50 protein-coding genes (1 of these 50 running past the window's edge) are annotated in these 57,346 nt (G+C 64.3%); 27 read left to right on the top strand and 23 right to left on the bottom strand.

Going from position 1 to position 57,346, the window contains the following annotated elements:
- The 5 genes from cyoB to U5A57_RS13290 form a co-directional block, all read left to right on the top strand.
- Positions 1-525, top strand: partial view of a cytochrome o ubiquinol oxidase subunit I gene (gene cyoB, locus U5A57_RS13315; protein WP_321911503.1) — the end only. It extends 1,485 nt beyond the left edge of the window; 525 of the gene's 2,010 nt are visible here — the last part of the coding sequence; the start codon falls outside the window, past its left edge; it ends in the stop codon at positions 523-525.
- Complete coding sequence (gene cyoC / locus U5A57_RS13310) at positions 525-1,136, top strand: cytochrome o ubiquinol oxidase subunit III (protein WP_321911501.1); 612 nt, start codon at positions 525-527, stop codon at positions 1,134-1,136. The genes cyoB and cyoC overlap by 1 nt, the downstream gene beginning before the upstream one ends.
- Positions 1,137-1,463, top strand: coding sequence for a cytochrome o ubiquinol oxidase subunit IV (gene cyoD / locus U5A57_RS13305; RefSeq protein WP_321911499.1), 327 nt, complete (start codon positions 1,137-1,139; stop codon positions 1,461-1,463).
- A 296-nt stretch (positions 1,464-1,759) separates the two neighbouring features.
- Positions 1,760-2,962: a 3-oxoadipyl-CoA thiolase gene (gene pcaF, locus U5A57_RS13300; protein ID WP_321911496.1), complete on the top strand. Its 1,203-nt coding sequence runs from the start codon at positions 1,760-1,762 to the stop codon at positions 2,960-2,962.
- 1,291 nt (positions 2,963-4,253) lie between these two features.
- Complete coding sequence (locus U5A57_RS13290) at positions 4,254-4,871, top strand: hypothetical protein (RefSeq protein ID WP_321911494.1); 618 nt, start codon at positions 4,254-4,256, stop codon at positions 4,869-4,871.
- Between the two features lie 82 nt (positions 4,872-4,953).
- Here the strand turns inward: U5A57_RS13290 and gabD are convergent, their stop codons facing one another.
- The gene (gene gabD, locus U5A57_RS13285) at positions 4,954-6,405 is read right to left on the bottom strand and encodes an NADP-dependent succinate-semialdehyde dehydrogenase (RefSeq protein ID WP_321911492.1); all 1,452 of its coding nucleotides are present in this window, start codon (positions 6,403-6,405) and stop codon (positions 4,954-4,956) included.
- 132 nt (positions 6,406-6,537) lie between these two features.
- Complete coding sequence (gene gabT, locus U5A57_RS13280; RefSeq protein ID WP_321911491.1) at positions 6,538-7,830, bottom strand: 4-aminobutyrate--2-oxoglutarate transaminase; 1,293 nt, start codon at positions 7,828-7,830, stop codon at positions 6,538-6,540.
- 127 nt (positions 7,831-7,957) lie between these two features.
- On the opposite strand from gabT, the gene U5A57_RS13275 reads away from it, so the two are divergent.
- Positions 7,958-9,601: a PLP-dependent aminotransferase family protein gene (locus tag U5A57_RS13275; protein WP_321911489.1), complete on the top strand. Its 1,644-nt coding sequence runs from the start codon at positions 7,958-7,960 to the stop codon at positions 9,599-9,601.
- A 15-nt stretch (positions 9,602-9,616) separates the two neighbouring features.
- Here the strand turns inward: U5A57_RS13275 and U5A57_RS13270 are convergent, their stop codons facing one another.
- From U5A57_RS13270 to phnC, 4 genes are all read right to left on the bottom strand, one after another.
- A complete protein-coding gene (locus U5A57_RS13270) occupies positions 9,617-10,453 on the bottom strand; it encodes an EamA family transporter (RefSeq protein ID WP_321911487.1) in 837 nt (278 codons plus the stop codon).
- Positions 10,454-10,646: 193 nt separating this feature from the next.
- Positions 10,647-11,537, bottom strand: a complete 891-nt coding sequence (gene phnE / locus U5A57_RS13265) for a phosphonate ABC transporter, permease protein PhnE (RefSeq protein ID WP_321911485.1) — start codon at positions 11,535-11,537, stop codon at positions 10,647-10,649.
- A gap of 8 nt (positions 11,538-11,545) precedes the next feature.
- The gene (gene phnD / locus U5A57_RS13260) at positions 11,546-12,523 is read right to left on the bottom strand and encodes a phosphonate ABC transporter substrate-binding protein (RefSeq protein ID WP_321911483.1); all 978 of its coding nucleotides are present in this window, start codon (positions 12,521-12,523) and stop codon (positions 11,546-11,548) included.
- A 53-nt stretch (positions 12,524-12,576) separates the two neighbouring features.
- Complete coding sequence (gene phnC / locus U5A57_RS13255; RefSeq protein WP_321911482.1) at positions 12,577-13,404, bottom strand: phosphonate ABC transporter ATP-binding protein; 828 nt, start codon at positions 13,402-13,404, stop codon at positions 12,577-12,579.
- A gap of 347 nt (positions 13,405-13,751) precedes the next feature.
- On the opposite strand from phnC, the gene U5A57_RS13250 reads away from it, so the two are divergent.
- From U5A57_RS13250 to U5A57_RS13235, 4 genes are all read left to right on the top strand, one after another.
- On the top strand, positions 13,752-14,786 hold the full coding sequence (locus tag U5A57_RS13250; RefSeq protein ID WP_321911481.1) for a M14 family zinc carboxypeptidase: 1,035 nt from the start codon (positions 13,752-13,754) through the stop codon (positions 14,784-14,786).
- Entirely contained in the window at positions 14,783-15,565 is a 783-nt protein-coding gene (locus U5A57_RS13245; RefSeq protein WP_321911480.1) for an alpha/beta hydrolase, read from the top strand. Before U5A57_RS13250 ends, U5A57_RS13245 begins: the two co-directional genes overlap by 4 nt.
- 99 nt (positions 15,566-15,664) lie before the next feature.
- Positions 15,665-16,732: a selenide, water dikinase SelD gene (selD, locus tag U5A57_RS13240; protein WP_321911479.1), complete on the top strand. Its 1,068-nt coding sequence runs from the start codon at positions 15,665-15,667 to the stop codon at positions 16,730-16,732.
- 7 nt (positions 16,733-16,739) lie between these two features.
- The gene (locus tag U5A57_RS13235; protein WP_321911477.1) at positions 16,740-17,645 is read left to right on the top strand and encodes a cation diffusion facilitator family transporter; all 906 of its coding nucleotides are present in this window, start codon (positions 16,740-16,742) and stop codon (positions 17,643-17,645) included.
- A 191-nt stretch (positions 17,646-17,836) separates the two neighbouring features.
- Here the strand turns inward: U5A57_RS13235 and U5A57_RS13230 are convergent, their stop codons facing one another.
- A complete protein-coding gene (locus U5A57_RS13230) occupies positions 17,837-18,109 on the bottom strand; it encodes a DUF4148 domain-containing protein (RefSeq protein WP_321911476.1) in 273 nt (90 codons plus the stop codon).
- 184 nt (positions 18,110-18,293) lie between these two features.
- A complete protein-coding gene (locus tag U5A57_RS13225; protein WP_321911475.1) occupies positions 18,294-19,298 on the bottom strand; it encodes a LysR family transcriptional regulator in 1,005 nt (334 codons plus the stop codon).
- A gap of 188 nt (positions 19,299-19,486) precedes the next feature.
- Between U5A57_RS13225 and U5A57_RS13220 the strand changes: the two genes are divergently transcribed.
- From U5A57_RS13220 to U5A57_RS13180, 9 genes are all read left to right on the top strand, one after another.
- Positions 19,487-20,380 (top strand): alpha/beta hydrolase, encoded by an 894-nt coding sequence (locus tag U5A57_RS13220; protein WP_321911473.1) that lies wholly within the window; start codon positions 19,487-19,489, stop codon positions 20,378-20,380.
- Between the two features lie 68 nt (positions 20,381-20,448).
- Entirely contained in the window at positions 20,449-21,666 is a 1,218-nt protein-coding gene (locus U5A57_RS13215) for an efflux RND transporter periplasmic adaptor subunit (protein ID WP_321911471.1), read from the top strand.
- Between the two features lie 105 nt (positions 21,667-21,771).
- Positions 21,772-24,957: an efflux RND transporter permease subunit gene (locus tag U5A57_RS13210; RefSeq protein ID WP_321911469.1), complete on the top strand. Its 3,186-nt coding sequence runs from the start codon at positions 21,772-21,774 to the stop codon at positions 24,955-24,957.
- A gap of 23 nt (positions 24,958-24,980) precedes the next feature.
- On the top strand, positions 24,981-26,540 hold the full coding sequence (locus U5A57_RS13205; RefSeq protein ID WP_321911467.1) for an efflux transporter outer membrane subunit: 1,560 nt from the start codon (positions 24,981-24,983) through the stop codon (positions 26,538-26,540).
- A 203-nt stretch (positions 26,541-26,743) separates the two neighbouring features.
- Positions 26,744-27,592, top strand: coding sequence for a MetQ/NlpA family ABC transporter substrate-binding protein (locus U5A57_RS13200; RefSeq protein ID WP_415774616.1), 849 nt, complete (start codon positions 26,744-26,746; stop codon positions 27,590-27,592).
- A 31-nt stretch (positions 27,593-27,623) separates the two neighbouring features.
- Positions 27,624-28,739, top strand: a complete 1,116-nt coding sequence (locus U5A57_RS13195; protein ID WP_321911465.1) for a methionine ABC transporter ATP-binding protein — start codon at positions 27,624-27,626, stop codon at positions 28,737-28,739.
- Positions 28,732-29,388 (top strand): methionine ABC transporter permease, encoded by a 657-nt coding sequence (locus tag U5A57_RS13190; protein ID WP_321911463.1) that lies wholly within the window; start codon positions 28,732-28,734, stop codon positions 29,386-29,388. Before U5A57_RS13195 ends, U5A57_RS13190 begins: the two co-directional genes overlap by 8 nt.
- A gap of 79 nt (positions 29,389-29,467) precedes the next feature.
- Positions 29,468-30,664, top strand: a complete 1,197-nt coding sequence (locus U5A57_RS13185; protein ID WP_415774615.1) for an acyl-CoA dehydrogenase family protein — start codon at positions 29,468-29,470, stop codon at positions 30,662-30,664.
- Positions 30,665-30,716: 52 nt separating this feature from the next.
- Complete coding sequence (locus U5A57_RS13180; RefSeq protein ID WP_321911461.1) at positions 30,717-32,042, top strand: Nramp family divalent metal transporter; 1,326 nt, start codon at positions 30,717-30,719, stop codon at positions 32,040-32,042.
- A gap of 193 nt (positions 32,043-32,235) precedes the next feature.
- Here U5A57_RS13180 and flhC read toward each other — a convergent pair whose 3' ends face one another.
- The gene (gene flhC, locus U5A57_RS13175) at positions 32,236-32,838 is read right to left on the bottom strand and encodes a flagellar transcriptional regulator FlhC (RefSeq protein WP_158759205.1); all 603 of its coding nucleotides are present in this window, start codon (positions 32,836-32,838) and stop codon (positions 32,236-32,238) included.
- 10 nt (positions 32,839-32,848) lie between these two features.
- Positions 32,849-33,169: a flagellar transcriptional regulator FlhD gene (flhD, locus tag U5A57_RS13170; RefSeq protein ID WP_042266670.1), complete on the bottom strand. Its 321-nt coding sequence runs from the start codon at positions 33,167-33,169 to the stop codon at positions 32,849-32,851.
- A gap of 734 nt (positions 33,170-33,903) precedes the next feature.
- Between flhD and U5A57_RS13165 the strand changes: the two genes are divergently transcribed.
- On the top strand, positions 33,904-34,365 hold the full coding sequence (locus tag U5A57_RS13165; RefSeq protein WP_321911460.1) for a universal stress protein: 462 nt from the start codon (positions 33,904-33,906) through the stop codon (positions 34,363-34,365).
- Between the two features lie 33 nt (positions 34,366-34,398).
- Here U5A57_RS13165 and U5A57_RS13160 read toward each other — a convergent pair whose 3' ends face one another.
- The 7 genes from U5A57_RS13160 to U5A57_RS13130 form a co-directional block, all read right to left on the bottom strand.
- Positions 34,399-35,685, bottom strand: a complete 1,287-nt coding sequence (locus U5A57_RS13160; protein WP_321911458.1) for a nitrate/nitrite transporter — start codon at positions 35,683-35,685, stop codon at positions 34,399-34,401.
- 33 nt (positions 35,686-35,718) lie between these two features.
- Positions 35,719-36,507, bottom strand: a complete 789-nt coding sequence (locus U5A57_RS13155; protein WP_321911772.1) for a peptidylprolyl isomerase — start codon at positions 36,505-36,507, stop codon at positions 35,719-35,721.
- Between the two features lie 31 nt (positions 36,508-36,538).
- Entirely contained in the window at positions 36,539-37,222 is a 684-nt protein-coding gene (gene narI / locus U5A57_RS13150; RefSeq protein ID WP_321911457.1) for a respiratory nitrate reductase subunit gamma, read from the bottom strand.
- 57 nt (positions 37,223-37,279) lie between these two features.
- A complete protein-coding gene (gene narJ / locus U5A57_RS13145) occupies positions 37,280-37,975 on the bottom strand; it encodes a nitrate reductase molybdenum cofactor assembly chaperone (protein ID WP_321911456.1) in 696 nt (231 codons plus the stop codon).
- A gap of 2 nt (positions 37,976-37,977) precedes the next feature.
- Complete coding sequence (gene narH / locus U5A57_RS13140; RefSeq protein ID WP_321911455.1) at positions 37,978-39,501, bottom strand: nitrate reductase subunit beta; 1,524 nt, start codon at positions 39,499-39,501, stop codon at positions 37,978-37,980.
- Positions 39,498-43,289, bottom strand: coding sequence for a nitrate reductase subunit alpha (locus U5A57_RS13135; RefSeq protein WP_321911453.1), 3,792 nt, complete (start codon positions 43,287-43,289; stop codon positions 39,498-39,500). Before U5A57_RS13135 ends, narH begins: the two co-directional genes overlap by 4 nt.
- Before the next feature lie 447 nt (positions 43,290-43,736).
- A complete protein-coding gene (locus tag U5A57_RS13130; protein WP_321911451.1) occupies positions 43,737-44,567 on the bottom strand; it encodes a helix-turn-helix transcriptional regulator in 831 nt (276 codons plus the stop codon).
- 198 nt (positions 44,568-44,765) lie between these two features.
- Between U5A57_RS13130 and U5A57_RS13125 the strand changes: the two genes are divergently transcribed.
- The 3 genes from U5A57_RS13125 to U5A57_RS13115 all read left to right on the top strand — a co-directional run bounded on the left by U5A57_RS13125 (position 44,766) and on the right by U5A57_RS13115 (position 45,955).
- Complete coding sequence (locus U5A57_RS13125; protein WP_321911449.1) at positions 44,766-44,927, top strand: hypothetical protein; 162 nt, start codon at positions 44,766-44,768, stop codon at positions 44,925-44,927.
- A 256-nt stretch (positions 44,928-45,183) separates the two neighbouring features.
- Positions 45,184-45,615: a DoxX family protein gene (locus U5A57_RS13120; RefSeq protein WP_321911447.1), complete on the top strand. Its 432-nt coding sequence runs from the start codon at positions 45,184-45,186 to the stop codon at positions 45,613-45,615.
- 70 nt (positions 45,616-45,685) lie between these two features.
- Positions 45,686-45,955 (top strand): hypothetical protein, encoded by a 270-nt coding sequence (locus U5A57_RS13115; RefSeq protein WP_321911446.1) that lies wholly within the window; start codon positions 45,686-45,688, stop codon positions 45,953-45,955.
- Positions 45,956-46,006: 51 nt separating this feature from the next.
- Here U5A57_RS13115 and U5A57_RS13110 read toward each other — a convergent pair whose 3' ends face one another.
- Both U5A57_RS13110 and U5A57_RS13105 read right to left on the bottom strand, forming a co-directional pair.
- Positions 46,007-47,482, bottom strand: a complete 1,476-nt coding sequence (locus U5A57_RS13110; RefSeq protein WP_321911444.1) for an MFS transporter — start codon at positions 47,480-47,482, stop codon at positions 46,007-46,009.
- 136 nt (positions 47,483-47,618) lie between these two features.
- Positions 47,619-48,920, bottom strand: a complete 1,302-nt coding sequence (locus U5A57_RS13105) for an MFS transporter (RefSeq protein WP_321911442.1) — start codon at positions 48,918-48,920, stop codon at positions 47,619-47,621.
- Positions 48,921-49,305: 385 nt separating this feature from the next.
- Between U5A57_RS13105 and U5A57_RS13100 the strand changes: the two genes are divergently transcribed.
- Positions 49,306-50,040 (top strand): response regulator transcription factor, encoded by a 735-nt coding sequence (locus U5A57_RS13100; protein ID WP_321911440.1) that lies wholly within the window; start codon positions 49,306-49,308, stop codon positions 50,038-50,040.
- A gap of 103 nt (positions 50,041-50,143) precedes the next feature.
- On the opposite strand, the gene U5A57_RS13095 is transcribed toward U5A57_RS13100, so the two are convergent.
- Together U5A57_RS13095 and U5A57_RS13090 are read right to left on the bottom strand one after the other, a co-directional pair.
- On the bottom strand, positions 50,144-50,413 hold the full coding sequence (locus tag U5A57_RS13095) for a hypothetical protein (protein ID WP_321911770.1): 270 nt from the start codon (positions 50,411-50,413) through the stop codon (positions 50,144-50,146).
- Positions 50,414-50,652: 239 nt separating this feature from the next.
- Complete coding sequence (locus U5A57_RS13090) at positions 50,653-50,985, bottom strand: hypothetical protein (protein ID WP_201697413.1); 333 nt, start codon at positions 50,983-50,985, stop codon at positions 50,653-50,655.
- A gap of 229 nt (positions 50,986-51,214) precedes the next feature.
- Between U5A57_RS13090 and U5A57_RS13085 the strand changes: the two genes are divergently transcribed.
- Positions 51,215-54,385, top strand: coding sequence for a transglycosylase domain-containing protein (locus U5A57_RS13085; protein ID WP_321911434.1), 3,171 nt, complete (start codon positions 51,215-51,217; stop codon positions 54,383-54,385).
- A gap of 85 nt (positions 54,386-54,470) precedes the next feature.
- Here U5A57_RS13085 and U5A57_RS13080 read toward each other — a convergent pair whose 3' ends face one another.
- Both U5A57_RS13080 and U5A57_RS13075 read right to left on the bottom strand, forming a co-directional pair.
- Positions 54,471-55,013 (bottom strand): glycine zipper family protein, encoded by a 543-nt coding sequence (locus U5A57_RS13080; RefSeq protein ID WP_321911432.1) that lies wholly within the window; start codon positions 55,011-55,013, stop codon positions 54,471-54,473.
- A 25-nt stretch (positions 55,014-55,038) separates the two neighbouring features.
- Positions 55,039-55,410, bottom strand: coding sequence for a hypothetical protein (locus tag U5A57_RS13075; RefSeq protein ID WP_321911431.1), 372 nt, complete (start codon positions 55,408-55,410; stop codon positions 55,039-55,041).
- A gap of 419 nt (positions 55,411-55,829) precedes the next feature.
- Here U5A57_RS13075 and U5A57_RS13070 point away from each other — a divergent pair, with 419 nt between their 5' ends.
- Together U5A57_RS13070 and U5A57_RS13065 are read left to right on the top strand one after the other, a co-directional pair.
- Positions 55,830-56,294 (top strand): DUF2844 domain-containing protein, encoded by a 465-nt coding sequence (locus tag U5A57_RS13070; protein WP_321911430.1) that lies wholly within the window; start codon positions 55,830-55,832, stop codon positions 56,292-56,294.
- Between the two features lie 41 nt (positions 56,295-56,335).
- The gene (locus U5A57_RS13065) at positions 56,336-56,944 is read left to right on the top strand and encodes a DUF3443 family protein (RefSeq protein WP_321911429.1); all 609 of its coding nucleotides are present in this window, start codon (positions 56,336-56,338) and stop codon (positions 56,942-56,944) included.
- Positions 56,945-57,346 lie beyond the last annotated feature (402 nt).

Below are 57,346 nucleotides of genomic sequence, written 5' to 3'. Positions count from 1 at the left end.
GTTGCCGCCATTGGTGCAGCGATCATCGGGCTCGGTATCGTGTTGCAGGTCCTGCTGTGGGTGATGGCTTTCGTGAACCGCAACAAGGCTGAGTGCCAGGACGTGAATGGCGATCCGTGGGACGGCCGCACGCTCGAATGGGCAACGTCCTCGCCGCCGGCGGTCTACAACTTCGCGGTCATTCCGCAGGTTGAAGAGATCGACGCCTTCGCGCATATGAAGGAAACGGGCCGCGGGTACGGGCTCGCCGCGAAATACACGGACATCCATATGCCGTCCAACACGGCGGCGGGCCTCATCATCGGCATTCTTAGCCTCGTGCTGGGCTTTGCCGCCGTGTGGCACATCACGTGGCTTGCGGTGCTCGCCTTCGTCGGCATTGTGCTGACGATCATCATCAAGAGCTTTGGCAAGAACGACGGTTACTACATTCCGGCCGCGAAGGTCCGCGAGATCGAGGAACGGCGCTTCGGCACCGGCGTCGCCGTGGCCAAGCGTGATCTGGTCGCCGAGGAGGCAATCTGATGTTGCAGAAAACCAATGCGGCAACCCTTGCCGAACTCGATCACCACGATCATCCTGAGTCGCACTCGGTATTCGGCTTCTGGGTCTACCTGATGACCGACTGCGTGCTGTTCGCGGCGCTGTTCGCCACGTTCGGCGTGCTGGGTCACCAGTTCGCGGGCGGCCCGACGGGCAAGGACCTGTTCGATATTCCGGGTGTTGCGCTCGAAACGGCCGTGCTGCTGCTTTCGAGCATCACATACGGCTTTGCGATGCTCGGCGCGCAGCAGCGCAAGAACGGCATGGTACTCGGCTGGCTCGCTGTCACCTTCGTGCTGGGTGCGTCGTTCCTCGTGCTCGAACTGCGCGAGTTCTCGCACCTGATCGCAGAAGGCGCCGGCCCGCAGCGCAGCGCGTTCCTTTCGTCGTTCTTCACGCTTGTCGCCACGCACGGCCTGCACGTGTTCTTTGGCCTCGTGTGGATGCTCGTGATGATGATCCAGGTGGTTCGCGCGCGGCAGCTTGGCGAGCAGGAAATCCGCCGCCTCACGTGCCTGAGCCTCTTCTGGCACTTTCTCGACGTGGTGTGGATCTGCGTGTTTTCTTTTGTCTATCTGGGGAGCGTGCTCTAAATGGCTCAATCTCATGCTCATGCAGAGTCGCACGGCAGCCTCGGCAGCTATGTGGCGGGCTTTCTTCTTTCGGTGCTGCTGACTGCCGGTGCATTCGGCGTTGTCCTGCACGGCTCGCTCGACGCCACCACGGCCATGATCGCGATCGCCGTGCTCGCCTTTGTGCAGGTGGTCGTACACCTCGTGTTCTTCCTGCATCTGAACACGTCGCCGGGGCAGGGCTGGAACGTGCTGTCGCTCGCGTACACGGTGCTGGCCGCCGCGTTCCTGATCTTCGGCACGATCTGGGTCATGCACAACGTCGGCATGCACATGATGTCGCGTTAAGCCTTTGTCCCACTGGCCGGCGCTTCGCGCCCGCCTGAACTCGCGAAGCCGCACGGGCACCCTCCCTGTGCGGCTTTTTCGCTTTTGGCGCCACTTGTCCGCGTGCTTGACACCCGTCCCGGGACGCGCCTATTATGGCCGTCAAATTGTTCGATTAACGATCATTGGTTCGACAGTCGAACAAATCGCACGAGGACGTGCGCGTTCGATCTCCCATTTTCGCCCGCGCAGTCCGTCAATCTCAATCATCTTGGCATGGGATCGCATCAAGAGCTTGCGATCGAAAGGAGACTCACATGACGGAAGCATTCATCTGCGACGCGATTCGCACGCCTATTGGCCGCTACGCGGGCGCGCTTGCCCAGGTTCGCGCCGACGACCTCGGCGCCGTGCCGCTCAAGGCGCTCATGGAGCGCAACAAGGACGTGGACTGGACGGCGGTCGACGACGTCATCTACGGTTGTGCGAACCAGGCGGGCGAAGACAACCGTAACGTCGCGCGCATGTCGTCGCTGCTGGCTGGCTTGCCGCAAGCCGTGCCGGGCTCGACGGTGAACCGCCTGTGCGGTTCCGGCATGGACGCTGTGGGCATCGCCGCGCGTGCGCTCAAGTCCGGCGAAACGGGGCTGATGATTGCGGGCGGCGTGGAAAGCATGAGCCGCGCGCCGTTCGTCATGGGCAAGGCGGCGAGCGCCTTCGCTCGCGACGCCGCGATCTACGATACGACGATTGGCTGGCGCTTCGTCAATCCGCTGATGAAGCAGCAATACGGCGTGGACTCGATGCCGGAAACGGGCGAGAACGTCGCGGTCGACTACAACGTGAGCCGTGCCGATCAAGACGCGTTTGCGGTTCGCAGCCAGCAAAAGGCGGCGCGCGCGCAGGCCGACGGCACGCTGGCGCAGGAGATCGTCGCGGTGACGATTGCGCAGAAGAAGGGCGATCCGATTGTTTTCTCGCGTGACGAGCATCCGCGTGAGACGAGCCTCGAAGCGCTGGCCAAGCTCAAGGGCGTCGTGCGCCCGGACGGTTCGGTCACGGCTGGCAATGCTTCGGGTGTGAACGACGGCGCTTGTGCGCTGCTGCTCGCCAATGAGCAAAACGCCAAGCGCTTCGGGCTCGTGCCGCGTGCGCGCGTGCTGGGCATCGCAACGGCCGGCGTCGCGCCGCGTGTGATGGGCATCGGCCCCGCGCCCGCTACGCAGAAGCTCCTCGCACGTCTGAACATGACCATCGATCAGTTCGATGTCATCGAGTTGAATGAAGCTTTTGCTTCGCAAGGGCTCGCTGTGCTGCGCATGCTCGGCGTTGCCGATGACGATCCTCGTGTCAATCCTAATGGCGGCGCGATTGCGCTTGGGCATCCGCTTGGGATGAGCGGCGCACGGCTCGTGACGACCGCCACGTATCAGCTCCATCGCACGCAAGGGCGCTTCGCGCTTTGCACGATGTGTATCGGCGTGGGACAGGGGATTGCGATTGCTATCGAGCGTGTCTGATTTTCGGTCGCTCTGAAACGCGAAAGCCGCGGATCGATTGGATCCGCGGCTTTTTTGTTGTGCTGTGCGCCCTGGTTTTTCCTTGGGGCGGTGTTGCTCAGGTTGGGTCGGCCAGGTGCGGCAGCGACGGCAACGCCGAACGGTCTGCCGCTCTGGCGACGCCCTTGTCACGGTCCGCCGAGATGTGGCTGTTGGTTTCGCTCAAGCCCCGCTCGCTCATATGGCTTGCCGATCTTCCGTCCGCATGGAGACTGTGGCCGCGCGCGTGATGTCCCGCCCGGTCGCCCGCTCGCGCGAGTCCCTTGTCACGGTCCGCCGAAACGTGGCTGTTCGTGTTGCTGAACCCCGTGTGGCTCATATGGCCAAATGACATCCCATCCGCATGGCCAACACCCGCGCCCAACGCGGCGCCATGGCCGTTTCCACCACCGTTCCCGCCACCGCTGCCACCGCCGTTCCCGCCTCCGTGCGCATAAGCCGTAGCCGAAGCGCAAGCCAGCAAGCAGGCCACCGTTGCAATGATCGTTCGTGCTTTTCTCACGTTTGTCTCCCTAACGCTTTCGACGCGTCGATTGTATGAGCAGCACCGGTCGCAAGGTGTGCCCCATGTGTAATCGTCTGTAAGTGCTGTATCGAGTCTGTTGGTGTTGTCTCTCGTTGCGGTTGCACGACAGTGCTGGACGTTTGGTATGCCAACTTACAAAAGCCCGCGACATGGCTCTCCTGCATCCTGGCTGGGCAATCTCGTGTGCGGCGTAAGGGATTCCACTCATATCGGTCCGCCATCCGCTGGTGCACTGCGTCGATGCGCATCTCTTTTCGTGAAGATAGTCGTGCAATCAATCAAAATTATCTCGGTCAGCGGCAAGTATTCTGACTAAATGACAGAAATAGTGCTGAAAAACAGGTGTAAAAAATATGGATACCTAAATAATGGAGAGATTTCGGGATCGCTATGAAAACGCTTCCGTCTAGTGTGGAAACGTTTCCGGCTGCTTCCCGCATTGCTATACGTTAAGCACATGTCAATGCACACTGCAAAGCCGTGCGAAAAAAGTATTTCGCGCTACGCAATAAATACGCGCTTCGTTTCAACGCGCAATCTCGGAGGAATTTGAGTACCCGCAAACCCTTGGGAAATCATCCGTATTCATTGCCGATCGCTTGATCCGCTTCCGGCCACGTAGCGTCCCCGTTTTAGGCGCCGCGCGTAGAATCGGTCGCACTTCGGCGCCACACGCCGATGCAAATATGGCAGTCAATTCAAACCGGTTTGATGAGGAGAATGCGAATGACGAAGGCAGCGATTCTGGCGGCGGCATGGGTAGTGGGCGTAGGCATTTCGCAGGCGGCGTTCGCGCAAAACGACGCGCCCGCGTCGGCGCCGCAAGGGCAAAGTGCGCTTGCCAGCGCAGCGCAGGAAGTGATCGCCAACGCAGAGCCGGTGCATATTCACGCGAAGATCGTCGGCATCGATCGCGCTGCGCGCGTCGTCAAGCTGCGCGGCCCGCAAGGCAATGAAGTCGATATCGCACTCAGTCAGCAGGTGAGCAACTTCGATCAACTGAACGTGGGCGACACGGTCGACGTGCTCTACAAGAACGCACTGCTCGTGACCGCCGAAAAGGTCACGGGCAAGGACAAGGGCATTCGCAAGCGCGTGGATACCAATGTCTATTTGCCCGCGTCGTCGGGTTACGACGCCGCGCGTCAGGTCGAAGTTCAGGCCACGGTACAGCATATCAACGCGAAGAAACGTGAAGTGACGCTGCGCGGCGCGTATCAGACCGTCACGCTCCAGGCCACGCCCGATATCGACCTCAAGACCTTGAAGGTCGGCGACACGATCCACGCCGTGTTCGTTTCCGCTTACGCGACGCAGGTGACGCCGGCCGGCGCCGCGCAGTAAGCATAAAAAAGCCGGCGCATAGTGGCGCCGGCTTGTGCGATCCGAACGGGCGCCTGCGAAGGCGCCCGTTTTTTTCGTGGGCTTACATGCCCGCCATGCACATGTACTTGATGACCACGTAGTCATCCACGCCGTAGTGCGAGCCTTCGCGGCCCAGGCCCGACTGCTTCACGCCGCCAAACGGCGCGACTTCGTTCGAGATCAGGCCGGTGTTGATGCCCACCATGCCGTATTCGAGCGCTTCGGCCACACGCCACACGCGGCCGATATCGCGGCTGTAGAAATAAGCGGCGAGGCCGAACTCGGTATCGTTCGCCATCCTGATCACCTCTTCATCCGACGAGAAGCGGAACAGCGGCGCGAGCGGACCGAAGGTTTCGTCACGCGCAACCTTCATCGCGGGCGTGACGCCGGTGAGGATGGTCGGCTCGAAAAAGCCGTGGCCGAGCGCATGGCGCTTGCCGCCTGCGATCACCTGGGCGCCTTTCGCGAGCGCGTCCTCGATATGCGATTCCACCTTCAGCACGGCCGCTTCGTTGATGAGCGGACCTTGCGTCACGCCGGCCTCCGTGCCGAGGCCGACCTTGAGCTTTTCAACGGCGTCGCGCAGTTTGGCCGCGAACGCGTCGTACACGGCGTCGTGCACATAGAAGCGGTTCGTGCACACGCAAGTCTGGCCGCTGTTGCGATACTTCGATGCGATGGCGCCGGCTACAGCGGCATCGAGATCGGCGTCTTCGAACACGATGAACGGTGCGTTGCCGCCCAGTTCCAGCGAGACCTTCTTGACGGTCGAGGCGCACTGGCTCATGAGCAGGCGGCCCACCGGCGTCGAGCCCGTGAACGAGAGCTTGCGCACGGTCGGGTTGCTCGTGAGTTCGCCGCCAATCGCCTTCGGGTCGCCCGTCACCACGCTGAAGATACCGCGCGGCACGCCAGCGCGTTCGGCCAGCACGGCCAGTGCGAGCGCCGAGAACGGCGTGGCTTCGGCGGGCTTGAGCACGATCGGGCAGCCTGCCGCGAGCGCGGGGCCGACCTTGCGGGTGATCATCGCGGCGGGGAAGTTCCACGGCGTGATCGCGGCGCACACGCCCACCGGTTCCTTCGTCACGACAATGCGCTTGTCGTTGGCGGGCGTGGGGATCGTGTCGCCGTAAATGCGCTTGCCTTCCTCTGCAAACCATTCGAGGAACGACGCGGCATAGCCGATTTCGCCCTTCGCTTCGGCGAGCGGCTTGCCTTGTTCCGTGGTGAGGATCAGCGCGAGGTCATCGGCGTTTTCCATCATCAGGTCGTGCCATTTGCGCAGGATGCTGCTGCGCTCCTTCGCGGTCTTCGCGCGCCATGCGGGCCATGCGGCATTGGCGGCGGCGATCGCGCGGCGCGTTTCGGCCGCGCCCATGCGCGGCACCGTGCCGATCAGAGCGCCAGTGGCGGGATTCTTCACTTCGAACGTTGCGCCGTCTTCGGCGCCTTGCCATTCGCCGTTGATATAGGCGTTGGTTTGCAGCAGCGATGCGTCTTTCAGATTCATGCCCGAGCTCCCGGTAGGCGTAGATTCGATTCGTTTAGAACGACGAACGGCACAGCGGCAAGCGCCGGTGTGCCGTTTCGTGGATGGCCCGCGTCATAGTCCACTGCACGCGGGCCTCAAAGTTGTGAAGGCTTACGCCGGCACGCCCACGGCTTCCTTGATCGACTCTTCGAGGATCGCGAGCGCTTCGTCGAACACGGCGTCCTGGATCGTCAGCGGGAACAGGAAGCGCACGACGTTCGAGTACACGCCGCACACGAGCAGCAGCAGGCCGCGGTTCAGCGCTGCGGTTTGCACGCGCTTGGTGAAGTCGGCGTCGGCTTCGTTCGTGCCGGGCTTGCAGAACTCCACGGCGTTCATCGCGCCCGGGCCGCGCACGTCGACGATTTGCGGCACGTCGGCCTTCATCGCGTTGAGCTTGGCCTTGAGCTTGTCGCCGAGCTTCGTGGCGCGCTCGCAGAGCTTTTCCTCTTCGATGATCTCGATCACGGCGTGCGCCGACGCCACGGCCAGCGGGTTACCCGCGTACGTGCCGCCGAGGCCGCCCGGCGCTGCGGCGTCCATCACTTCCGCGCGGCCCACCACGCCCGACAGCGGCATGCCGCCGGCCAGGCTCTTGGCGATCGTCATGAGGTCAGGCGTGACGTCGTAGTGCTCCATCGCGAACAGCTTGCCGGTGCGCGCGAAGCCCGTTTGCACTTCGTCGGCGATCAGCAGGATGCCGTGCGTGTCGCAGATCTTGCGCAGGCCGCGCACGAAGTCTGCCGGCGCCTGGTAGAAGCCGCCTTCGCCTTGAACCGGTTCGAAGATGATCGCGGCCACGCGCTTCGGATCGATATCGGCCTTGAACAGCATTTCGATGTGCTTGAGCGAGTCAGCCGTGCTGATGCCGTGCACCGAATTCGGGTACGGCGCGTGGTACACGTCGGCCGGGAACGGGCCGAACGCGAGCTTGTACGGAGCGACCTTGCCCGTGAGCGCCATGCCCATGAGCGTGCGGCCGTGGAAGCCGCCTGCGAAGGCGATCACGCCCGGACGGCCCGTGTGGGCACGTGCGATTTTCACGGCGTTTTCAACGGCTTCGGCGCCGGTCGTGAAGAACGCGGCTTTCTTGGCGAAGCTGCCCGGTGCGCGCTGGGCGATCTTCTCGGCCAGCGAGACATACGACTCGTACGGCACGATCTGGTAGGCCGTGTGCGTGAAGTGGTCGAGCTGCGCCTTGATGGCGGCGACGATCTTCGGATGGCGGTGGCCCGTGTTGCACACGGCGATACCGGCGGCGAAGTCGATGAAGCGGCGGCCTTCCACGTCCCACAGCTCGGCGTTTTCAGCGCGCTCGGCGTAGAAGTCGCACATCACGCCCACGCCGCGCGGGGTAATGGCGTTCTTGCGGCTTTGCAGATCGGCGTTCTTGCTCACGTTCATCTCCTGTGGAATCGGTGTCAGTTCTAGGGTTGGTTGGCGGACCGGCAAACAGTCCATGTCGCGACTATACTCACGTTTGGCTCTAAATTTCAGAGCCATTCAGTGCAATATTTAGGAGCCAATTTCGATGCGTGCGAGTGTTCTCTCCGATTGGCTGGCCCAACGGCTCGACCGCGGCAGCGCCCAGCCGGTGTACCGGCAACTGCACAAGCTGCTGCAGCAGGCGATCCTTTCGCGCGAGCTGCCAGCCGGCGCGCGGGTGCCGTCGTCGCGGCTGCTGGCGGCGGAGTTGGGGATTGCGCGCAATACCGTGACGCAGGTCTACGAACAATTGGTGCTCGAAGGCTATGTCACGTCGGCCACGGGGCGTGGCACCTTCGTGGCCGATACGTCGCCCGACGAGATCGTGGGGGCGACGGAAATTGGCTCTATTCAGACGCGGAAAAATAGCGATATTTCAGGAGCCGTGCCGCATGGCGGGACAGTTGCAACTAACAGCCAGATCGTGCCCGGCACGGAACCCGTCGCTGCGGTGGCGTCTGGCGTTCCAGCGGCAAGCGGCCCGGAAACCGTCGCCGCCGGCCATTCGCAGCGCCCCGCGGCGCGCTCGCTCTCGGTTCGCGGCGCGCGCCTGATCGGAAGCGCGGGCGTGTCGAAGCGTCAGGGCGGCGCGTTCATGCCAGGCGTGCCCGATGTCTCCCGCTTTCCCTCGCGCGTCTGGACGCGTCTGCACAGCAAGTACTGGCGCAGCCTGCGGCCGGACCTGCTGACCTACGCGCCTGGCGGCGGCCTCGCGCTGCTGCGCCACGTGCTCGCCGACTACCTGCGCACCTCGCGCTCGGTGCGCTGCTCGCCGGAGCAGATCATCATCACGACGGGCATTCATCAGTCGGTGGACCTGGCCGTGCGGCTGCTCTCCGACCCCGGCGACACCATCTGGACCGAAGACCCCTGCTACTGGGGCGTGCGCAGCGTGCTGCACGTCTCGGGCCTCAATACGCGGCCGATCGCCGTGGACAGCGAGGGCCTCAACCCGTCGCCCGACGACTTCGCTGCGCCGCCGCCGCGGCTCATGCTCGTCACGCCTTCGCACCAGTATCCGCTCGGCATGGTGATGAGCCTCGCGCGCCGCCGCATGCTGCTCGAGTACGCGCGCCAGCACCAGTGCTGGATCATCGAGGACGACTACGACAGCGAGTTCCGCTACGGCAGCCGCCCGCTCGCCTCTTTGCAGGGGCTCGATACGGCGGGGCAGGTGATCTACGTGGGGAGCTTCGGCAAGACGCTGTTTCCGGGCTTGCGCGTGGGCTATCTCGTCGCGCCGGAAGCGCTCGCGGAAAGCTTTGCGACCGCGAGCGCGGAGTTGTATCGCGAGGGGCAATTGCTGCAGCAGGCCGTGCTTGCGGAGTTCATCGCCGAGGGGCATTTCACCTCGCATATCCGCAAGATGCGCGCGCTGTACGGCCAGCGCCGCCAGGTGCTGCTCGACGCCGTTTCGCGCCGCTACGGCGACGCGCTGCCCGCCATGGGCGGCGACGCTGGCCTGCACGTCGTCATGCAATTGCCTGAAGGCAGCGACGACCGCGCCGTGGCCGAAGCCGCGCTCGCGCGCAATATCGTCGTGCGGCCGCTTTCGGGGTATTACTCGTCGCGCGAGCGCGCGAACCCGGGCTTGTTGATCGGCTATGCGTGCGTGCCCGATGAGGAAATCGCGCCGGCGTTCGAAACGCTGGCCGAGGCGATCGATACGACGCTACCCGCGTTCGTGTGAGCGACTACGGGCCGATCACAGCCGGATCAGCACCGCGCCGCAAGTGACCAGCGCGCACGCGACCATGCGGCGCGCCGTGAGCTTCTCGTTCATGAACAGCCAGCCGATCAGCACGGCGAAGATCGACGAAAGCTCACGCAGCGCGGAAACCATCGCGATAGGCAAGAAGCGGAACGCTTCGATCACGAGGCAATACGCCGTGAGGGCGAGTACGCCCGCGAGCATGCCGCGCGCGACGGCGGACTTCGACGTGAACATCTTCGCCGCGCCGCCGCGCAGCTTGCAGACCACGAGAAACTGCGGGACGTTCCAGAGCAGATACACCCACATGATGTAGCTCATGCCGTTGCCGGCGAGGCGCGCGCCAATCCCGTCGATGACCGAATACATCGCGATGAAAAGGCCCGTGAGCAGCGCGTACGGCACGCTCTCGCCCGAAAAACGCATGCCGCGCCGGAAGGCGAGCGACATGATGCCGAGCGAAACGAGTGCGACGCCCGTGGCTGCGAGCGCATGCAGTTCTTCGTGCGCGAACACGAGCGCGCCGCCGAATACGAGCATCGGCGAGAGCCCGCGCGCGATGGGGTAGATCTGCCCGAAGTCGCCGCTGCGATACGCGCGGATCAGCGTGAAGCAGTACACGAACTCCAGCACCACGGAAGCGGCGATGTACGGCCAGCTCGCCTGCGCGGGCAGCGGCAGCACGCACACGCCGATCGCGCTCACGACAATGTACGGCACCGAGAACATGCCGAGCAGCCAGAGGCGGTCGCCCGAAAGATGGAGGAAGGCGTTCCAGCTCGCGTGCATGAGCGCCGAGAGCAGGACCAGCAGGACGACGAAACTGGCCATGGGGCAGCGGATTGGTTCGATGGGTTAGGGCGGACGCGGGCCGTTGCAGCCGCAAGGAAGCGATTATTCCACCGATTGCCCGCAATTGCCACAAATTGCCACAAATCGCCAGAAAAGAGATTGCGCGAGCCGTTTTATCAGGATTCTGTTCTGGCTCGCGCGGGGGAGGTGCGCGTTGGGTCGAACTGCGGCGTCAGATCACGCGCGCGCGCAGTCTTGCGGAGATGAGATCGATAGCCGTGACGACGACGATCACCATGATGAGCACGGCGCTGGTCTGCTGATAGTCGAACGAGCGGATTTCCTCGTACAGCACGACGCCGATGCCGCCTGCGCCCACCATGCCCACCACCATCGCCGAGCGCACGTTCGACTCGAACCGGTAGAGCGCGTAAGAGATCCACAGCGGCATGACCTGGGGCAGCACGCCGTAGACGATCTCGTCGAGCGGCGAGGCGCCCGTGGCGCGCACGCCTTCCACGGGGCGCGGGTCGATGGCTTCCACGGCTTCGGCAAAGAGCTTCGCGAGCACGCCCGTGGTATGCACCCACAAGGCGAGCACGCCCGCGAACGGCCCAAGGCCCACGGCCACGATGAACAGCATCGCGAACACCATCTCGTTGATGGCGCGGCACGCGTCCATCAAACGCCGCACGGGATGCAGCACCCACGCGGGCGCGAGATTGTGCGCCGACATCAACCCGAACGGCACCGCGCAGACAATGGCGAGCGCCGTGCCCCACAGCGCCACCGCGACCGTGACCCACATTTCGTGGGCGTACGTGCGCCATTCCGTGAAGTCCGGCGGGAAGAAGCCGCGCGCGAACGTGCCCATGTTCGCGGAGTCGGAGAAGAGGTCGAGCGGGCGCATGTCGGCGCCGCGCCACGCCACGCCGAGCAGCACGAACACGATGGCCCAGAGCGCGAGCGAGGACCAGCTGCGCTTGCCTGCCTGCTTGCTCGCCGCAAGGGCGGCCGCCGCTTGGGCCGCTTGCGGCGCGGCGGCGGTTGGCGTCGCCGCCGGTCCGGCGACGGGCTCGGTAACGTCGGCCTGCCGCACGGCGCGTGAGCGGTCGAAATCCATTGCGCCCATTACTGCTTCGCGAGTGCGCCAATCTTGGCGTCAATGGCCGCGATCTGGCTCTTGCGGTCGTCGTCGGAGAGATTCGTGTTGGCGGCGATCTTCTCCTTCTGCTGGAACAGCGCGACCTGGCGGATCGGCAGGAGCTGCGCGTCGGTGGCGGGCGCGAAGCCTGCATAGCCGGTGATGTCGGCCATGATCTTCTTCTCGCGCGGATCGGTCTTCGCGTAGTGGTAGAAGAAGTCGCGCAGCTTTTGCTTCGTGGCTTCAGGCAGATCCTTGCGATACACGAGCGGATCGGACGGAATGAGCGGCGAGGTCCACAGCACGCGCACCTGCGCAAAGCGGTCCGGGTGCTTCTGCTGCAGCGTGGAAAGCTCGATGCTGTTGTTGGTGGCGATATCGACCTTGTTGTTCACCACGGCGAGCAGGTTCGCTTCATGGCTCGACGGCAGCACGGTCTTGAAGTTCGTCGCGTTCACCGAAATGCCATGCTGCGCGAAGAGGTAGTAGCCCGGAATCAGCGTGCCCGAAGTCGAATTGGGGTCGCCCCAGCCGAGCGTGAGATCCTTAGTATTCTTGAACACATCGTCGATCGTCTTCACGCGGCTGTTCACGTTGGTGATGAGCACCGACTTGTAGCCCGTGTCGCCGTTCGCGTAGAGCACCTTCGCGAAGATCTCGCCATTCGAGCGGTCCACGGCTTCCATGGCCGAAGCATTGCCGAAGTAGCCGATCTGCACCTTGTTGAAGCGCATGGCTTCGATGATGCCCGAGTAGTCGGTGGCGAAGAACGCCTTCACGTTCAGGCCGGTCTGCTTGTTCAGGTCGTCGATGAACGGTTGCCAGCGTTGCTTGAGCACCGCCGACGAATCGGTCGAGATGATGCCGAAGCTGAGGTCTTCCGCGTGAGCGGCCGCGCTGCCGAGCGAGGCAAACGCGACGGCGCCGGCGGCGCACCAGGAGAGCATGGAGCGGAGCAGTTTCATTGGGGCGGTCCGTGGTGAGGGGAAACGTTGCGGGTTGAAAATGGGTTGAGTGATTACGCCGCGCGAGGCTGCGCGCCGAAGCGCGTTGCAACTGAAGGCGCGGCATCGGGCTCGAGCAGTTCGCGCGCGGCGCTGCCATAAAGTTGTTGCAGCAGGGCAGGCGTGAGCGCCGCAGAAGCGCCGTCGTACACCACGCGCCCGTCGCGCAGCGCGATGGTGCGCGGGCAATACTCCATGGCGATATCCACCTGATGCAGCGAGACGACCACGGTCAAGCCGTGATCGCGGTTGAGCATGCGCATCATGTCCATGACGCGCCGCGACGATGCGGGGTCGAGCGAGGCGATCGGTTCGTCGGCGAGAATGAGGCGCGCGCGCTGCACGAGTGCGCGGGCGAGCGCCGCGCGCTGCTGCTGGCCGCCCGAGAGATTCGCGGCGCGCTCAGGGGCCTTGTGCGCAATGCCCACTTCACCGAGCGCGGCGAGCATCAGCTCGCGCTCGGCGCGCGGAAAGCGGCCCGTGAGGCGTCGCCACAACGGCAAGCGCGACAGCGCGCCGATCAGCACATTCGTTTCGACCGTGAGGCGATTGACGAGATTGAACTGCTGAAACACGAAGCCGATGTCGCGGCGAATGCGGCGCACTTCGCGCACGATGCGCCCGTCCTGTTGAATAGGACGACCAAGGATATCGATGCGCGAAGGCTGCGGGTCGGATGCGGTAAAGCCCGCAATATGACGCAGCAAAGTCGATTTGCCCGAGCCCGATGCGCCGATCAGCGCGACCATCTCGCCAACGCCTACGCGCAGGTTGATTTCGTCGAGTGCCTTGCGGCCGCTGTCGAAGCTTTTCGAGAGGCGTTCGATGCGAATGGCGTCCATAACAATCCGTCGCTGTGTAGTCGAGGGCTCATTCTAGGAAGGGACTGTGACGGTTGAGTGAAGGTGTCGCGACGTCTAGACGACTACATGTCTTGCGGCTCCGCGTGCAGAGAAAACATCGCGAGAGATGTGACAGAGGCATGACGCCAAACATCTGTCACGCTCAATATCGGAGGAAGCGGCTATATTGATGGGCAGCGCGCATGCTGTCCCTGGTTTTCCTGACTTATTGCTGACTCATTGTCGACAGGGGCGGCGGGCGCAAGGCAGTTGTAGACAATGCGGCCGCCCAGCGCGGCCCCGGTCTGGGCGGCCTCATCCAAACAAGCGACGAAACCCGGCGCCATATGCAGGCACTGAGCTTCTTACCCGACAGCTTCGCGGAATACGAGGACCTCAAGGCGATCCTCGATGCCGGCGCGCGCTGGTTCGACATTCGCAGCGCGGGCGAAGTCGAAGTGCGGGGCCGCACCTTTGCGCTGCATGTCGCGGCGATCGGCTCGCGCGATCCGGCCGCGCCCGCCATTGGTTTTTTCGGCGGCATACACGGGCTCGAGCGCATCGGCTCGCAACTGGTGCTCGACTACATGCGCGCGTTGGTGGGGCGTCTCGCGTGGGACGAACTGCTCATGCATCAGCTCGAATCCGTGCGTATCGTGCTCGCGCCGATCGTCAATCCGGGCGGCATGTGGCTCGCCACGCGCGCGAACCCCAACGGCGTGGATCTCATGCGCAACGCGCCGCAGGACGCCGACGAACGTGTGCCTTTTCTCGCGGGCGGACAGCGTGTGGGCTCGTGGCTGCCGTGGTATCGCGGCAGGCGTGGCGCGGCCATGGAAACCGAGGCGAGCGCGCTCCTGAAGATCGTCGATGAAGAACTCACGCAGCGCCCGCTTTCTTTCGCGCTCGACTGCCATTCGGGATACGGCTGGAGTGACAGCATCTGGTTCCCGTACGCGCGCACGCGCCGGCTCATGAGACATCTGCCTGAAATGTACGTGCTCAAGACGATGTTCGAGCGCGCGCATCCGCATCACGGCTACACGTTCGAGCCGCAGAGCCACCAATATTTGCTGCACGGCGACCTGTGGGACTGTGCGTACGATCGCGCGCCCGCCGGCAACATCTTCCTGCCGCTCACGCTCGAACTGGGCTCGTGGCTATGGATCAAGAAGAATCCGCGCCAGATTTTCTCGCGCCAGGGCATGTTCAATCCGGTGATGCAGCATCGCACGGCGCGCGTGCTTCGGCGTCACGCAAACCTGTTCGAATTCCTCACGCGCGCCGCGTATTCGTCGCAACGCTGGTTGCCCGAGGGCGTGACGCGCGAACAGGTGCTGCAAAGCGCGATCGCACACTGGTATCACAGGCCGGGCGCATGAGCGGACCGTGGATTCTTTTGCGCGGCCTCACGCGCGAATCGCGCCATTGGGGTGCGTTTGCCACGCTGCTCGCCGCGCGCGATGGCGTGTTGCCCATCGACCTGGCGGGCAACGGCACCGAAGCGCACGCGCGCTCGCCGCTAGCAGTCGGCGCCTATGTGGACGCGCTGCGCGAGCAGGCGCAACGGCGCGGCGCGAGCGCGCCTTACCGCGTGCTGGCGATGTCGCTGGGCGGCATGGTGGCGACGGCGTGGGCGCTGCGTTACCCCGGAGAGATCGAGCGCCTCGTGCTCGTGAACACGAGCATGCGGCCGCATAGCCGCGTGCACGAGCGCTTGCGGCCCTCGGCGTGGCCCGCGCTCGCGCGCGTGGCGCGGTATTGGGAGGGCAACGACAGCAACGGTATTGCCGAGACGCTGATCCACGGCCTTACCTGTGTGCGGCGCGACACGCTGGCCGCCGACCTCGAAGCGTGGCGCGAGATCCGCGCGGGCGCCCACGTGAGCCGCGCGAACGCGCTACGCCAGCTAGCTGCCGCGGCGCGCTTCAAGGCGCGCGGCGCGCCGCGCGGTGCGGTGCTCGTGGTGTCGTCGCGCGGCGACCGGCTCGTGAATCCCGTTTGCTCGGCCAGGCTCGCGCGGGCCTGGGGCGCGCCGCATGTGGAACATCCGTGGGCGGGGCACGATCTGCCACACGACGATCCGCAATGGCTCGTCGATGCGCTTCACGCGGGCGATACGGCCGCGAACGCCGCGGGCCAGGCCGCCGGGCGCGTCTGAGTGGCTGCGCAGCGGCGCCGCCCGCATCGCCCGCTCGCCCGTTTGGCGATTGCCCCATAATAGGAAAACTCATCCGGCACTTTCAAGGCGATTCCAGACATGAACGACAAACCCGCCATCGGCGCTGCGGTGCCGCGCCTCACGAGCCTTTCGCACGGCGGCGGCTGCGGCTGCAAGATCGCGCCGGGCGTGCTTTCCGCGCTGCTCGCGCGCAGCACGCCGCTCACCACCGCGTTTCCGAACCTGCTGGTCGGCACCGAGACCGCCGACGACGCCGCCGTCTACAAGCTCAACGACGAACAGGCGATCGTCGCGACCACGGACTTCTTCATGCCGATCGTGGACGACCCGTACGACTTCGGCCGCATTGCCGCGACCAACGCGCTTTCGGACGTCTACGCCATGGGCGGCAAGCCGATTCTTGCGCTCGCGCTGGTGGGCATGCCCATCAACGTGCTGCCGCACGACGTGATCGCGCAGGTGCTGCGCGGCGGCGAGGACGTGTGCGCGGCGGCGGGCATCCCCGTGGCGGGCGGCCATTCGATCGACTCCGTGGAGCCCATTTACGGGCTCGCGGCGCTCGGCGTGGTGCATCCCGAGCGCGTGAAGCGCAACGCGTCGGCCCAAGCCGGCGACGTGCTCGTGCTCGGCAAGCCGCTGGGCGTGGGCGTGCTCTCCGCCGCGCTCAAGAAGGAGATTCTCGACGACGCCGGCTACCGGGCCATGGTGACCGCCGCAACGATGCTCAACAAGCCCGGCGCGACGCTCGCGGAACTGCCGGGCGTGCACGCCATGACGGACGTGACCGGCTTCGGTCTGCTCGGCCACACGCTCGAGATCGCGCGCGGCGCGAATCTCACGGCGCGCGTGCGCTACGCCGACCTGCCGTGGCTACCGGGCGTGCAGAAGTTCGTCGATGACGGCGTATTCACGGGCGCCTCGGGCCGCAACTGGGCTTCATACGGCGATGCTGTCACGCTCGCGCCCGGCCTGCCCGAAAGCGCGCGCACGCTGCTCACCGACCCGCAAACCTCGGGCGGCCTGCTCGTGGCCTGCGCGCCGCAAAGCGTGGACGAAGTGCTGGCGATCTTCCGCGCGGAAGGCTTTAGCGACGCCCGCGTGATCGGCGAACTGAGCGAAGGCCCGGCGCGCGTGGAAGCGCTGTGAGGACCGTATGAGCGGAGACTCGCCGAAAGCCATTTTTTATGCGCTCGCAGCGAACCTGGGCATTGCGATCTGCAAGTACGCTGCCGCGGCGTTCACGGGTTCGGGCTCGATGTTCGCGGAGGCGATTCACTCCACGGCCGACTGCGGCAATCAACTGCTGCTGCTCTTCGGCCTGCGCCAGTCGCGCGAGCCGCCCACGCCGCTGCACCCCATGGGCACGGGCCGCGCGATCAACTTCTATTCGCTGCTCGTGGCGCTGCTGCTGTTTTTCGTGGGCGGCGCGTTCTCGGTATACGAGGGCGTGCATCGTCTGATCCTGCGCGAGCCGCTCCGATTCGTGTACGTGGCGCTCGTCGTGCTCGGCATTTCCGTCGTGCTCGAGGCGTTCTCGCTCTATGGCGCGCTGCGCGAGATCCGCAAAGGCTCTCCTACGAAATCGCTATGGCGCTGGGCGCGCGAAACGCGCGACTCGGACCTGCTCGTCGTGGCCGGCGAGGACATCGCTGCGCTCGCGGGTCTCGCCATTGCGTTTGCCGCGGTGCTGCTCACGGTCATCACGGGCAACCCGGTATGGGACGCGTGCGGCTCGATCGGCGTGGGCGTGCTGCTCATGCTGATTTCGTGGTTCATCGCGCGCGAAGTGAAGTCGATGATCGTGGGCGAATCGGCGAGCCCGGAAATGCGGCGCGATATCGAATTGTTCCTGCGCGCGCGGCCCGAGATTCGCAGCATCATCAGCCTCATTACCCTGCAATGGGGCAAGGAGGTGATGGTGGCCGTGCAGTGCGAAATGCTCGACTACGACCACAGCCGCACGATGGTTGAAGCGATCAACGAGATCGAAGCCGATCTGCAGGCGCGCTTTCCTGCGGTGCGCTGGGTGTTTTTCGAGCCGGATTTCGTGAACCGGTAACGCCAAGGCCCGACGGTTATAAAACCGCCGGGCCTTTTCACATCTTCCCGCGCTTCAAGCGTCAATGCCGAAACGGCGTCCACACGGGCGTGGTGTTGTCCCACTGTTCGAGTTCGGAAGGTACGGTCGAGTTCATATTGGACTCCTACGTGTTTCGTCTTGCAATCGAAATGCCGATGCGTCCTGCGGGTTTATTCGCCAGCCTGCGCAACGCGTTGAGCATTGTTCGCGTGGCTTTCCTGCAGCGCGATGCGTTGCGCTTGCGTGCGGCCGATCAGGCTTTGCTCGGGGTAGCTCGTCTTGTTCAACGAGGGCAGCGTGCCGTCACGATACGCGGCGGCGATTTCGGCTTTGACTTCGGCGCGGGTTTTCGGAGCGCTGTTGTCCTGTGCGAAAGCCGAAGCACTAGCGGCGAGCGAGAGAACGAGCGTGGCGCCAATGGCGGTTGCGAGAGTGCGTTTCATGATCTGCTCCTTTTCTACTGGTGCCACGTGAGTCGCGGCGACAGGAGCAAATGTAGTTGCGCAGCCGTTTGCGATAAACGGCCGCAACGCGAAAGGAATTGTCGAAAATCCGGAACAATCGCTGCGCCGCACCCGCGAAAGCCTTTGCGGGCGCGGCTTTGAGGGCGGGCGCAGTGCTACGGCGTTATGCGGCCCACTCCGAGATAACCGGCGTTTCGAGCGCCGGCGCATTTTCGCGCTCTTCGAGCGTGCGCATCGTGCAGGCCTTGTCGAGCGAGGCGCGGCCGGAGAGGAGCGGGCAGCGGTCGAACACCTCGGCGATCCAGTCCACGAATACGCGCACTTTGGGTGACAGATGGCGGCTGTGCGGGTACACGGCCGAAATCGGCATGGGCAGCGGTTTGAAATCGGGCAGCACCTCGACGAGCGCACCCGACTTCAGATGCGGCAGCACCATGTAGCGCGGCCCCTGGATCAAGCCGAAGCCTTCGATGCCGCACGTGATATAGGCATCCGCGTCGTTCACCGAGACCATGCTCTTGAGTTTGATCTCCACTTCCTTGCCGTCGACGAGAAACGCCCAGTCGATCACGCGCCCCGTGCGCGACGAGAAATAATTCACGGCGCGATGTTCGGCCAGTTCTTCGAGCGTTTGCGGCGTGCCGTGGCGCTCCAGATACGAGGGCGCCGCACACGATACACCTTCGAAAATGCCGATGCGCCGCGCGACCAGCGACGAATCCTGCAGCGCGCCCACGCGCACCACGCAATCCACGCCTTCCTGGAGCAAGTCGACGGGGCGGTCGGAGAGGCCCAGTTGCAGGTCGATGTCCGGGTAGCGGCCGTGGAACTCGCACAGCGACGGAATCACGATGAGCCGCCCGATCGAGCCCGGCATGTCGATGCGCAGCTTGCCGTGCGGCTTGCGGTTGCGATCCTGGAATGTGGTTTCCGTTTCCTCGACGTCCGCGAGAATGCGCACGCAGCGCTCGTAGTACGCGGCGCCGTCGGGTGTGAGCGAAAGGCGGCGCGTGGTGCGGTGCATGAGGCGCACGCCGAGAAATGCTTCGAGATTCTGAATGATCGTCGTGACCGAAGCGCGCGGCATGTCGAGCGTTTCGGCAGCGCGTGTGAAGCTGTTGGTATCGACGACGCGGGTGAACACCTGCATGGCCTGAAGGCGGTCCATTGCCACTCTCCAAAAAGCTTCGGTCGCACGGCGCGCAGCGTTTAAAGGAAACGCCCGCGCAGAAAGGGGAGACAGATTGTTCAGGTGCGCCGAATTGTGTTGCCGGATTATAGGCATTTATTTGGAAGTCTGCCGAACCCACAATTCGCTCCATTCGAATCTACTCTCGCGCATTGCGCCGATTTGACATGGATGTCTTTAAACGCCCAACGTCCTGGATCTCCGCGGATGAAGCGCCGCTGGCCGAAGTTCCGGCGGCTGTCCCTGTTACCGCGTCCCCCAGGCCCAGCAAGGCGCGCGCGCTGCTCACGACCGACGTGGTGATCGAAGGCTACGCGCAGCAGATTCCGCTGCGTCTGTACCGCCCCGAAGCTGCGAACGGCCTGCCGGTGTTGCTGTATTTCCACGGCGGCGGTTTCGTGCGCGGGTCGATCGAAGAGGCGGACGCCGTTGGGCGTTTTCTCGCAGAACGCTTACCGGCGCTGGTCGTGAGCGTGGGGTATTCGCTTGCGCCGAAGCACCCGTTTCCCGCCGCGCCCGAAGACGCGCATCGCGCCGCGCTGTGGGCGCTCACGCGGGCGCGCGCCTTCGGCGGCAACCCGAAACGCGTGATCGCGGCGGGCCACGACGCAGGCGGCCAGATCGCCAACGTGCTCGCATTCATGGGACGCGATCGCGGCGACGTGAAGCTCGCGGCGCAGGCGCTGTTCGCGCCGATGCTGGACCCGAGCCTCACGCGTCTTGGCGACGAGGCGCGCCTGAGCTCCGATATCACCGCAAGCGAATGCGCGGCGTGTTATCGCGCGTATCTGCCCGACGCGGCGCAGCGCATGCATCCGTACGCGGCGCCGCTCGAATCGCTGCGCCTTGGCGGCCTGCCGCCCACGCTCATCGTGACCGCACAGAACGACGTGCTGCACATCGAAGCGGAGAAGTACGCAAGCCGACTGATCGACGCGGGTGTGCGCACCCAGGTGGTGCGCTACCCGAGCGTGTCGCACGCGAACCTCGCCGCGCATCCGGCCGCGCTCAACGAAGCCGTGCGGTTTTTTCAGTGTTGCTTCGACGCGGGCGCGTCATAAGCAAAGCGCCATAGCGGCGGTGCTGCCGAGCCAGTGAAGAACATCAACCATTATTTCTGGAGTCCGACATGTCACTCTTTTCGCAATCCCGAACCCGTATCGCGCTGGCAGTCTTTGGCGTGATCGTGGTCGCGGGCCTGGGCACTTTCGGCGCAATCCGCCTCGACTCGCATCCCGCCGTTGCCGCGGAAGCGCCGCCCGCGCCCGAGGTCGATGTCGCAGCGGTGCTCAATCGCACCATCACCGACTGGCAGACCTACTCGGGCCGCATGGCCGCCGTCGAAAAAGTGGAGATACGTCCGCAGGTTTCGGGCACGATCGTCTCGGTGAACTTCCGTGATGGCGCGCTCGTGAAGCAGGGCGATACGCTGTTCGTGATCGACCCGCGTCCGTACCAGGCTGCCGTCGACCAGGCCGCCGCGCAGCTTGCCGCCGCGCAGGCGCGCACGGGCTACGCGCAAAGCGACTGGGAGCGCGCGCAGCGCCTGATTGGCGACAACGCCATCGCGAAGCGCGATTACGACGAGAAGCAGAACGCTTCGCGCGAAGCGAACGCGAATCTCAAGGCCGCGCAGGCCGCGCTCGAAGCCGCGCAGATCAACCTCGGCTACACGCGCATCGTCGCGCCGGTTGCGGGGCGTGTCTCGCGCGCGGAGATCACGGTGGGCAACGTCGTTTCGGCGGGAGCCGCCGCCGCGCCGCTCACGACGCTCGTTTCCGTTTCGCCCATCTACGCCGAATTCGACGCCGACGAGCAGACCTATCTCGACTACATCAGCCGCATGAAGGATGGCTCGAAGGTGCCGGTCGAGCTGGGTCTCGCGAACGAATCGGGCTATTCGCGCACCGGCACGATCGAGTCGGTGGATAACCGTCTGGACACGACGTCGGGCACGATCCGCGTACGCGCGCGCTTCGACAACGCCGACGGCGCGCTGGTGCCGGGGCTTTACGCACGCATCAAGGTAGGCGGCAGCGCCCCGCACCCGGCGTTGCTCGTGGACGATGCCGCGATCGGCACCGACCAGGACAAGAAGTTTGTATACGTCGTGGATAACAGCGGCAAGATCGCGTACCGCACCGTGCAAACGGGCGGCCAGCAGGGCAACCTGCGCGTGATTCTGGACGGCCTGAAGGCGGGCGACCACGTGGTGGTGAACGGCACACAGCGCGTGCGCCCTGGCATTGTCGTGCGCTCGCATATGGTGCCAATGAACGGCGACCCCGACGCCAATTCGGCCAGCACGGCAGCGAACCCCGGCGCCAAGGCAGCGAAGACGTCCTGACGAGCGGCGGGCGTGGGCGTTTGCAGCATACGCCTCCCCGTCAGTCAGGATGCCTAAGCGTAAGATGAATTGCGCAAAATTGAGCGTCATGAACAAGAGCAACCCATGAACATATCGAAATTCTTCATCGACCGGCCGATCTTCGCGGGCGTGCTGTCCGTGCTGATCCTGCTGGCCGGCGTGATCGCGCTGTTCCAGTTGCCGATCTCCGAGTACCCCGAGGTCGTGCCGCCTTCGGTGGTGGTCCACGCGCAGTATCCGGGCGCGAACCCGAAAGTGATCGCCGAAGCCGTGGCCGCGCCGCTGGAAGAGCAGATCAACGGCGTCGAGAACATGCTGTACATGCAGTCGCAGGCCAATAGCGACGGCAACCTCACGCTCACGGTCACGTTTCGCCTCGGCACCGACCCGGACAAGGCCACGCAGCTCGTGCAAAACCGCGTGAACCAGGCGCTGCCGCGCCTGCCGGAAGACGTGCAGCGTCTCGGCATCACGACCATCAAGAGTTCCCCCACGCTCACGATGGTGGTGCACCTGATTTCGCCGGACAACCGCTACGACATGACGTACCTGCGCAACTACGCGCTGCTCAATGTGAAGGACCGCCTTTCGAACATTCAGGGCGTGGGCGAGGTGCAGTTGTGGGGCTCGGGCGATTACGCCATGCGTATCTGGCTCGACCCGCAGAAGGTAGCGCAGCGCAACCTCACCGCGAACGATGTCGTCAACGCGATTCGCGAGCAGAACGTGCAAGTGGCGGCGGGTGTGATCGGCGCATCGCCTAGCGTGCCCGGCACGCCGTACCAGTTGAACGTCAACGCGCGTGGCCGTCTGCGCACGGAGAGCGAGTTCGGCGACATCATCGTCAAGACGAATCCCGACGGCGGCGTGACGTACCTGCGCGATATCGCGCGTATCGAACTGGCCGCGTCGGAATACGGTTTGCGCTCGCTGCTCGACAACAAGCCGGCCGTCGCGCTCGCGATCAACCAGGCCCCGGGCGCGAACTCGCTCGCGATCTCGGACCAGGTGCGCGCGGCGATGAAGGAACTCAAGCAGGACATGCCCGCGGGCGTGGATTACAAGATTGTCTACGACCCCACACAGTTCGTGCGCTCCAGTATCGAAGCGGTCGTGCACACGCTGCTCGAAGCCATCGCGCTCGTGGTGATCGTGGTGATCGTGTTCCTGCAAACGTGGCGTGCCTCGATCATTCCGCTGATTGCGGTGCCGGTGTCGATCGTCGGGACGTTCTCGCTGCTGCTTGCGTTCGGCTTCTCGATCAACGCGCTGTCGCTGTTCGGCATGGTGCTCGCCATCGGTATCGTGGTGGACGATGCGATCGTGGTGGTGGAAAACGTGGAGCGCAACATCGCGAGCGGGTTATCCGCGCGCGATGCGACCTACAAGGCCATGCAGGAGGTGAGCGGGCCGATCATCGCCATCGCGCTCACGCTCGTGGCCGTGTTCGTGCCGCTCGCGTTCATGAGCGGTCTCACGGGCCAGTTCTACAAGCAGTTCGCGATGACCATCGCCATTTCCACGGTGATCTCGGCGTTCAACTCGCTCACGCTTTCGCCCGCGCTTTCAGCGCTGCTGCTGCGCGGCCACGGCGAGAAGGAAGACTGGCTCACGCGCGGCATGAACCTCGTGCTGGGCGGCTTTTTCCGCCGCTTCAACCAGGTGTTCCATCGCGGCTCGGAAAGCTATGGGCGCGGCGTGAACGGCGTGCTGCGCCACAAGGGCGCGATGCTCGGGGTCTATGTGGTGCTGATCGCCGCAACGGTGCTGATGGCGCGTGTGGTGCCGGGCGGCTTCGTGCCCGCGCAGGACAAGGAGTATCTGATCGCATTCGCGCAACTGCCCAATGGCGCCGCGCTCGACCGCACCGAGAACGTGATTCGCGACATGAGCGCCATTGCGCTCAAGCAGCCCGGCGTGGAAAGCGCCGTGGCGTTCCCGGGCCTTTCGGTGAACGGCTTCACCAATAGCTCGAGCGCGGGCATTGTGTTCGTCACGCTCAAGCCGTTCAAGGAGCGCAAGGGCAAGGCGCTTTCGGCCGGTGCGATCGCGGGTGCGCTGAACCAGCAGTACGCGAGCATCAAGGACTCGTTTATCGCCGTGTTCCCGCCGCCGCCGGTGCTCGGCCTCGGCACGCTCGGCGGCTTCAAGCTGCAGCTGGAGGATCATGGTGCGCTCGGCTATGAGGCGCTCAACCGCGCGACGCAGGACTTCGTCAAGCGCGCGGCGCAAACGCCGGAGCTGGGCCCGACGTTCACGAACTATCAGATCAACGTCCCGCAACTGAACGTCGATCTCGACCGCACGAAGGCGAAGCAGCTTGGCGTACCGGTCACGGACGTGTTCGACACGATGCAGATCTATCTCGGGTCGCTCTACGTGAACGACTTCAACCGCTTCGGACGCGTGTATCAGGTACGCGTGCAGGCCGATGCGCCGTTCCGCCAGAGGGCCGACGATATCCTGCAACTGAAGACGCGCAACGCCGCGGGCGAAATGGTGCCGCTCTCGTCGCTCGTCACGGTTACGCCCACGTACGGCCCCGAAATGGTGGTGCGTTACAACGGCTACACCGCTGCCGACATCAACGGCGGCCCCGCACCCGGTTACTCGTCGGGTCAGGCGCAGGCGGCGGCGGAGCGCATTGCGGCCGAAGTGCTGCCGCGCGGCGTGAAGTTCGAATGGACCGACCTCACGTACCAGCAGGTGCTGGCGGGCAATGCGGGCATCTGGGTGTTCCCGATCAGCGTGCTGCTCGTGTTCCTCGTGCTGGCCGCGCTCTACGAGAGCCTGACGCTGCCGCTCGCGGTGATCCTGATCGTGCCGATGAGCGTGCTGTGTGCGCTAACGGGCGTTTGGCTCACGCAGGGCGACAACAACATCTTCACGCAGATCGGCTTGATGGTGCTGGTGGGGCTGGCTTCGAAGAACGCCATTCTGATCGTCGAATTTGCGCGTGAGCTGGAGCACGACGGACACACGCCGCTCTCCGCGGCAATCGAAGCGAGCCGCCTGCGTCTGCGGCCGATCCTGATGACGTCCATTGCGTTCATCATGGGCGTGGTGCCGCTCGTGCTCTCGAGCGGGGCGGGGTCGGAGATGCGTCATGCGATGGGCGTGGCCGTGTTCTTCGGCATGCTGGGTGTGACCGCGTTCGGCCTGCTGCTCACGCCGGTGTTCTACGTGGTGCTGCGCACGCTCGCGGGCGGCAAGATTCACGTCGCGCAAAAGGACAATGCGCGCAAGCCGCAGTCGATGGTCGATGCGTAAGGCGACAAGGGAGAATGATTAACATGACTAACGAATCCAGCTTGCGCTATAGCCGAAATGTCTCGCCGGGAGGCGGGCAGTTTGCGCGTATCACACGAATCGCGGCGAGCGTCGCGCTGTTTGCCTGGCTCGCGGCGTGCTCCGTCGAGCCCACCTACAAGGTGCCCGACGCCGCCGTGCCCGCCGCCTACAAGGAAGCGCCGCAGCAAACTCAAAGCGCGAATCCGCATGACGTGGGCACATGGAAGCCCGCGCAGCCCGCCGACGACGCTCACCGCGGCGAATGGTGGACGGTGTTCGGCGACCCGACGCTCGACAAGCTCGAACAGCAGGCGCTCGAAGCGAACCAGGACCTCAAGGCGGCCGCCGCGCGCGTGCAGCAGGCGCGCGCCGTGACGCAGGCCGCGCGCGCCTCGTGGTTCCCGTCGATCGATGCGGGCTTCGGGCCGACCTACGAGCGTGCTTCACCGGCTTCGCTGTATGAGTCGCAGAACACCAACGTGCCCGCGCAAACGCTGTGGCGCGCGCAGGCCACCGCGAGCTACGAGGTCGATCTGTTCGGCCGCGTGAGTTCGAACGTCCACGCCACGCAGGCAGACGCGCAGCAAAGCGAGGCCTTGTTCCTCTCGGTGCAGCTCGCCTTGCAGGCCGACGTCGCGCAGAACTACTTCCAGCTGCGCCAGTTCGACTCGGACGTCGATCTGTACCGCCGCACGGTGGCGCTGCGTGAAGATGCGCTCAAGCTCGTCGAGCGCCGCTTCAAGGAAGGCGACATCAGCGCGCTGGACGTGGCGCAGGCGCGCAACGAGCTGGCGAGCGCGCGTGCCGACGCGGTGGGCGTCGCGCGTCAGCGCGCGGCCTCGGAGCATAGCCTGGCGATCCTGCTCGGCAAGGCGCCCGCGGACTTTACGTTCCCGGAAACGCCGCTCGCGCCGGTGGTCGTACAGGTGCCGCCCGGCCTGCCTTCCGCGCTGCTGGAGCGCCGCCCCGACGTGGCGGCCGCCGAGCGCTCCATGGCGGCCGCGAACGCACGCGTGGGTCTCGCGAAGTCGGCGTTCTTCCCGCAGCTCAATATCACGGGTGCCGCCGGCTTCGAGTCGGCCACGCTCGCCGACCTGTTCATGTGGTCGAGCCGCGCGTTCCTGCTTGGGCCGCTTGCAGGCACGGCGCTCACGCTGCCGCTTTTCGACGGCGGCCGGCGCAAGGCGAATCTCGCACAGTCGCGTGCGAAATACGATGAAGATGTGGCGCAATATCGCCAGCAGGTGCTCGTGGCGTTCCGCGAGGTGGAGGACAATCTCTCCGACCTGCGCCTGCTCGACGACCAGATCCGCGAGCAGAACGACGCGGTGAGCGCTTCGCAGCAATCGGCGCACCTTTCGCGCACGCAGTACGAGGAAGGCGAGGTGAGCTATCTGAACGTGATCGACAGCGAACGGACGGTGCTCGTGTCGCAATTGCAGGCCAGCCATCTGCAAGGCTCGCAGGCCGTGGCGACCGTGAACCTGATCCGCGCGCTGGGCGGTGGCTGGGGCGATGCGAAGCCCGGCGATGGCGCGCCGCCGCCGCTCGCAGCACGCTAAACGTCCCGCAAGACTTCATAGAAACAGCTGGAACGCTCGCCGCCTGCGCATATCGCAGGCGGCGATTTCCTTTGCGTAATCGCTTCGTAGACCCGGCCCCGCCGCGCCCCTATCATCGTCTGGACCCATCTGGAGCCAACGCGATGGGCCCTCATCGCGTCGCTCCTCACTGAACGAAGTCCAACTTCCATTCGAGGAACGCGATGATCCGTGCCGTGCGCGCCGTGGGGCGCCCTTCTTCTTTTCACCGCGTTTTTGCCTGGCTCGGTCTGCTGACGGCAATTGCCGTGCCGCTCGCGGCCACCACACTCAACGCGCACGCGGATACCCCGACGCTCAAGATCGGCATTGCCACCACGCCGCAAACGCCAGCGCTGCAGGAAGCGGCGCGCGAGGCGAAGGCGCAGGGCGTGGACGTGAAGATCATCGAATTCACCGACTGGAACACGCCCAACGCCGCCTTGGCGAACAAGGACATCGACGTCAACTACTTCCAGCACACGCCGTTTCTGGAGAACGCCGAAAAGCAGGGCGGTTACAAGTTCGTCGCCATTGCGCCGGGCACGATCATGAAGATCGGCCTGTATTCGAAGAAGGTAAAACGTTTCGAAGACCTGAAGGATGGCGCGACGGTCGCCATCGCGAACGATCCCGTGAACGGCGGACGCGGCCTGCTGCTGCTGCAGCGCGCGGGCCTCATCAAGCTCAAGCCGGGCGTGGATTACCGTGCCACGACGCTCGATATCGTTTCCAACCCCAAGCATTTGAAGATCGTTCAGCTCGAAGCGTCGCAACTCGCACGCTCGCTCGACGACGTGGATCTCGCGCAGGGTTACCCGAGCTTCATCAAGCTTGCGGGCACGACCGATCCGAATAGCGCGCTGCTCTTCGACGGCGTCGAAAACAAGTCGTTCGCGATCCAGTTCGTCGTGCGGCCCGAGAGCGTGAACGATCCGCGCATTCGCAAGTTCATCGACATCTACCAGCATTCGCCGGCTGTGCGCAAGGAACTCGACAAGGCCTTCGGCAACCTGTACGCGGTCGCCTGGTAAAGCGCGCGTCAAACACGCACGAGGAGCAGCGATGATGAAATGGTTCGGAGCGGCGCGCTTCATTGAAGCGGGCCCGGCGGCGGGCGAGGCGACGCGCGACGCCGACGTGTCGCAGCCCGCGGTCGTGTTCGAAAACGTCGGCAAGACCTACGCGGCTGGCGCGCATGCGGCGCTCGCGGGCGTCGGCTTGCAGGTGGCGCGCGGCGAGGTGTTCGGCATCATCGGGCGCAGCGGCGCGGGCAAGTCCACGCTGCTGCGACTCGTGAACGGCCTCGAAAAGCCCACGAGCGGCGGCGTGCGTGTGAACGGCGTGGACGTGGGCGCGCTCGACGAGCGGGCGCTCGTTGCGCTGCGACGGCGCATCGGCATGGTGTTTCAGCACTTCAACCTGCTTTCCGCGAAAACGGTGCACGACAACATCGCGCTGCCGCTGAAAATCGCGGGCGTGCCGAAAGCGTCCATCGAGGCGCGCGTGAACGCGCTGCTCGAACTGGTGGGGTTGAGCGAGCGCCGCGATGCGTGGCCCGCGCGGCTTTCCGGCGGGCAGAAGCAGCGTGTGGGCATTGCACGCGCGCTCGTGCACGAGCCCGATATCCTGCTGTGCGACGAGGCGACTTCGGCGCTCGACCCGGAAACCACGCGCGCCATTCTTGCGCTGCTGCGCGACATCAACCGGCGCCTGGGCGTCACCATCGTGCTCATCACGCATGAGATGGAGGTCATACGCGACGTGTGCGATACGGTCGCGGTGATCGAGCGCGGCGAGGTGGTCGAGCAGGGGCCGGTATGGCGAGTGTTCGGCAATCCGCAGCACGAAGCGACGCGTGCGCTCCTGCACACGCCGGGCCACGAGTTGCCCGAGGACCTCGCGGCGCGCATTCACGCTTCGCCGCAAGCGGGTGCGCATGCGCTGTTCGACGTGCGCTTCACGGGCGAGGTGGCGCAGGAGCCCGACCTCGCCACGCTCGCGCAGGCGTTCGGCGCGCAGGGTGTGCGGTTTGTGCACGGCGGTATCGAGCGGATTCAGGGGCGCGCGCAAGGGCGGCTGGTCGTCTCCGCGCCGGTGCAAAGCGCCGAAGAGGCGGCGTCGCTCGCCGGGCGCGCGCGTGGCCATGCAAGCCGTGTGGAGGTGCTGGGCTATGTCTGACGTATGGATCACCGAACTCCTCGAAGGCATACGCGACACGTTGCTGATGGTCGGCGTATCAGCGCTATTCGCACTGCTGATCGGTATTCCCATCGCGCTGCTGCTGGTCACGACCGCGCGCGGCGGCATTCTGGAGCGGCCCGCGCTCAATTCCGCGCTGGGCGCGCTCGTCAACGCGTTTCGCTCCACGCCCTTCATCATCTTGCTGGTCGCGTTGCTGCCGCTTACGCGCTTCCTCGTGGGCACGACCATCGGCGTATGGGCCGCCGTGGTGCCGCTTTCCATCGCGGCCATTCCGTTCTTCGCGCGCGTGGCCGAAGTGAGCCTGCGCGAAGTCGATCGCGGTTTGATCGAGGCGGCCCAGGCCATGGGCGCGCAGCGCCGCCATATCGTGTGGCATGTGCTGCTGCCCGAGGCGCTGCCCGGCATGGTGGGCGGCTTCACGATCACCGTGGTGGCGATGATCGGCTCGTCGGCGATGGCGGGCGCCGTCGGCGCGGGTGGCCTCGGCGATCTCGCGATACGCTACGGCTATCAACGTTTCGACACGACGGTCATGGTCACCGTCATCGTGCTGCTGATCGCGATCGTTGCGGCCGTGCAGTTCGCGGGCGACGTGCTGGTGCGGCATCTTTTGCGGCGAACCTGAAGGGCGCAGCCTTTTCGACATCACGCGCGCAGCCTCTTTGCTGCGCGCTTCGCTTTTATTGGCATCTCATTCGGGAAATATGGGTATGAACGAAGCACAGCGCCCACGCGGGCAGGAACAGGACGCGCGTTTCGCCGCGCTGCTCGAAGCGCTGCGTGCGAACGCCGCACAACGCGATCTTGCGGGCGGCCACGCGGCGGCCGAAAAGCAGCGCATTGCCGATGCCGGACTGCTCACGCTCGCCGTGCCGCGTGAGTTCGGCGGCCAGTTCGGCAAGGACGGCGTGCGCTGGAGCGATATCTACGCGACGATCCGCGCGCTTGCGCGCGTCGATAGTGCGCTTGCGCATCTGCTCGGCTTCCAGTGCCTGCAGGTGGCGAGCGTCGAATTGTGGGGCAGCGCCGCGCAGCGCGCGAACTGGCTGCAAGGCACCGTCGAGCATCGCTGGTGGTGGGGCAACGCGGTGAATCCACTCGACACGCGGCTCGTCGCGCAGCCGGACAAGGAAGGTGGCTGGCGTTTGCATGGCAAGAAGGGATTTTGTTCGGGCACCTACGGTTCGCAGAGGATGACCGTGAGCGCGCACGATCCCGCCACTGGCAACCCGGTGTTCGCGGTCGTGCCCACCACGCGCGCCGGGATCACGGTGCACGACGACTGGGACCCGATAGGCCAGCGCCAAACCGATAGCGGCACCGTATCGTTCGAGAACGTCGCAGTGCGCGCCGACGAAGTGCTGCAACGCCCCGACACGCCGCGCGCCGCGCTGCGCACGCTGGTTTCGCAAGGCGTGCTGACGAATCTCTTCGTAGGCCTTGCCGAAGGTGCGCTGGAAGAAGCGCGCACGTATGTGCTCGCGAACGGCCGCCCGTGGGTCAATTCGGGCGTTCAGCACGTGGCGGACGACCCGTTCCTGCAGCAGCGCTTTGGCGAGATGCGCGTGCAGTCGCTCGCGGCGGCGGTGCTGGCGGATCGCGCGGGCGCGCTGCTCGACGCCGCATGGGATGAAGGCGACGCGTTGAACACAGCCACGCGTGCCGAAGTCTCGCTCGCGATTTCAGAGGCGAAGATCGTCGCGCACCGTGCCGCGCTCAAGGGCGGCGAGCAGCTTTTCGAGGCGTGCGGCGCGCGCGCCACGGGCGCGGCGCTCGCGCTCGACCGCTTCTGGCGCAACGCGCGCGTGCACACGCTGCACGATCCGCTCGACTACCGCCTGCGCGACGTGGGCCGTTTCACGCTCTTGAGAGAAGTGCCGCAGCCGACGCTGTACACTTGAGGGCCCGATCGCGGCATGTGCCGCGACAGGTCAACCCTTGAGGATCGAACCGTTGGAGTTCCGACTACCGACCACGGCAACGGCGCCTTTTTGCCCTTCAGAAGTGCAGGGCAGTATCGAGGTTTCGCCGCGCGCGCCGTTCTGGAAGAAGTTCTGGCAATTCGCGGGTCCCGGCCTGCTGGTGTCGATCGGCTATATGGACCCGGGCAACTGGGCCACCGACATCGAGGCGGGCTCGCGCTACGGTTACAGCCTCCTGTTCGTCGTCGTGCTGTCGAGCCTCGCGGCCATCGCACTGCAGTGCCTGTCCATGCGACTTGGCATCGTGACGCAACGCGATCTCGCGGAGCTGTCGCGCGAGCGCTATTCGAGGCCGGTCGCGCTCGGCCAGTGGCTGCTCGCCGAGCTTTCGATCATCGCGTGCGATCTTGCGGAGGTGCTGGGCGGCGCGCTCGCGTTCCACCTGCTGCTCGGCTGCTCGCTGATGGTGGGCGTGGTGCTGACCGCGTTCGACACGCTGATCGTGCTCGGCCTGAAGGGCAAGAACTTCCGCTCGCTCGAGGCGATCATGGCCGGCCTGATCGCGACGATAGGCCTGGGTTATGTGATCCAGCTCGCGCTCGTGAAGCCGCACTGGCCTTCGGTCTTTGCGGGGGCGGTGCCGTCGTGGCACGCCATTTCCTCGGTGGAGCCGCTGTATCTGGCGATCGGCATTCTCGGCGCGACCGTCATGCCGCACAACCTCTATCTGCATTCGTCGATCGTGCAAACGCGCGCCGTCAAACGCGACCCTGCGAGCCTCAAGCAGGCCATTGGCCTTTCTCGGCTCGACACGATCGCCTCGCTTCTGATCGCGCTCCTGATCAATGCGGCCATCCTGATTCTGGCGGCAGCGGCTTTTCACGCCAACGGGCACACCGACGTCACCGACATCGAGCAGGCTTACAAACTGCTCGCGCCGATTGTCGGCACGGGCGCGGCGGCAGTGCTGTTCGCGATCACGCTGCTCGCCTCCGGGCAGAGCTCGACGTTCACGGGCACCGTGGCGGGCCAGGTCATCATGGAAGGCTTCCTGCAGATGAAGATTCCGTGTTACCAGCGGCGCTTGATCACGCGCGTGCTCGCGCTGATTCCCGCCTTTGCGGGCGTGGCGCTGCTCGGCAACGGTGCAGTGGGCAAGCTGCTGGTGGCAAGTCAGGTGGTGTTGAGCCTGCAACTGCCGTTCGCGCTCTGGCCGCTCATTCGCATGACGAACGATCGTGCGCTCATGGGCGAGTTCGTGAACCGGCTCCCCACGCGGTTGATTGCGTGGTTCCTGTTCGTCGTGATAACGGCTGCGAACCTGTGGCTCGTCTGGCAGACGTTCACCGGAAATTAGAAGCGGGAAAGGTGTAACAGGCGCGCGCCACGGAGGCGGCAAGCAGAGGCGGCAAGCAGAGGCGGCAAGCAAAGGCCGCAAGCAAAAGCGGCAATCGGAAAGCGCTTCGCCGTCCGGCGCCCCCGAGCGCCGGACGGTTTCACGTCTTGGTCTTGGTCTCAAGTCCGGTTGACCCGGATCTGCTCTCCCACGCTTACGCAGCCTCGGCAATGCCATCCGACGTTACTACTGCCGGAAGGTCGCTCTCGGTCTGCTCGGCGCCCCGTCGCGCTGCAGCCGCCTTTTTCGTCTTGCCGGCTCGCGATGGAGGCTGGCATGCGCCGCACACGACGTTGTGCTGAAGGTCGTGGCGATGCGCGACGAACTTGCCGTTGCAACGGCAGCAAGGCGTCAACTGCAGAATATCGGCATCGAAAAATCGCACCAGGGTCCACGCACGCGTGAGGTCGAGCGCCGGCTCGGCCCCGCTATGGCGGCAGTGTTCCAGATACAACCGGAACCCCTTGGTGAGCGCGTCGAGATGCGAGCAACGCGCTTCGTTCTTCAGGAACAGGTACGTGTTATAGAACAGCGAGGCATGGATGTTGGCCAGCCACGTCATGTACCAGTCCGCCGAGAACGGCAACATACCTTTGGGCGGCGACACGCCACGGATCTCGCGATACAGGCGGATCATGCGGTCGCGCGAGAGCGTGAGTTCGCTTTCGAGCACCTGCATACGCGCGCCCAGCTCGATCAGTGCGATCGCGCGGAATACTTCCTGAGCGTCTTCGGTGAGGCTGCGCCGCGTAGTCATGACGTCACCCTCAGGCGAATTGCCCAGCCGGCTGTCCTGCTAGCAGGATGGCCGCATGGGTTGCCGCCACGTCGGCATGCCTGGAAGTCTGCGTAAGCGCCGACAACATCGCATGATCGTCGAAGCGGAAAAAACAGAGAAGTTGGTCGGAAGAGGCCAACCTGACGATCTGCGCGAGCGACAGAGCGCCAAGCAGATCGGCCAGTTCCGACGACAGTCCCAGTCGGAACATACCGACTGGCTTGTCCTCGCGCAGCATGCGCTGTGCGAGCATCAGATACGACAAATTAATTTCGCGGATAGATTCCAGCGTCTCGCTGCTACGGTCCATTTCTCTAGTTTCCGAAGCCCCGAATTTAACCCCCCGGCTTTTTCGCCGTTGTATCTTTTCTGGTCTTGTCGTCGATCTTCGCTCGTTGGCTTGATCTGACTCTTTGATACAGGTTGTTACATCTCGTAACAACCTTGGACTGAATTGTATGAGGGCTTATCTCAGAAAGCAATCCCTCAGAAAAAAAATAATCGGACTGTTGTAAATAATTTTCGGTAAGTTTTGCCGTGGTTTGAAACCTGGCTTACAGCCAGCCGTCGAGGCCTTGATCTGATTGATGAATTTGGCCGCACGGCCTTGGTTTATCAGGGTTTCCGCCAACTTCTCGATGCATGCGCAACGAATCGCCGCGAGTCAAAAAGCGCCGGCGCCATGGAATAAACGTTTAGAAAGGAGTGACGTTGACAGGTAAAAAATGCGCGTCTGCGGATTAATACCTATGACGATTAAGATGTAACAGGTGTTTCGACCCTGACGACCTGTAACAGGGCAATGTGTAACTGAGATGTTACGAGTGCAGAAGACAGGTAACACCGTTGTTTCCGGGAATATATGCAGAGCGGATATTGCGCGGAGATCGCGTCTTTGTAACGTTTGCGGGGGAGCGTAGTGCGGCGGCGCAGGCCACCGTTCCAGTCATATCATGATGTGATACAGCTGCCATAATGAAAGCGGCACTTCGGGTGTACGGCGCGCTCGCCTGTCTTGCGCCGGGAATCGTCGGGGGAGGAATCATGGCCTCGTTCAACAGGATTCTGCTGTGTTACGACGCAACGCGCGAAGGCCGCCGGGCTTTGCGCGAGGGCGCCGACCTTGCGCGCACATGCCACGCGCAAACGCATTTGCTCGCCGTGCTCGATCAGGCGCCGCTGCAATGGGGGACGGACATCGCGTCTGCCGTGCCGTTCGAAGCCGCGGAAGAGGCGGCGCGCGAGATTCTGCGTGAGGGGGTGGCCTGCCTGCAGGAGAAGGGCCTCGCGGCAACGGGCCACTTCGTGGTGGGCCGGCCGATTGACGTGATCGCGAGCTACTGCGCGGAGCTTCTGCCCGATCTCATCGTGCTGGCTCACCACCGGCGCGGTCCGTTCAAGCGTTGGTGGGCCGGTCGCGATGACCGCTTGCTGCTCGACCGCGTGTCGTGCAGCGTGCTGGTTGTCACAGCACCGGACCCGGAGCCGGTGAAAGCGGCGGCCTGAGCCGCAGCGGCGCAGGTTTGACCGGTGCGCGGTTCAGGCGCTGGGTTCGCCAAGAATCGGCGTGCGCTTGACCTCGGAAATGTAGAGCAGGATCAGCGAGACCCATACGACGCCGTAAAGCAGCATGAAGCAGCTCGACCGGATCTTGAGCCAGTCGAGCAGGATGCCGAACAGGATCGGCAGCAAAAAGCCGCCCAGCCCGCCCGCCAGACCGACAATACCGGTCACGATGCCCATGTTGGTGGGGAAGTCGTCGGCCACATACTTGAATGTCGAGGCCATGCCAAACGCGAACACCGCGCCCAGCACGAAGGCGATCGCAACGAAGCCGAACACCGGCATGCTGATGTGCAGCGCCGCCTGGCCGTCGATCGTGTGAATCACGAAGTCGGTGGGCGGGTACGAGAGAATGAAGAGGCAAATCCACGCCACCCACAGACCCCACCACGTGACGGTATGCGCGCCGAGCTTGTCGGCGAGCACGCCGCCCACGGCACGCAAGATCGAGCCTGGCAGCGAAAAGCCCGCGGCGAAGGCCGAAGCCATGACGAGCGACATGCCGTACTCCGCCTTCAGATATTGCGGAATCCACAGCGAAAGCGCCGTGAAGCCGCCGAAGGTGATCGAGTAGTACTGGCATAGCCGCCACACGCGCGGGTCGGCCAGCACCTTGAACGAGTCGAACAGCGAGCCGCCCGACTTGCCGGCGCCCGGGTCGCGCGCCGAGCCGAGCCAGAAAATCACGGCGGTCACGAGCAGCGCGACGGCATAGACGCGCGGCACGAAGCGCCATCCATAGAGATTCTCCAGTTGCGGCGTGACGAACAGGTTGACGGCGGCGCCCACGGTGCCCGCACCGAAAAAACCCATGGCGAAGCCGCGCTGGCTCGGCGGGAAAAAGCGCGCCACGTACGGCGTGCCCACTGCGAACGAGGCGCCCACGCAGCCGAGGAAGAGACCGATGAGCAGGAATTGCCACAGCTCGCTTGCGTAGCTGACGATATACACCGGCACGGCGCAGACCACGAGCAGCGTGGTCATGACGATGCGCCCGCCGAAGCGGTCGGTCCACGCGCCGAGCGGCAGCCGCATGAGCGCGCCGGTCAGCACGGGGGTGGCGGTTAGCAGGCCGAACTCGGTGCTGTTGAGCTGGAGTTCCTCGCGCAGCTGCACGCCGAGCACGCCGAACATCATCCACACCACGAAACAGACAAGAAACGCGAGCGTGCTGACGAGCAGGACGGACCATGCCTTCGCGCCGACTTTCTCGGGCTGCGCCGCGCTCGTCACGGGGCGCGCCGGTTCGCTACGCAGATTCATGTTGCCTCCATCGAGTCGGAATGCACATCGACATCACTGGACGAGCGGGCTCGTCGCCGCTTCCAGGGCCGCGTTTTCGAGCGTCGCTTCCGATGCCAGGATCGATACGTACTGTTGAATGGCCTTGTGGCGCACGCGTTCGCTGAGAAAGCGCGCGATGTCGCCGGAGGCTTCCTCGTAGCGCACCGGATTTCCGGGCACGCGCTGATCCACGCGCACGAGATGAAAACCGAAGCGTGTGCGTACGAGGCGCGGCAGAACGCCCATGTCGGCGCAGTCGAACAGCGCCGCTTCGAACTCGGGCACCGTGTCGCCGCGCGTGAGCTGGCCAAGACTCCCGCCCACGCCCGCTGAAGGGCAGTTCGAGAACTGGCGCGCCAGCGCCTCGAACGTGTCGGGCGCCTGCTGCAACTCGCGCAGCGTTGCTTCGGCTTTCTGGCGCAGCATCGCGAGCGGCACGCGGTCAGTAATGGCGAAGAGAATGTGGCTCGCGTACACGAGTTCGTTGCGCACGAAGCGCTTTGTGTGCTGCGTGTAGTAGCGCTCGCAGTCTTCGGGCGTCGGCTCGGGCACGCGCAGTTCGCGCTCTAGCAGCTTGTCTGTCGTGCTGTCGTCGAGTTCGGCGTCGGGCGCCAGCAGGTTCAGCGCCACGGCGCGCTGGCGCAGCAGTTCGTGCACGACGAGCGTGCGCCGCGCGGCGAGCGCGGGGTCCGGGTCACCGGCGTGGTTGCCGCGCTCGGCTTCGATTGCGGCGAGGCCGATCTCAACGTCGTTCACGCGGGCGGGCAGGGCTGGCTGTTCTTCGTGAGGGGCCGCATTCATCATCGATCGCGCTCCTGGTTCCGGTTGGCGATTAGCGCTTGCGCACGAGCTGGTACGGCCGGATCAGATAGAACACCGAAGCGATGCCGCTCCAGATATGCACCATGCGCGTGAAGGGCGAGACGAGGAAGATCGTGAAGCCGAGTGCGATATGGATTTGATACACGAGCGGCACGCCGTCGAGCAGCGCGGCGATATTGGGGCGGAACGTTACCACGCCCTTCACGTAGTCGGTGAGCTGTTCGAACATCAGGCCATCCATGTGGTGCGCCGAGAGCACCACGGTCGCGAGGCCGAGCGCGAGTTGCGCCCACAGCATGAACACGATGAGGATGTCCGACGGCTTGCTGTTCACGCGAATGCGCGTGTCGCCAAGCCGCCGCACGATCAGGATCGTGAGGCCGACAATGGCGAAGCTGCCGGCCACGCCGCCCGCGACCATCGCGAGCAACTGGTGCACGGTGGCCGAGATGAACGGCGCGACGAGCCAGTGCGGTGCGAGAAAGCCGACGAAGTGACCCATCACCACGACGAGAATGCCCCAGTGGAACAGGTTGCTGCCAAGCCGCAGCGCGCCGCGCCGCAGCAGTTGCGACGAGTCGCTCTTCCACGTGTACTGCTCGCGGTCGAAGCGCACGAGCGAGCCGAACAGCAGCACCGCAAGGCAGATGTACGGATAGATGCCGAACAGAAACTGATGAAAGTAATCGCCCATGACGGCTCCTTGCTTGCGGTGTTCGAACGGCGTGCCCGGGTAGCGTGTGTTGTCTTTCTAGCGCGGCGCGCGGCGCGGGTGAAACTCGACCGGTGCGACGACAGGGCGCTCCGCCCCCATGAATTGCACGGGCTCATCGGCCCAGGCTGCGTCGAGCGCTCGCAGATGCTCTTTGTCGTGCGGCTTGCCCGCGTCGTCGTCGTGCGCGGCTTCGGGCAGATCAGCGCCGCCCGCGCCCGCGAGCGGCAGCAGCGCGCCGATCACATATGCGTAGTGGCTGTTGCGCCGGCTCAGTTCCTGCGTAATCGATTGCAGGATCGCGACGGTCTCGCCCAGCAGTGCGCGCGCCTCGTTCGTCTCCAGAATCGAGAGATATTCGAGGAACACGGGGAGGTAGTCGGGCAACTGGCCGGGCTGCAGCAACATGCCGTGCTTCTCGTAGGTCTGAACGAGGTCGATCATCGCCTGGCCTCGATCGCGCGATTCGCCGTGTACGTGCTCGAACAAATGCAGCGACGTTGCGCGGCCGCGGTCGAACAGCGCGACGTAGTTTTCCTGCAGCGCAAGCAGATCCCGCGAGCCGAGATAGTCGAGGAAGCGCTCCAGCTTCTCGCGCGCCTCGGCGCCGAATGCTCGCTCGCTGCGCACGATCGCGCGTAATTCATGCACGGCCTCGATGAGCGACGCATCGGGGTATTCGAGCAGCGACGCAATGAGCCGGTACGTCATGGGCTGGGGACGAGCGGCGAACATGGTCAGATCTCCTGAATGGGAATCTTGCGATGCCCACTCTTCGGTGCGAACAGGCTCGCCTCCGATTTGCCGTCCGAGCAGCCGTTGCCGAACGTGAAGCCGCACGACGAACGCAGGTCGAAGGCGTTTTCTGCGTATTCACGGTGCGTGGTGGGAATCACGAAACGATCCTCGTAATTTGCAATCGCGAGATAGCGATACATCTCCTCGACCTGTGCGAGCGACAGTCCCACTTGCGAGAGGACCTGCGGGGCATCCATGCGGTCCACATGGCGCGCACGCATGAACGCGCGCATGGCGAGCAGGCGTTCCAGCGCGACCTGCACCGGCTTTTCGTCTCCGGCGGTGAGGAGGTTCGCGAGATAGCGCAACGGAATGCGCAGCGAATGCACGTCGGGCAGCCAGCCATTCATGCCGAGTTCGCCGCTGTTGGCCGCCGCGTTGATCGGCGAAAGCGGCGGCACGTACCAGACCATCGGCAGCGTGCGGTACTCCGGGTGCAGCGGGAAGGCAATGCGCCAGTCGATCGCCATCTTGTAGACGGGCGAGCGCTGCGCACCGTCGATCCACGCCTGCGGCACGCCGTCGCGCGCGGCTTGCTCGATCACGGCCGGATCGAACGGGTCGAGGAATACGTCGAGTTGCGCCTGGTAGAGATCCTTCTCGTCCGCTACGCTCGCGGCCTCGTGAATGCGATCGGCGTCGTAGAGCAGCACGCCGAGGTAGCGAATGCGTCCCACGCAGGTTTCCGAGCACACCGTGGGTTGCCCCGCCTCGATGCGCGGATAGCAGAAGATGCACTTCTCGGCCTTGCCGCTTTGCCAGTTGAAGTAGATCTTCTTGTACGGGCAGCCTGAAACGCACATGCGCCAGCCGCGGCACTTGTCCTGATCGATCAGCACGATGCCGTCTTCCTCGCGCTTGTAGATCGAGCCGGAAGGGCACGCGGCCACGCATGCGGGGTTCAGGCAGTGCTCGCACAGGCGCGGCAGATACATCATGAAGGTGTTCTCGAACTGACCGTAGATATCCTTCTGCACGTTTTCGAAGTTATAGTCCTTCGAACGCTTCTCGAACTCGCCGCCCAGAATCTCTTCCCAGTTCGGACCCCACTCGATCTTCTCCATGCGCTCGCCGCTCACGAGCGAGCGCGGCCGCGCAACCGGCGTGGCCTTCGTGTTGCCCGCTTCCTGCAAGTGCGCGTAGTCGAACGTGAAGGGCTCGTAGTAGTCGTCGATTTCCGGCAGATGCGGATTCGCGAAGATCTGCGCGAGCAACCGCCACTTGCCGCCGAGGCGCGGCTCGATCTGGCCATCGGCCTTGCGCACCCAGCCGCCGCGCCAGCGCTCCTGGTTCTCCCACTCCTTCGGGTAGCCAATGCCGGGCTTCGTCTCGACGTTGTTGAACCACGCGTATTCCATGCCCTCGCGGCTCGTCCAGACGTTCTTGCAGGTGACCGAGCACGTGTGACAGCCAATGCACTTGTCGAGGTTCAGCACCATCGCGATTTGCGCGCGCACTTTCATGAGCCTTCTCCTTCGCGAACGGCCGCATTCACAGCGGCAGGCAAGGGACCAACGGGCGTTTCCTCCGTGTCGAGCCAGTCGACGTTCTTCATCTTGCGCACTATGAGGAATTCATCGCGGTTCGAGCCGACTGTGCCGTAGTAGTTGAAGCCGTAAGCGAGCTGCGCATAGCCGCCGATCATGTGCGTAGGCTTGAGCGAAATGCGCGTGACCGAGTTGTGAATGCCGCCGCGCGTGCCCGTTATTTCGGAGCCCGGCGTGTTCACGATTTTTTCCTGTGCGTGGTACATCATCACCATGCCGCGCGGAATACGCTGGCTCACCACGGCGCGCGCGCAGAGCGCACCGTTCGCGTTGAAGCATTCGATCCAGTCGTTGTCGACCACGCCGATCTGCGCGGCGTCCTGCTCCGAAATCCACACGATCGGGCCGCCGCGCGAGAGCGTGAGCATCAGCAAATTGTCGGTGTAGGTGCTGTGAATGCCCCACTTCTGGTGCGGCGTGATGAAGTTGAGCGCCAGCTCCGGATTGCCGTTCGAGCGCGTGCCCGCCATTTTTTCGTAACTGCCCGTGTCGATAGGCGGCTTGTAGACGCACAGCGCCTCGCCGAAATCGCGCATCCACGTATGGTCCTGATAGAGCTGCTGGCGGCCGCTCAGCGTGCGCCAGGGGATCAGCTCGTGCACGTTCGTGTAACCCGCGTTGTACGACACGTGTTCCGACTCGATGCCGCTCCACGTTGGCGACGAGATGATTTTGCGCGGCTGCGCCTGGATATCGCGAAAGCGGATCTTTTCGTCGGCGCGGGCATCGGCGAGATGCGCGTGCTCGATGCCCGTGAACTTCGAGAGCGCTTCCCACGCTTTCTTCGCCACCGCGCCGTTCGTTTCGGGTGCGAGCGAAAGAATCGTCTCCGCGGCGTCGAGCGCGGTTTCGATGCGAGGTCGGCCCTTCGCGTCGCCGGCGTCTTCGGATTGATCGCGATAGTTCAGCGCGCCGAGTTCGTGCACTTCCTCCTCGGTATTCCAGCTAATGCCCTTGCCGCCGTTGCCGAGCTTGTCCATGAGCGGCCCGAGCGACGTGAAGCGGTGATACGTCTCGGGGTAGTTGCGCTCGAGCGTGACCACGCCCGGCATGGTCTTGCCAGGAACCGGCTCGCATTCGCCGCGTTTCCAGTCGGCCACGCCGAAGGGCTGCGCCAGTTCGCCCGCGGCGTCGTGCGCGATGGGCGCGAGCACCACGTCGCGTTCCACGCCGAGATGGCCGACGCTCAGTTCGGAAAAGCGCTTCGCGATGGCCTTGAAAATGTCCCAGTCGCTGCGTGCCTGCCACGCCGGATCGACAGCGGCGGAGAGCGGGTGAATGAACGGGTGCATGTCGGACGTATTCATGTCGTCCTTCTCGTACCACGTGGCGGTGGGCAACACGATGTCCGAGTACATGCAGGTGGTGGACATGCGGAAGTCGAGCGTGCAGAGCAGGTCGAGCTTGCCTTTGGGTGCGTCCTCATGCCAGACGACCTCTTCGGGACGCGGCACGCCGTCCTTAACCACCTCCTCGCCCTGTACACCATTCGTTGTGCCAAGCAGATGCTTGAGGAAGTACTCGTGTCCCTTGCCCGACGAGCCGAGCAGGTTCGAGCGCCACACGAAGAGGTTGCGCGGAAATACGGCCGGATTGTCGGGATCTTCGCAGGCGAGCTTGAGGCTGCCGTCTTTCAGTCGGCGCGCGACTTCGGCGCCGGCTTTCGAAGGGTCTTCGAGCGAGCGGCCCAGCTCCAGCGGATTGCTCGCGAGTTGCGGCGCGGAAGGCAGCCAGCCCATGCGCTCGGCACGCACGTTGTAGTCGATCGGCGCGCCGTGGTAGCCGGCCTTGTTCGCGAGCGGCGAAAGCAGGTCCGTGGGGTTCATCGGGTCGTAGCGCCACTGGTCGGTGTGCGCGTAGAAGAACGACGTGGCATTCATCTGGCGCGGCGGCCGGTTCCAGTCGAGTGCGAACGCGAGCGCGGTCCAGCCTGTTTGCGGGCGCAACTTTTCCTGGCCCACGTAATGCGACCAGCCGCCACCGGACTTGCCGACGCAGCCGCACATCACGAGCATGTTGATGATGGCGCGATACGCCATGTCCATGTGGAACCAGTGATTGATGCCCGCGCCGATGATGACCATCGAGCGGCCTTCGGTCTTGTCGGCGTTCTCGGCGAACTGGCGCGCGACGTTGATGACGTCCGCGCGCTTCACGCCGGTAATCGCTTCCTGCCAGGCAGGCGTGTAGGGCATGTCGTCGTCGTAGCTATGCGCGAGGTCCTTGCCGCCCAGGCCCTGGTCGAGCCCGTAGTTCGCCACGAAGAGATCGTAGACCATAGCCACGAGCCGCTCGCCGGCGGGCGTCGTCACGCGCCGCACGCCAATGCGGCGGCTCAGCACCGGTCCGTGCGAGGTGTGCGGGAAATGCGGATGCGCGACGTTGCCGAAGTAGGGGAACAGCACGTCCACCACGTCGTCGTGCTTTTCGACGAGCGAGAGCGCGGGCTTGAGCGGCGCGCCGTCAACACCTTCCTCGCGCAGGTTCCACTTGCCGCGATCGGCGCCTTCCTGCTGGCCCCAGCGAAAGCCCACCGAGCCGAGCGGCACCGCGAACTCGTTCGTCGCGCTGTCGATCACCACGGTCTTCCATTCGGCGTTGTTCTCCTGCGCGAGTGCGCCTTCGAAGTCGGACGCGCGCAGATAGCGGTCGGGCACGTACTGACCGTCGCGCTCGACGAGCGCGACGAGACAGGACATGTCGGTGAAGCGGCTGCAATAGTCGGCGAAATAGGCGCTTTTGCCGGCGAGGTGATACTCCTTGAGGATCACGTGGCCCATGGCGAGCGCGAGTGCCGCGTCGGTGCCTTGCTTGGGATGCAGCCAGATGTCGCCGAACTTCGCGCCTTCGGCGTAGTCGGGGAAGATCGAAACGATCTTCGCGCCGCGATAGCGCGCTTCCACCATGAAGTGCGCGTCAGGCGTACGCGTTTGCGGCACATTCGACCCCCACATCACGATGAACGACGAGTTGTACCAGTCTGCGGATTCGGGCACGTCGGTCTGCTCGCCCCATGTTTGCGGCGAGGCGGGCGGCAGGTCGCAGTACCAGTCGTAGAACGAGAGGCACACGCCGCCGATGAGCGAGAGATAGCGCGAGCCGGCCGCGTACGACACCATCGACATGGCGGGAATGGGCGAGAAGCCGATCACGCGGTCGGGGCCGTGGCGCTTGATGGTGTGCACGTTCGCGGCGGCCGCGATTTCGAGCACTTCGCTCCAGTCTGCCCGCACGAAGCCGCCAAGACCGCGCCGCGTTTGATAACTTTTTCGCGCGGCGTCGTCATCGACAATGGCGGCCCACGCGGCAACGGGCTCGAGCGTGCGGCGCTTTTCGCGCCACAGCTTCACGAGTGCGCTGCGTACGAGCGGATACTTGAGGCGATTGGCGCTATAGAGATACCACGAATACGACGCGCCGCGCGAGCAGCCGCGCGGTTCGTGGTTGGGCATGTCGGGGCGCGTGCGCGGATAGTCGGTTTGCTGCGTTTCCCACGCGACAATGCCGCCCTTCACATAGATTTTCCACGAGCATGAGCCCGTGCAATTCACGCCGTGTGTCGAGCGCACGATCTTGTCGTGCTGCCAGCGTGTACGGTAAGCCTCCTCCCATTTTCGGTCTTCGTCTGTGACGGCGCCGTGACCGTCCGCGAATTGTGTTCGTGCCGCAGTGAAGTAACGCAGACGATCCAGAAAATGGCTCATGGCATCTCCAGCGTGTGTGCGCGTCCGGGACACCGGTATTTAAGAGGAGGAATTAGAAGATGTAAAGGAGATGAATGTAATCTATTTCGACGTATTCACGCGAACATATCGATTTTTTGCAATATTTGTCGGAAAAATTGCGAAACGTCGATTGTGCAAAACACGCGTTTGCATAGGGAGATGTTTGAGAACGATACAAGTTTCAAAGCTTTCTTTCGGTGAAGGAAATTGCCTTGATTTCGTGAATGAATCGATCAATTGAGCGTCGCGCAGATTTTTCTCGATTGCATTATCAAGGTGAAAATGATTCGTAAATAAAGGCGCAAAACGGCGCCTTTTTTTTGTAGTCGATTGAGATTGACGCTGCCGTGCGTGGAGTTGCTGGATCGTTGCGTGCGCATGAATCCGCAATGATTGTTCGCGCTCGTTTCACGAGCCAGACCGACTTCAACGCGCGTGATCGCGTAATGCCTGCGCCGTTTGCGGATTGGCGGGAAAGAACGCTTCGATTGCCAGTTCGGAAAGCGTGATGTCGACCGGTGTGCCGAACACGGTGGTCGTGCTGTAGAACGCCAGCTCGCCAAGCACCGTGCGCACGCGCAGCGGCACGGCAATGTGGTGGGCGATGGGCTCGGCGCTCGTGTTCGCCACGCCCGGCGGGGTGGGATACGACGCGAGCTCCTCGTGCAGCGCGGCGAGCGCGGGGTCGGCGCTCGCATCGATCTGACGCTGCAGGCGCGTCAGCAAATGCGCGCGCCACGCGTGCCAGTTGACGATGCGCGGCGCCATGCCTTCCGGATGCAGCGAAAGCCGCAGCGCATTGATGGGCGCGGCGAGCAGCGCGGGTGAAGCGTCGCCGATGAGCGGTGCGAGCGAGCCGTTCGCGGCGACGATATTCCAGTGGCGGTCCACTGCTACGGCAGGATAGGGCTCGTGCCCACGCAGCACGAGATCGACCGCCTCGCGCGCGGCGGCGAGCTGCGGGTCGTCGAGCGCCCGCTCGCGATAGAGCGGCGCGTAGCCTGCCGCCATTAGCAGCGCGTTGCGCTCGCGCAGCGGCACGTCGAGTTGCTCCGCGAGATGCATGACCATCTCGCGGCTCGGCAGCGCGCGGCCCGACTCGACGAAGCTCAAATGGCGCGTGGAAATCTCGGCTTCGGTGGCGAGCAGCAGCTGGCTCATGCGCCGGCGCACGCGCCAGTCGCGCAGCATCTCGCCGACGCTGCGGCGCACAGTGCCGGACGGCGTTGCAGGGAGAATGGAAGCGAGCGTGGTCATGGCGCCGATTCTAGCGAAACGCGTGGCCGAAGCGATTACGTATGAGGTAAAGAAACTGTCTGGCGCTGCCGACATCGGATATATGAAAACCTTGGGTTTATGTCCCTGCTGCATGCGTGGACGACGTTTACCGTGTGCCGCGCTATCGCCTAGAATGAAAAATCTCACGTACTGTGGCGTCGCGCTGAGGAGACAGCCATGAGGGAAACGGTTGCTGCTTATCTGCTCGGACCAGGCGTCATGTTGCTGGTGTGCGCGGTCATGTGGGCCGTGTCGCGCCGCAGCAGAGGCTCGCTCGAGGCGCGCCTGACTCGCTGGCTCGACGCGCATCGGCCGCACGGCATGCGCCACAAGCATTGAGCGTGCCAGCGCCGCGGCGTTTTGCGCGGGTTTGTGCGTTCGTGTCGTGGCATCGCGAGCGAATCGCCGCATTCGCTGCTACGTAAATTCCATAGCATTCCGAATCAATTGCCGGCCTGGTTTCCGGGTTCGTTTGCGTCGCTCCGGCGTACGGCACGCCCTGGCGCGTCACGCTTCGTCTGCCGTTCCCGTATCAATTCGAGGGAACTGACCGTGCGCCCCGTGGTCATTCCGATATTGCATACCGGAGCCCTCCATGACCCGTCCCGCCGATTCCTTCATCATCTTCATCGCCCGCATCGCGCTCGCCATTCTGTTTCTCTGGGGCGGTGCCATGAAGCTGCTGGGGTACGCGGGGTTCGTCGGCTACCTGCACTCGAAGGGCGTGCCGTATGCCTCGTATGGCGCAATCGTGGCGACCGTCATCGAACTGCTCGGCGGCATCGCGCTCGTGCTGGGCGTGCGCACACGCGCGGTTGCGTTCCTGCTGGCCCTGTACGCTATTGTCACGGCGATACTGGGCCATGACTTCTGGAACGTGACCCAGGCGGCGGCGCAGCAAGATGCGGTCATTCACTTCTGGAAAAACGTGGCGATCGCGGGCGGTTTCCTGTTGTTGAGCGTGACGGGCGCGGGACGTGCTTCCGTTGATGGCATGCGCGCGCCGCGCGGCGGCCTGCGAGGCTGACGCCTTTGTATGGCGAGGCGCGAGTGTCGAATCACAACCACCGGGCAACCGGGTGTAAAGGGAGCAGGCCTTGATACAGAACTTCGACTTCAACGTGGCAGGCAAGACTGGGCAGTTCTGCGCGAGTCTTGCGGAGGACGGCACGCGGCGCGTGTTCATCAGCTATGCGGATACCGCGAAGACGCTGGTGATTCTCGACGCCACCGGGATTCTCGGCGCGCTCAAGGCCGAGCTCGAAGAGCCCGACCAGCTGATTGCCCACGCCATCCGCAAGGCGCAGAGCGATGGCTTGATCGCCCGCGCGATCGACTCCGGCACGATCCAGGAGGCGTCGCTGTAATTTGGCGCCGCAGTGCGCCATCACAGCGCGTCACCCCAGCTCGCCATTGCATCAGCGCGATTCCGGCTCGTTCATCCGCGCAGGCGCGGCACGGCGCACGCGCGCATGCGCCGGATCGGTTTTCACGAACCAGGCGAGCCCGGCCGCCGTGAGCAGGAGCGCCGTCGAGACCGCCGTTTCCGCACGCAGGCCGGCCACCACCTGTGCCGCGAGCGCGCCGCCCGCGAGCGCACCGAACGCCGCCACTCCCACCGCACCGCCCGCCTGACGCGCCGTATTGAGCAGCGCCGAGGCCGTGCCCGCGCGCGCGGGTTCGACTGAGGAAAGCACGGCCGTCGTCATCGCAGGCACGGCGAGGCCCATGCCCGAGGGAATCAGCAGGAAGGCGAGCAGCACGAAGGCGAGCGGCGTCGCGGCGTCCACGCCGACCAGTAGCGCATAGCCCGCACCCGCGATCAGCGCGCCGACGATCATCGGCCGGCGCGTGCCGTAATGCGCCACCACATGGCCGCTCACGATATTCGAGAGCAGGAACCCGCCGGTGAGCGGAATGAACGCAAGGCCCGCCTGCAACGGCGTTTCGCCGCGCGCATGCTGCAGGTAAAGCGCGAGCACGAACACGGTGCCGTAATACGTGAGATTCACGCAGATACCGAACAGCACGGCCGCGCTGAACGTGCGGTTGCGCAGCATGGCGAGCGGCACCATGGGGTCGCGCGTGCGCGCTTCGAGCGCGACAAACGCCAAACTCGCTACGAACGCGAGCGCAAAGCCGCCAGCCACGGCCCAGTGCGCGAAGCCGAGCGGCCGCCATTCGATCACGGCGCCCGTAAAGGCCGTGAGCGCCACGATGGCGAGGAGCTGGCCGCGCACGTCGAGGCTGCGCGCGGCGGGCGCGCCGGCAGCGGTGGATTCGTGCTGGTGGCGGCGCGGCGCGGGAATCCACGCGAGCGTGGCCCACAGGCCGGCCGCGCACAGTGGCAGGTTGACGAGGAAAATGCTGCGCCAGCCGAACGCCGCGATCAGCAGGCCGCCCGCCACCGGGCCCGCGGCGATCGAGATGGCGCCCGCTGCGGTCCAGAAACCCACGGCGCGTGCCCTCAGCCCGCGGTCATGGCGGCACGCTTCATTGAGCAACGCGAGCGAGTTGGGCAGCATGGCCGCCGCGCCCGCGCCCTGCACCGCGCGGGCGGCGATCAGCATGACCGGATTGGCCGCGAGCCCGCAGGCGAGCGAGGCGAACGCGAACACGACAAGACCGGCGGCGTAGAGGCGGCGCGCGCCGTAGCGCTCGCCGAGCACGCCGCCCGAGAGCATCAGCACCGCGAAGGCGAGCGTGTAGGCGTCGACGATCCATTGCAGGCCCGCGACGTTCGCATGGAGATCGGTTGCGACGCGCGCGAGCGCGATATTCACAATGGTCACGTCGAGCTGCGTGACGACGAACCCGATGCTGACGGTTGCGACGATACGCGTGAGCGCGGGCGTGAAATGGACGGGGGCGGGGGTGGGGTGTGAGGTATTCATGCGCCCATGGTAGGACGCTCGCCGGCTTCGACGTTTCAGCGCGAGGTGAATCGTCGAAGCCGCCGGAAAAATGGTGCCGGACCGGGCGGGCGCTCAGTGTGCGCTCAGCGTGCGTTCAGAGCGCCCGGCGGGGCATTTACGACTCCCGGTGCGGGTCCTTGAAGAACAGCGTGGTGATCGCGCCGAGCACACAGATCGCGGCCACGTAATAAGTGGGCGCGAGCGGTGCGGACTTCATCAGCAGTGCGACGACGATCGGCGTGAGGCCGCCGAACACGGCATACGCCACGTTGTACGAGAACGAGATGCCCGAGAAGCGCACCACGGGCGGGAACGCGTTCACCATCACATACGGCACCGCGCCGATCGTGCCGACCAGCAGCCCGCTCACCGCGTAGAGCGGCATGAGCATCGAACTGTCTACGGCGATCTGGCGGAACAGCACGTAGTACGAGATCGCGAGCGCAATGCCGCCAATGGCCAGCACGCGGCGCGCGCCGAAGCGGTCCGCGAGCGCGCCCGCGCTCACGCAGCCTACCGTGAGAAAGAGCGTGGCCACGCAGTTCGCCAGCAGCGACGTGGTGGCGTCGAGATGGAACTGCTTTTGCAGCAGCGGCGGCGTCATGAGGATCACGACGACGATGGCGGCCGACAGCATCCACGTGAGCAGCATCGAGACGATCACGGCGCGGCCGTGGTCGCGCAGCACGGCCTTGAGCGGAATTTCTTCGGCGAGCGACTTGCGCGCCTTCATTTCCGCGAACACGGGCGTTTCGTGCAGCCACTGGCGCAGATACACCGAGAACATGCCGAACAGCCCGCCGATCAGGAACGGAATGCGCCAGGCATACGCGGCGATGTCGCTCGGGGCGTAGTGATGATTGACGGCCGCGGCGATCAGCGAGCCGAGCAGGATGCCGAACGTGAGGCCCGCCGTGAGCGTGCCGCACGCATAGCCGATATGGCGGCGCGGCACGTGCTCGGAAACGAACACCCACGCGCCCGGCACCTCGCCGCCCACGGCTGCGCCTTGCAGCACGCGCAGCGCGAGCAGCAGCACCGGCGCGAGCACGCCGATCGAAGCAAAGGTGGGCAGGCAGCCCATGGCGAGCGTGGGCAGCGCCATCAGCAGCACGGAGAGCGTGAACATGCGCTTGCGGCCGAGCAGGTCGCCGAAATGCGCCATGACAATGCCGCCGAGCGGGCGCGCGAGGTAGCCCGCCGCGAAGATGCCGAAAGTCTGCAGCTGACGCAGCCAGTCGGGAATCGTTGCGGGGAAGAACAACTGGCCGATAGCCGGCGCGAAGAACACGAAGATGATGAAGTCGTAGAACTCGAGGGCGCCGCCAAGCGCGGCGAGCCCGAGCGTCTTGTAGTCGCTGCGGGTGAGCGCGCGCGCAGCGGCAGGCGTGCGCACGCCAATGTCTGTTGCTTGCATTTCCGAAAAACCAGGATGTTGTTATGTACGACGTTGCATGTAGCGCGTGAAGAACGCGTGCGGACGTCCGTGATGGCCGAATTTGCCTGGTGCGCGCGTGGCGCGGGGGCGGCGGTCGTCGGATAGGCGGGCGCAAGGGTGGGGGCACGGCAACAGCGCGTCCGCGCGGGTGGGCGGACGTGCCGACGAGTTCAGGCCAGCCGGAGATTCTACAGGAAGCTTGCCGGCCGCCAGACGCGGGCCTGGCCTGCGTCCGTCAGAGCGCGCATGGGCGGCTGTGGGAAAGCGCTGCAGCCGATTGGATTTCGGACTCGTCCGATGGGCAGTTTTTGCACATCTCCACAAAATTGCACGCTTCGATAGTCGATTCATAAAAGGACCCACTATGCGCATCGCGATTTTCCAGCGCGACGCTGCCCATCGCCAGCAACTCGAGCGCGTGTTGACGCAATGCGGTCACGCCTGCGTTCAGTTCAGCGACGCGCTCACACTGGCGAGGACGCTGGCCGCATCGACGGTCGACATGCTCGTGCTCGACTGGCAGGGCTCGCAGGTTGCCGGCGCCGAGTTGCTGAGAACGTTGCGGGCGGTGAACGGCAGTCAGATTCCGGTGCTTTTCGTCTCGGAAGACGCGTCCGACGAGAGCGTGGTGCGCGCGTTTTCGGTTGGCGCAGACGACTATGTGGGCCTGCCAGTGTGCCCTTCGGTGCTGCGCGCGCGCGTGAACGCACTCTTGCGCCGCGCGTTTCCCGACCGCTACGAGAATATGACGATCGACGCGGGTCCCTATCACTTCGATATGCGGCGTCAGGCTGTCAGCGTGCATCGCAAGCCCGTGGAGCTTTCGACTACGCAATACCGGCTCGCCGCGCTGTTCTTTTCGAACATCGGCCGGGTGCTCTCGCGTGATCATATTTACGCGATGGTGTGGGGGCGCGAGTTGCATACGCTGACCCGCACGATCGACAGCCACGTGTCGCGCCTGCGTCTGCTGCTGGAGATCGAGACGCCGAACGGCTTCCGGCTCCAGCCGGTATACAAGAGCGGCTACCGGCTACTGCGCTTGCAGGACGAAAATGAGGCGTTCGCCGCCGAAAATGAGGAGCTCGAGCCGGCTTGAGGCGACGCGCGCACCGTTATGCGGTTCGGCAAAAAAAACGGCGGCACGCAATGCGTGTCGCCGTCTTTTTTGTTCGACGTGTCCGGTGCGGCGCGCGGCAACCTCAGCGCGCGAGGCCGAGTCCTTGCAGCACGGCGTTGCCTTCCGACGTGAGGCGGATGCGCGCGTCACCGGCGGCGTCCTGCACCTGCTCGACGAGGCCGGCTTCCTTGAGCATGGGAATTTCCGGTTTGGCGTGCGCATCGATCGGCGCATGCAGCAGCAACAGGAGGGTCGCAAGCTCGTGGTGGCTGAGCAAACGGCGCAACAAGGTGCGGCGAACGGGCTTCGCACCGGGCGCTGCCTCGCTGTTGACCTGACTCGTCGTCTGGATCTGCGGATCTTGCTGTTTCACGGAACCTCCTGCTGCATGCGTTTCTTCTGAGTGAAGCGATGATGCGCACGAAGACTTAAGCGATTCTTAAAACGCCTGGCGAAAATGTGTCAGCGCGCTACACAGCGCGCATGAATGTAAAAGGCTGTAATAGACGGGCGTCAAACTGCGAAAAAGCGCAAAAAGGCGCTTTCGGCACGCGCACGTCGCGGCTGCGGCGCAAGCCGCCCGTCAAATGCTCAAGGCGCGCAGGTTTTGCTCGCGCCCTCGATCCACAGGTTCGAGGCGTGGCGTTTGCCGGCGTAATAGCGGTAGGTCGTCGCGCCGTTGTCGGTGCGAACCTTGATGACGTTCGAGTCGCCGAACTCGAGCATCTGGCCTTGCGGCAGCGGCGAGGTGGTAAAGCTGGCGCCGTGACGCTGGGCTTCCACGGTCAGGCACGAGATCACGTCCTGGACCGACCGGTTGGTTGTGGAATCGATGACCGGCTGACCCGCGTCCGGGTTGCTCTGAAACCACGCGCACGCGCCGAGCGTGAGCGAAAGGGCAAGGGGCACGGCAAGCTTCTTCATATTTCCCGGTATCCAACCAAATAGTCAGTCAATCATTATATCGGGAGCATCTCCCGTGCCACGGGGCTCGCGCAAAATGCCGCAAAACTGTCACGCACCGGGCATAGGTGTTGCGGCAGTGCGACGAGCGTGCGGAGCCCTACATAGCGGCACGCAAGATCCTACGGAGAGAGATAGACTATCTGAGGGGTGCCGCCTGGAAATCTGACGTGACGTCAGGAGAATACGCATGAACCGCCCATCGGTACGCTTTCCTGTTCGCGCCGCTGGCGCTGGCTCACTTTTCAGGTGGGTCAAGTGGGGATTCGTCGTCGCGTTTCTGGCCGCCCTCGTCATCATCGCGCGCATCGTGCAGATCGAAATCGATACTTCGCGTCTGCAGGCGCGCTACCTTTCCGAACTCACGCGTGACATAGGCTATACGGTCGAGAACGGGCCGAGCCACAGCATCCGCTTTCCCACCACGAACGGGCCGTACGACGTGCGGCTCGGTTATGCGCAATTGCCCACCTTCGCGAACCGGCTTGCGGAACGCGGTTTCGCGATCGCGGCGCAGGCGCGCGATTCGGATCGCATGCTCGCCGTGGCCGACCAGGGGCTTTTCCTGCCCTTCGAAGAAAAGGATCAGGCCGGGATCGTGCTGCGCGACGCGTCGGGTGCGACACTGTTCCATACGCGTTATCCGCAGCGCGCCTACGAGAATTTCGACGCGGTGCCGCCCGTGGTGCGCGACTCGCTGCTTTTCATCGAGGACAAGTACCTGCTGGCCCCGGATCAGCCGAACCGCAACCCGGCCATCGACTGGGGGCGTTTTAGCCGCGCGCTCGTCGACCAGGGGGCGCGCCTCGTGAACCGGCATCAGCAAACGCCGGGCGGCAGCACGCTCGCCACGCAGATCGAGAAGTTCCGGCATTCGTCGGGCGGCCGTACCTCGACGCCGCCGGAGAAGCTGCGCCAGATCGCGTCCGCTTCGCTGCGCGCTTACCTGGACGGCCCGCAGACCATGCCTGCGCGCCAGCAGATTCTCGTGCACTACCTGAATTCGGTGCCGCTCTCCGCCAAGCCGGGTGTGGGTGAAGTCAACGGTCTCGGCGACGGCCTCGCCGCCTGGTATGGGCGCGACTTCCGCGACGTCAACCGGATCCTGCGCGCGCCGCTTACGCCCGAGTCGCTCGACACGCAGGCGTTGGCGTTCCGCCAGGTGCTCTCGCTGCTGATCGCCCAGCGCGCGCCTTCGTATTTCCTGCAAAAGAACAACGACGCGCTCGCGAAACTGACCGACAGCTACATCCGCCTGCTTGGCGCCGGCGGCGTGATTACGCCCGCGTTGCGCGACGCCGCGCTCGCCACGCAACTCTCGCTCGACCGCTCGAAGCCGTCGCAGCGCGCGCCGGTGTCATTCATGGAGCGCAAGGCGGTGCTGACGCTGCGCACTCAACTCATGCAGGCGCTCGGACTAAAGACGCTTTACGACCTCGACCGCCTCGATCTCACCGCCACGGCTACGCTCGTCGACAGCGTGCAGCAGGCCGTGGGCGAGCGCCTTGCCGACGCCGCGACGAAGGACGGCGCGCGCCAGGCGGGTCTGGTCGGCTTCGAGATGCTGCGCCCCTCCGACGATCCTTCGAAGATCGCGTATAGCTTCACGCTGTTCGAGCGCAGCAACGGCGAAAACCTCGTGCGCGTGCAAACGGACAGCGTGAACCAGCCATTCGACATCAATTCGGGTGCGCGGCTGAATCTGGGGTCGACAGCGAAGCTGCGCACGCTCGTGACGTATCTGCAGATCGTGAGCGCACTGCACGCGCGGTACGCGGCCGATGACGTGAAGTCGTTGCGCGCGATGCTGCCGCAAATCGATCCGAGCGACGCGCTCACGCGCTGGGCCGTCGACTATCTTTCGAAAACGTCCGACCGCTCGCTGCATGCCATGCTCGAAGCGGCCGTGGAGCGCAAGTATTCGGCCAACCCGGGCGAGACGTTCTACACCGGCGGCGGCGCGCAGAGCTTCAACAATTTCGAGTCGAGCGACAACGCACAGATTCTCACGGTGCACCGCGCGTTCCAGCATTCGGTGAATCTGGTGTTCGTGCGGCTCATGCGCGACATCGTTCACTACGAGATGATCCAGACTTCGGGGCCGCCCGCGCAGTGGCTCGACGACCCGGCCGTGCGCACGCGCTTTCTCACGCAGTTCGCCGACGGTGAAAGCCAGGTCTACATGAAGCGCTTCTACACGCGCTACGCGGGCAAGAGCAACGACGAAGCGCTGGCGATCTTGCTGCAGCACACGCGCAAGGGCCCGGCGCGCATTGCGACCGTGCTGCGCAGCGTGAAGCCCGATGGCCAGCTGCCATGGTTCGACGCACAGATGCGTGCGCAACTCAAGAACACGAAGTTCCAGTGGCTCGACGACGAAGACCTCGCGCGCTACTACGACAAGTACGCAATCGACAAATTCAACCTCAACGATCGTGGCTATATTGCGGGCATTCACCCGCTCGAACTGTGGTTGCTGAATTACTTGCGCACGCACCCGGATGCGACGCTCGCGCAGGTCCAGGAAGCGAGCCGCGACACGCGACTTTATACCTACTCGTGGCTCTTCAAGACGAAGTACCACGCCACGCAGAACCGGCGCATTCGCCACATGATCGAACTGCGCGCCTATGACGCGATCGGCAAGTCCTGGCGCTCGCTCGGTTATCCGTTCGACAGCATCACGCCTTCGTATGGCGCGGCGATCGGCGCGTCGGGCGACCGGCCCGCGGCGCTCGCGCAACTCATCGGCCTCATATCGAGCAACGGCGAAAAGCTGCCGACGCATAGTTTCGAGTCGCTCGACTTTGCACGCGGCACACCCTATGAGACGCACTTCGTGCATGCGTCCACGCCGCCGCAAGCGCTGGTTTCGCCCGAGATTTCGCAGGTGGTGCGCGAGTTGCTGACGGCGGTGGTGGAGGGCGGCACGGCCAAGCGCCTTGCTGAGGGCATGACGCTCCCCGACGGCAAGACGCTGCCGGTCTACGGCAAGACCGGCACCGGCGACCAGCGCTTCAACGTGTACGCGCCGGGCGCGCGGCTGATCGAATCGCGCAAGGTGAACCGCAGCGCGACCTTCGTGTTCGTGATCGGCAACCGCTTCTACGGCACGCTCACGGCATGGGTGCACGAGCCTTATGCGGCGCGCTACACGTTCACGAGCGCGCTGTCCGTGCAACTGCTGAAGTCGCTTGCGCCTGTGTTGCAGCCGCTGCTCGAATCGAGGCCCGCCTCGGACGGCGATGCGAAACCCGATCCCGTGCACGCCGCACAGCAGATGACGCTGATCGACCCGCAATCGGGTGAAATGCACCGTGTGGTGTGGAACGGCAAGGCGCTCGAGCTCGATTCGCACTGAATCGGGCTACTCGGCATCCAAAGCAAAACGCGGGGCTTGGCGCATGCGCCAAGTCCCGCGTTCTTTTTATGCGGTCAATACCGCTTCAATAGCCGCTAGGCGGCGGAGGCGCCGACCCCGGCGGGGGCGGCGGCAAATAGCGGGGCGCTGTCTGGAATTGCTGCTGCGGCGCCTGGAACTGCTGGGGTTGCGACATCGTCATGTTGCCGGGCGCCGGTATGCGGTTGCCGGTGGCGTACATGCATTGCAGATAGGCGTAGTCGTAGCGGCGCTGCACGTCCCACGCGGAGCCCTGGGCGTTGCCCATGCCGACCGCGCTGCCGGCAAGCAGGCCCGCGCCCGCGCCGATGGCCGCGCCCTGGCCCCCGCCGAATGCCGCGCCCGCGGCCGCGCCGAGCGCCGTGCCCACCACGGCGCTGCCGAGGCCTGCGCCGGTCGCCGCCTGGTTCGCGGTGACGCCGCCTACCTGCTGGAAGGCGAATTGGCGGCAATTCGCGTCGTCGGCGCGGAACTGGTCGAAGGTTTTGCCTGTGCCGGGCAAGGCCATCACGCTCGGCCCCGTGGGCGTCACGGCGCATGCGCTCAGGAGCCCCGCGGCGGCGAGTAGCGCGAGATACGTGTATTTCATTTGCGGCTCGATATCGTCAAGGTGGTCAGTTCGAAGGCGCCGGCTGGGCGGGAACCGCGCGCCAGCCCGACGAGCATTGCTTTACATACGGATAGTAGGTTCTCGACTCGTCGCAGTAGTACCAGGTGTCGGCGTTTGCCTGCTGCTCGCCCGCTGCATCGCCGGGGCCCGGCTGCGGGTCCATCGGGGCGCCGGCTTGCCCCTGCTCGATGTAGTCGGGCGCCTGTGGCGGCGCGACGATGACGGGCGGCGCGTAGTAGTACGGTACGGGCGCGACCGGGTAGTAATACGGCACACCGCCGCCGATGAACACGCCGACGCGCGCCGCCTGTGCTACCCCGCATACGCCGACAAGCGCGGCCGCTGCGGCCCCGAGAAACAGTTTCGACCTTCTCACACACGATCTCCAGAAACGGGCAGGCTGGGGCAACGGCGCGCGCCAGCCAATTATCGAACGCTAAGACATCGGCGGAACCAATGCAATTACGCGAGTTGCGCCGATTTTTCGAGTTGTTACAAACTCTGGCAGGTTTATGGGGCGCGAAGCTCTCCCGGAGCGCAAACGGCGTGCAACGGCTGGCTTCGTGGCCCATGTTTCACGCAAATGCCCGCAGCGAGGGGCGAGCGCGCGCCGCCCGGCTGTAACAATTGGATATCGATCTTCTTGCAGCTTGCGCCCTGCCGTGGCCATCAACAAATCGAAAAAGCCATTTCGATTTTCTGAATGCAGGTCCTTCGTTGGATTGACATAGACTTCCCGCGCCTCACTGCTGCAGCGTGCCGCTGTGCGTTCACATAATTAATAAGGACTACGACATGAGAAAAAATCTTACTTGTCTTGTCACGATGTCGATGCTGTCCGCGTCGCCGGCGTGGGCCGTGCTGGGGGGGACACCCACCTACGCCGGAATGCGTAGCGTGCCCGACGCCCGTCTCATGGCAGCCGGCAAGTCGGCCGTCGCCCGCTACACCGTCAATACCTCGACCCTTGCCAATGGCGCGACGATTCGCGAATACCTCGATGCGAAAGGCATCGTCTTCGCGCTCTCGTGGCGCGGCCCGCGTGTGGGATCGCTCGAAACGCTGCTCGGCAGCTATTTCCCCGCGTGGCAGAAAGGACTCGCCAGCGCCCACGCCGCGCGCGGCGGCGGCTATGGACCGGTCGCATTGCGCGAGGACGATCTCGTCGTGGAGTCGGGTGGTCATATGGGTGCGCTGACAGGTCGAGCCTGGCTGCCACCGGCGCTGCCGCAGGGCTTCAGCACGGACGAAATTCAGTAAGGCAACGGGGAGACGCAACGAAAAGAATCACGTGGATCTCGGTGCTCGTACTGAGCTTCGTCCTGACTGCTTGCGGCGGAGGCGGTGGGGGCGGGGACATCATCAATCCCGTCGCGCTGTTTCCCATCGACAACAATGGCGTCATTGTCGATATGCCCGCGGTCTCGTCGCTTGGCGCGAGCGCGGTGGACGGCACGCTCACGTTCGGCATCGACACCCAGGCGAACAACCCGTTGAGCGGCGCCGGCGCGACGGTTCTGGCCACGGACAGCTACGGCAACTTTGTCGCGAAGTACAGCGGCTCGACGGCAGTCGCCGGATTCATCGATTCCGGATCGAACGCGACGTTCTTCGATGACCGCTCGATCATGCAATACAACGGATTCTTCGCGCCGCCAGTCGACTGGACGCGCAATGTCGTGCTGAACGATTCCACTGGTGTGAGCGACAACGTGACGGTGAATATCGGCAACGCGTTCGCGCTACTCGCTTCCAGCAATTTCGCCTTCAACAACCTCACGGCTTACATGGCTCAAACGGTCGATCTCGGCCTGCCGTTCTTCCTGGGCCGGCGCGTCTACTACGGGATCGACGGCGCACGTTCTGCCGGCGGTGGGAAGGGTCCCTATGTGGCATACATGAATCGCTAGTTGCACGCGGCGACTTTAAAAGCGAAAGCGCACTGTAAAGTGCGCTTTTTTTATTACTCAATAACTGAGGAAATGGGATCTAATACGTTTTCAGTATTGATTGCATGAAATGGCGTTTCAATTACCAATTTTTCATTAAATGAATATTGGAATTGAAGCAGCTGTATCTCATGAAAAAAATATCGCGCGATGGCTAACGTGGGGCCGAACGAAAACGTTTGCCTTAGCACAAACCCCTGGTCAAGTTAACCAGATAGTGAGCCGATAAAACACGGGTAAGAGATGCGGCATCGAGGCGCCACGAGCGCCAAATAAAAAAATCCGAGAGAAATCGCCCGAACCTGACGGCGGCACGCCGCAATCCGATTTGCATCGAAAGCGAACCCAATACGAGGGCAGGAC

It is taken from the genome of Paraburkholderia sp. J11-2 (assembly GCF_905220185.1).
GTDB lineage: Bacteria > Pseudomonadota > Gammaproteobacteria > Burkholderiales > Burkholderiaceae > Paraburkholderia.
The sequence above is the reverse complement of the archived record's forward strand: the minus strand, read 5'-3'. Positions and strand labels throughout refer to the sequence as shown.

Coding starts and splice junctions, on each gene's coding strand:
- cyoC (WP_321911501.1), top strand. CDS start 525: ATGTTGCAGAAAACCAATGCGGCAACCCTTGCCGAACTCGATCACCAC.
- cyoD (WP_321911499.1), top strand. CDS start 1,137: ATGGCTCAATCTCATGCTCATGCAGAGTCGCACGGCAGCCTCGGCAGC.
- pcaF (WP_321911496.1), top strand. CDS start 1,760: ATGACGGAAGCATTCATCTGCGACGCGATTCGCACGCCTATTGGCCGC.
- U5A57_RS13290 (WP_321911494.1), top strand. CDS start 4,254: ATGACGAAGGCAGCGATTCTGGCGGCGGCATGGGTAGTGGGCGTAGGC.
- gabD (WP_321911492.1), bottom strand. CDS start 6,405: ATGAATCTGAAAGACGCATCGCTGCTGCAAACCAACGCCTATATCAAC.
- gabT (WP_321911491.1), bottom strand. CDS start 7,830: ATGAACGTGAGCAAGAACGCCGATCTGCAAAGCCGCAAGAACGCCATT.
- U5A57_RS13275 (WP_321911489.1), top strand. CDS start 7,958: ATGCGTGCGAGTGTTCTCTCCGATTGGCTGGCCCAACGGCTCGACCGC.
- U5A57_RS13270 (WP_321911487.1), bottom strand. CDS start 10,453: ATGGCCAGTTTCGTCGTCCTGCTGGTCCTGCTCTCGGCGCTCATGCAC.
- phnE (WP_321911485.1), bottom strand. CDS start 11,537: ATGGATTTCGACCGCTCACGCGCCGTGCGGCAGGCCGACGTTACCGAG.
- phnD (WP_321911483.1), bottom strand. CDS start 12,523: ATGAAACTGCTCCGCTCCATGCTCTCCTGGTGCGCCGCCGGCGCCGTC.
- phnC (WP_321911482.1), bottom strand. CDS start 13,404: ATGGACGCCATTCGCATCGAACGCCTCTCGAAAAGCTTCGACAGCGGC.
- U5A57_RS13250 (WP_321911481.1), top strand. CDS start 13,752: ATGCAGGCACTGAGCTTCTTACCCGACAGCTTCGCGGAATACGAGGAC.
- U5A57_RS13245 (WP_321911480.1), top strand. CDS start 14,783: ATGAGCGGACCGTGGATTCTTTTGCGCGGCCTCACGCGCGAATCGCGC.
- selD (WP_321911479.1), top strand. CDS start 15,665: ATGAACGACAAACCCGCCATCGGCGCTGCGGTGCCGCGCCTCACGAGC.
- U5A57_RS13235 (WP_321911477.1), top strand. CDS start 16,740: ATGAGCGGAGACTCGCCGAAAGCCATTTTTTATGCGCTCGCAGCGAAC.
- U5A57_RS13230 (WP_321911476.1), bottom strand. CDS start 18,109: ATGAAACGCACTCTCGCAACCGCCATTGGCGCCACGCTCGTTCTCTCG.
- U5A57_RS13225 (WP_321911475.1), bottom strand. CDS start 19,298: ATGGACCGCCTTCAGGCCATGCAGGTGTTCACCCGCGTCGTCGATACC.
- U5A57_RS13220 (WP_321911473.1), top strand. CDS start 19,487: ATGGATGTCTTTAAACGCCCAACGTCCTGGATCTCCGCGGATGAAGCG.
- U5A57_RS13215 (WP_321911471.1), top strand. CDS start 20,449: ATGTCACTCTTTTCGCAATCCCGAACCCGTATCGCGCTGGCAGTCTTT.
- U5A57_RS13210 (WP_321911469.1), top strand. CDS start 21,772: ATGAACATATCGAAATTCTTCATCGACCGGCCGATCTTCGCGGGCGTG.
- U5A57_RS13205 (WP_321911467.1), top strand. CDS start 24,981: ATGACTAACGAATCCAGCTTGCGCTATAGCCGAAATGTCTCGCCGGGA.
- U5A57_RS13200 (WP_415774616.1), top strand. CDS start 26,744: ATGATCCGTGCCGTGCGCGCCGTGGGGCGCCCTTCTTCTTTTCACCGC.
- U5A57_RS13195 (WP_321911465.1), top strand. CDS start 27,624: ATGATGAAATGGTTCGGAGCGGCGCGCTTCATTGAAGCGGGCCCGGCG.
- U5A57_RS13190 (WP_321911463.1), top strand. CDS start 28,732: ATGTCTGACGTATGGATCACCGAACTCCTCGAAGGCATACGCGACACG.
- U5A57_RS13185 (WP_415774615.1), top strand. CDS start 29,468: ATGGGTATGAACGAAGCACAGCGCCCACGCGGGCAGGAACAGGACGCG.
- flhC (WP_158759205.1), bottom strand. CDS start 32,838: ATGACTACGCGGCGCAGCCTCACCGAAGACGCTCAGGAAGTATTCCGC.
- flhD (WP_042266670.1), bottom strand. CDS start 33,169: ATGGACCGTAGCAGCGAGACGCTGGAATCTATCCGCGAAATTAATTTG.
- U5A57_RS13165 (WP_321911460.1), top strand. CDS start 33,904: ATGGCCTCGTTCAACAGGATTCTGCTGTGTTACGACGCAACGCGCGAA.
- U5A57_RS13160 (WP_321911458.1), bottom strand. CDS start 35,685: ATGAATCTGCGTAGCGAACCGGCGCGCCCCGTGACGAGCGCGGCGCAG.
- U5A57_RS13155 (WP_321911772.1), bottom strand. CDS start 36,507: ATGAATGCGGCCCCTCACGAAGAACAGCCAGCCCTGCCCGCCCGCGTG.
- narI (WP_321911457.1), bottom strand. CDS start 37,222: ATGGGCGATTACTTTCATCAGTTTCTGTTCGGCATCTATCCGTACATC.
- narJ (WP_321911456.1), bottom strand. CDS start 37,975: ATGTTCGCCGCTCGTCCCCAGCCCATGACGTACCGGCTCATTGCGTCG.
- narH (WP_321911455.1), bottom strand. CDS start 39,501: ATGAAAGTGCGCGCGCAAATCGCGATGGTGCTGAACCTCGACAAGTGC.
- U5A57_RS13135 (WP_321911453.1), bottom strand. CDS start 43,289: ATGAGCCATTTTCTGGATCGTCTGCGTTACTTCACTGCGGCACGAACA.
- U5A57_RS13130 (WP_321911451.1), bottom strand. CDS start 44,567: ATGACCACGCTCGCTTCCATTCTCCCTGCAACGCCGTCCGGCACTGTG.
- U5A57_RS13125 (WP_321911449.1), top strand. CDS start 44,766: ATGAGGGAAACGGTTGCTGCTTATCTGCTCGGACCAGGCGTCATGTTG.
- U5A57_RS13120 (WP_321911447.1), top strand. CDS start 45,184: ATGACCCGTCCCGCCGATTCCTTCATCATCTTCATCGCCCGCATCGCG.
- U5A57_RS13110 (WP_321911444.1), bottom strand. CDS start 47,482: ATGAATACCTCACACCCCACCCCCGCCCCCGTCCATTTCACGCCCGCG.
- U5A57_RS13105 (WP_321911442.1), bottom strand. CDS start 48,920: ATGCAAGCAACAGACATTGGCGTGCGCACGCCTGCCGCTGCGCGCGCG.
- U5A57_RS13100 (WP_321911440.1), top strand. CDS start 49,306: ATGCGCATCGCGATTTTCCAGCGCGACGCTGCCCATCGCCAGCAACTC.
- U5A57_RS13090 (WP_201697413.1), bottom strand. CDS start 50,985: ATGAAGAAGCTTGCCGTGCCCCTTGCCCTTTCGCTCACGCTCGGCGCG.
- U5A57_RS13085 (WP_321911434.1), top strand. CDS start 51,215: ATGAACCGCCCATCGGTACGCTTTCCTGTTCGCGCCGCTGGCGCTGGC.
- U5A57_RS13080 (WP_321911432.1), bottom strand. CDS start 55,013: ATGAAATACACGTATCTCGCGCTACTCGCCGCCGCGGGGCTCCTGAGC.
- U5A57_RS13070 (WP_321911430.1), top strand. CDS start 55,830: ATGAGAAAAAATCTTACTTGTCTTGTCACGATGTCGATGCTGTCCGCG.